Origin of the sequence: Flavobacterium sp. LS1R10, from assembly GCF_003968825.1 — a bacterium.
Taxonomy (GTDB): domain Bacteria; phylum Bacteroidota; class Bacteroidia; order Flavobacteriales; family Flavobacteriaceae; genus Flavobacterium.
Genome location: NZ_RYDH01000003.1, coordinates 173,015 through 230,685, shown reverse-complemented (window position 1 = coordinate 230,685; position 57,671 = coordinate 173,015). Strand labels below are relative to the sequence as shown.

General features: G+C 34.2%; 54 protein-coding genes, 1 pseudogene and 1 CRISPR repeat array (1 of these 56 cut by a window edge). Of the genes and pseudogenes, 38 read left to right on the top strand and 17 right to left on the bottom strand.

All coding sequences use genetic code 11. The features are described 5' to 3' along the window. Positions 1 to 21 precede the first annotated feature (21 nt). From can to EKL96_RS08160, 4 genes are all read right to left on the bottom strand, one after another. The gene (gene can, locus EKL96_RS08175; RefSeq protein WP_126460659.1) at positions 22 to 657 is read right to left on the bottom strand and encodes a carbonate dehydratase; all 636 of its coding nucleotides are present in this window, start codon (positions 655 to 657) and stop codon (positions 22 to 24) included. A gap of 90 nt (positions 658 to 747) precedes the next feature. Next, positions 748 to 2,412, bottom strand: a complete 1,665-nt coding sequence (locus EKL96_RS08170; RefSeq protein WP_126460656.1) for a SulP family inorganic anion transporter — start codon at positions 2,410 to 2,412, stop codon at positions 748 to 750. Positions 2,413 to 2,502: 90 nt separating this feature from the next. Then, positions 2,503 to 2,778: a hypothetical protein gene (locus EKL96_RS08165; RefSeq protein ID WP_231507420.1), complete on the bottom strand. Its 276-nt coding sequence runs from the start codon at positions 2,776 to 2,778 to the stop codon at positions 2,503 to 2,505. 135 nt (positions 2,779 to 2,913) lie between these two features. Next, positions 2,914 to 3,393 carry a Dps family protein gene (locus EKL96_RS08160; protein WP_126460653.1) on the bottom strand — a complete coding sequence of 160 codons (480 nt, stop codon included), beginning with the start codon at positions 3,391 to 3,393 and terminating at the stop codon, positions 2,914 to 2,916. Positions 3,394 to 3,510: 117 nt separating this feature from the next. On the opposite strand from EKL96_RS08160, the gene EKL96_RS08155 reads away from it, so the two are divergent. Then, positions 3,511 to 4,452 (top strand): LysR substrate-binding domain-containing protein, encoded by a 942-nt coding sequence (locus EKL96_RS08155; protein WP_126460650.1) that lies wholly within the window; start codon positions 3,511 to 3,513, stop codon positions 4,450 to 4,452. Between the two features lie 30 nt (positions 4,453 to 4,482). Here the strand turns inward: EKL96_RS08155 and EKL96_RS08150 are convergent, their stop codons facing one another. Both EKL96_RS08150 and mnmD read right to left on the bottom strand, forming a co-directional pair. Further along, positions 4,483 to 4,680, bottom strand: coding sequence for a hypothetical protein (locus EKL96_RS08150; protein ID WP_126455626.1), 198 nt, complete (start codon positions 4,678 to 4,680; stop codon positions 4,483 to 4,485). A gap of 165 nt (positions 4,681 to 4,845) precedes the next feature. Continuing rightward, the gene (gene mnmD, locus EKL96_RS08145) at positions 4,846 to 5,508 is read right to left on the bottom strand and encodes a tRNA (5-methylaminomethyl-2-thiouridine)(34)-methyltransferase MnmD (RefSeq protein ID WP_126460647.1); all 663 of its coding nucleotides are present in this window, start codon (positions 5,506 to 5,508) and stop codon (positions 4,846 to 4,848) included. A gap of 297 nt (positions 5,509 to 5,805) precedes the next feature. Between mnmD and EKL96_RS08140 the strand changes: the two genes are divergently transcribed. Then, positions 5,806 to 6,873 carry a branched-chain amino acid aminotransferase gene (locus tag EKL96_RS08140; RefSeq protein WP_126460644.1) on the top strand — a complete coding sequence of 356 codons (1,068 nt, stop codon included), beginning with the start codon at positions 5,806 to 5,808 and terminating at the stop codon, positions 6,871 to 6,873. Between the two features lie 97 nt (positions 6,874 to 6,970). On the opposite strand, the gene EKL96_RS08135 is transcribed toward EKL96_RS08140, so the two are convergent. Further along, positions 6,971 to 7,357: a nucleoside triphosphate pyrophosphohydrolase family protein gene (locus EKL96_RS08135; protein WP_126455620.1), complete on the bottom strand. Its 387-nt coding sequence runs from the start codon at positions 7,355 to 7,357 to the stop codon at positions 6,971 to 6,973. 83 nt (positions 7,358 to 7,440) lie between these two features. Here EKL96_RS08135 and EKL96_RS14435 point away from each other — a divergent pair, with 83 nt between their 5' ends. The 5 genes from EKL96_RS14435 to EKL96_RS08110 all read left to right on the top strand — a co-directional run bounded on the left by EKL96_RS14435 (position 7,441) and on the right by EKL96_RS08110 (position 10,579). Next, positions 7,441 to 7,629 (top strand): hypothetical protein, encoded by a 189-nt coding sequence (locus tag EKL96_RS14435; RefSeq protein ID WP_126460641.1) that lies wholly within the window; start codon positions 7,441 to 7,443, stop codon positions 7,627 to 7,629. Between the two features lie 276 nt (positions 7,630 to 7,905). Next, a complete protein-coding gene (locus tag EKL96_RS08125) occupies positions 7,906 to 9,027 on the top strand; it encodes an SRPBCC family protein (RefSeq protein ID WP_126460638.1) in 1,122 nt (373 codons plus the stop codon). 64 nt (positions 9,028 to 9,091) lie between these two features. Then, positions 9,092 to 9,634: an RNA polymerase sigma factor gene (locus tag EKL96_RS08120; protein ID WP_126460635.1), complete on the top strand. Its 543-nt coding sequence runs from the start codon at positions 9,092 to 9,094 to the stop codon at positions 9,632 to 9,634. A 33-nt stretch (positions 9,635 to 9,667) separates the two neighbouring features. Continuing rightward, entirely contained in the window at positions 9,668 to 10,084 is a 417-nt protein-coding gene (locus tag EKL96_RS08115) for a hypothetical protein (RefSeq protein ID WP_126460632.1), read from the top strand. A gap of 36 nt (positions 10,085 to 10,120) precedes the next feature. Then, positions 10,121 to 10,579 (top strand): sensor of ECF-type sigma factor, encoded by a 459-nt coding sequence (locus EKL96_RS08110; RefSeq protein WP_126460629.1) that lies wholly within the window; start codon positions 10,121 to 10,123, stop codon positions 10,577 to 10,579. Between the two features lie 68 nt (positions 10,580 to 10,647). On the opposite strand, the gene EKL96_RS08105 is transcribed toward EKL96_RS08110, so the two are convergent. Then, complete coding sequence (locus tag EKL96_RS08105) at positions 10,648 to 11,709, bottom strand: WD40/YVTN/BNR-like repeat-containing protein (RefSeq protein ID WP_126460626.1); 1,062 nt, start codon at positions 11,707 to 11,709, stop codon at positions 10,648 to 10,650. 115 nt (positions 11,710 to 11,824) lie between these two features. On the opposite strand from EKL96_RS08105, the gene EKL96_RS08100 reads away from it, so the two are divergent. The 3 genes from EKL96_RS08100 to EKL96_RS08090 all read left to right on the top strand — a co-directional run bounded on the left by EKL96_RS08100 (position 11,825) and on the right by EKL96_RS08090 (position 16,447). Next, positions 11,825 to 12,970: a hypothetical protein gene (locus tag EKL96_RS08100; protein WP_126460623.1), complete on the top strand. Its 1,146-nt coding sequence runs from the start codon at positions 11,825 to 11,827 to the stop codon at positions 12,968 to 12,970. A 117-nt stretch (positions 12,971 to 13,087) separates the two neighbouring features. Beyond that, positions 13,088 to 15,049 carry a KUP/HAK/KT family potassium transporter gene (locus tag EKL96_RS08095; RefSeq protein ID WP_126460620.1) on the top strand — a complete coding sequence of 654 codons (1,962 nt, stop codon included), beginning with the start codon at positions 13,088 to 13,090 and terminating at the stop codon, positions 15,047 to 15,049. A gap of 141 nt (positions 15,050 to 15,190) precedes the next feature. Beyond that, positions 15,191 to 16,447: an RsmB/NOP family class I SAM-dependent RNA methyltransferase gene (locus EKL96_RS08090; protein WP_126460616.1), complete on the top strand. Its 1,257-nt coding sequence runs from the start codon at positions 15,191 to 15,193 to the stop codon at positions 16,445 to 16,447. Positions 16,448 to 16,550: 103 nt separating this feature from the next. On the opposite strand, the gene rho is transcribed toward EKL96_RS08090, so the two are convergent. Then, a complete protein-coding gene (gene rho / locus EKL96_RS08085; protein WP_126460613.1) occupies positions 16,551 to 18,317 on the bottom strand; it encodes a transcription termination factor Rho in 1,767 nt (588 codons plus the stop codon). Positions 18,318 to 18,498: 181 nt separating this feature from the next. Here rho and EKL96_RS08080 point away from each other — a divergent pair, with 181 nt between their 5' ends. From EKL96_RS08080 to EKL96_RS08070, 3 genes are all read left to right on the top strand, one after another. Continuing rightward, positions 18,499 to 18,912, top strand: a complete 414-nt coding sequence (locus EKL96_RS08080; RefSeq protein ID WP_126460610.1) for a DUF4293 domain-containing protein — start codon at positions 18,499 to 18,501, stop codon at positions 18,910 to 18,912. 141 nt (positions 18,913 to 19,053) lie between these two features. After that, a complete protein-coding gene (locus EKL96_RS08075) occupies positions 19,054 to 19,716 on the top strand; it encodes a response regulator (RefSeq protein ID WP_126460607.1) in 663 nt (220 codons plus the stop codon). A 142-nt stretch (positions 19,717 to 19,858) separates the two neighbouring features. Next, positions 19,859 to 21,586, top strand: a complete 1,728-nt coding sequence (locus tag EKL96_RS08070) for a tetratricopeptide repeat-containing sensor histidine kinase (RefSeq protein ID WP_126460604.1) — start codon at positions 19,859 to 19,861, stop codon at positions 21,584 to 21,586. Here the strand turns inward: EKL96_RS08070 and EKL96_RS08065 are convergent. Continuing rightward, on the bottom strand, positions 21,561 to 22,058 hold the full coding sequence (locus tag EKL96_RS08065; RefSeq protein ID WP_126460601.1) for a metallophosphoesterase family protein: 498 nt from the start codon (positions 22,056 to 22,058) through the stop codon (positions 21,561 to 21,563). The two genes, EKL96_RS08070 and EKL96_RS08065, sit on opposite strands and share 26 nt — an antisense overlap. A gap of 321 nt (positions 22,059 to 22,379) precedes the next feature. Here EKL96_RS08065 and truA point away from each other — a divergent pair, with 321 nt between their 5' ends. The 6 genes and pseudogenes from truA to EKL96_RS14685 all read left to right on the top strand — a co-directional run. Next, positions 22,380 to 23,150, top strand: a complete 771-nt coding sequence (truA, locus tag EKL96_RS08060; protein WP_126460598.1) for a tRNA pseudouridine(38-40) synthase TruA — start codon at positions 22,380 to 22,382, stop codon at positions 23,148 to 23,150. Between the two features lie 85 nt (positions 23,151 to 23,235). After that, positions 23,236 to 24,990 (top strand): ABC transporter ATP-binding protein, encoded by a 1,755-nt coding sequence (locus EKL96_RS08055; protein WP_126455847.1) that lies wholly within the window; start codon positions 23,236 to 23,238, stop codon positions 24,988 to 24,990. A gap of 183 nt (positions 24,991 to 25,173) precedes the next feature. After that, positions 25,174 to 26,562 (top strand): dihydrolipoyl dehydrogenase, encoded by a 1,389-nt coding sequence (gene lpdA, locus EKL96_RS08050; RefSeq protein WP_126455845.1) that lies wholly within the window; start codon positions 25,174 to 25,176, stop codon positions 26,560 to 26,562. Between the two features lie 221 nt (positions 26,563 to 26,783). Then, positions 26,784 to 27,620 (top strand): serine O-acetyltransferase, encoded by an 837-nt coding sequence (locus EKL96_RS08045; protein WP_126460594.1) that lies wholly within the window; start codon positions 26,784 to 26,786, stop codon positions 27,618 to 27,620. Positions 27,621 to 27,625: 5 nt separating this feature from the next. Further along, positions 27,626 to 28,540: a cysteine synthase A gene (gene cysK, locus EKL96_RS08040; RefSeq protein WP_126460591.1), complete on the top strand. Its 915-nt coding sequence runs from the start codon at positions 27,626 to 27,628 to the stop codon at positions 28,538 to 28,540. 444 nt (positions 28,541 to 28,984) lie between these two features. Next, a pseudogene (locus tag EKL96_RS14685) lies at positions 28,985 to 29,152 on the top strand (transcriptional regulator); the annotation flags it as partial. 79 nt (positions 29,153 to 29,231) lie between these two features. On the opposite strand, the gene EKL96_RS08030 reads toward EKL96_RS14685, so the two are convergent. Together EKL96_RS08030 and EKL96_RS08025 are read right to left on the bottom strand one after the other, a co-directional pair. Continuing rightward, the gene (locus tag EKL96_RS08030; protein WP_126460588.1) at positions 29,232 to 30,272 is read right to left on the bottom strand and encodes an RluA family pseudouridine synthase; all 1,041 of its coding nucleotides are present in this window, start codon (positions 30,270 to 30,272) and stop codon (positions 29,232 to 29,234) included. Further along, complete coding sequence (locus tag EKL96_RS08025; protein ID WP_126460585.1) at positions 30,262 to 30,882, bottom strand: PASTA domain-containing protein; 621 nt, start codon at positions 30,880 to 30,882, stop codon at positions 30,262 to 30,264. Before EKL96_RS08025 ends, EKL96_RS08030 begins: the two co-directional genes overlap by 11 nt. Before the next feature lie 119 nt (positions 30,883 to 31,001). Between EKL96_RS08025 and EKL96_RS08020 the strand changes: the two genes are divergently transcribed. The 3 genes from EKL96_RS08020 (at position 31,002) to EKL96_RS08010 (ending at position 33,258) form a co-directional block, all read left to right on the top strand. Continuing rightward, a complete protein-coding gene (locus EKL96_RS08020; protein ID WP_126460583.1) occupies positions 31,002 to 31,970 on the top strand; it encodes a D-alanine--D-alanine ligase in 969 nt (322 codons plus the stop codon). A gap of 107 nt (positions 31,971 to 32,077) precedes the next feature. Next, positions 32,078 to 32,533 carry a pantetheine-phosphate adenylyltransferase gene (gene coaD / locus EKL96_RS08015; RefSeq protein WP_126460581.1) on the top strand — a complete coding sequence of 152 codons (456 nt, stop codon included), beginning with the start codon at positions 32,078 to 32,080 and terminating at the stop codon, positions 32,531 to 32,533. A 146-nt stretch (positions 32,534 to 32,679) separates the two neighbouring features. Further along, positions 32,680 to 33,258 carry a PhnA domain-containing protein gene (locus EKL96_RS08010; protein ID WP_126460579.1) on the top strand — a complete coding sequence of 193 codons (579 nt, stop codon included), beginning with the start codon at positions 32,680 to 32,682 and terminating at the stop codon, positions 33,256 to 33,258. 219 nt (positions 33,259 to 33,477) lie between these two features. Here the strand turns inward: EKL96_RS08010 and EKL96_RS08005 are convergent, their stop codons facing one another. After that, positions 33,478 to 34,824 (bottom strand): DEAD/DEAH box helicase, encoded by a 1,347-nt coding sequence (locus tag EKL96_RS08005; RefSeq protein WP_126460577.1) that lies wholly within the window; start codon positions 34,822 to 34,824, stop codon positions 33,478 to 33,480. 150 nt (positions 34,825 to 34,974) lie between these two features. Here EKL96_RS08005 and EKL96_RS08000 point away from each other — a divergent pair, with 150 nt between their 5' ends. Beyond that, complete coding sequence (locus EKL96_RS08000) at positions 34,975 to 36,705, top strand: M14 family metallopeptidase (protein WP_126460575.1); 1,731 nt, start codon at positions 34,975 to 34,977, stop codon at positions 36,703 to 36,705. 155 nt (positions 36,706 to 36,860) lie between these two features. On the opposite strand, the gene EKL96_RS07995 is transcribed toward EKL96_RS08000, so the two are convergent. Next, on the bottom strand, positions 36,861 to 37,463 hold the full coding sequence (locus tag EKL96_RS07995) for an NUDIX hydrolase (protein ID WP_126460572.1): 603 nt from the start codon (positions 37,461 to 37,463) through the stop codon (positions 36,861 to 36,863). 7 nt (positions 37,464 to 37,470) lie between these two features. On the opposite strand from EKL96_RS07995, the gene pyrE reads away from it, so the two are divergent. Both pyrE and EKL96_RS07985 read left to right on the top strand, forming a co-directional pair. Then, positions 37,471 to 38,112, top strand: coding sequence for an orotate phosphoribosyltransferase (gene pyrE / locus EKL96_RS07990; RefSeq protein WP_126460569.1), 642 nt, complete (start codon positions 37,471 to 37,473; stop codon positions 38,110 to 38,112). Between the two features lie 33 nt (positions 38,113 to 38,145). Continuing rightward, complete coding sequence (locus tag EKL96_RS07985; protein ID WP_126460566.1) at positions 38,146 to 38,538, top strand: SRPBCC family protein; 393 nt, start codon at positions 38,146 to 38,148, stop codon at positions 38,536 to 38,538. Positions 38,539 to 39,387: 849 nt separating this feature from the next. On the opposite strand, the gene EKL96_RS07980 is transcribed toward EKL96_RS07985, so the two are convergent. Further along, positions 39,388 to 40,137 (bottom strand): biotin--[acetyl-CoA-carboxylase] ligase, encoded by a 750-nt coding sequence (locus EKL96_RS07980; RefSeq protein ID WP_126460563.1) that lies wholly within the window; start codon positions 40,135 to 40,137, stop codon positions 39,388 to 39,390. Positions 40,138 to 40,212: 75 nt separating this feature from the next. Here EKL96_RS07980 and rsfS point away from each other — a divergent pair, with 75 nt between their 5' ends. The 7 genes from rsfS (at position 40,213) to EKL96_RS07945 (ending at position 45,828) form a co-directional block, all read left to right on the top strand. Next, complete coding sequence (gene rsfS / locus EKL96_RS07975) at positions 40,213 to 40,584, top strand: ribosome silencing factor (RefSeq protein ID WP_126455820.1); 372 nt, start codon at positions 40,213 to 40,215, stop codon at positions 40,582 to 40,584. A gap of 19 nt (positions 40,585 to 40,603) precedes the next feature. Then, the gene (ftsH, locus tag EKL96_RS07970; RefSeq protein ID WP_126455818.1) at positions 40,604 to 42,529 is read left to right on the top strand and encodes an ATP-dependent zinc metalloprotease FtsH; all 1,926 of its coding nucleotides are present in this window, start codon (positions 40,604 to 40,606) and stop codon (positions 42,527 to 42,529) included. A 114-nt stretch (positions 42,530 to 42,643) separates the two neighbouring features. Continuing rightward, positions 42,644 to 43,246 carry an LUD domain-containing protein gene (locus tag EKL96_RS07965; RefSeq protein WP_126460560.1) on the top strand — a complete coding sequence of 201 codons (603 nt, stop codon included), beginning with the start codon at positions 42,644 to 42,646 and terminating at the stop codon, positions 43,244 to 43,246. A 1-nt stretch (position 43,247) separates the two neighbouring features. Continuing rightward, positions 43,248 to 44,138 carry a phosphatidate cytidylyltransferase gene (locus EKL96_RS07960; protein WP_126460555.1) on the top strand — a complete coding sequence of 297 codons (891 nt, stop codon included), beginning with the start codon at positions 43,248 to 43,250 and terminating at the stop codon, positions 44,136 to 44,138. Then, positions 44,128 to 44,781 (top strand): phosphatidylserine decarboxylase family protein, encoded by a 654-nt coding sequence (locus EKL96_RS07955; RefSeq protein WP_126460552.1) that lies wholly within the window; start codon positions 44,128 to 44,130, stop codon positions 44,779 to 44,781. The genes EKL96_RS07960 and EKL96_RS07955 overlap by 11 nt, the downstream gene beginning before the upstream one ends. Beyond that, complete coding sequence (locus tag EKL96_RS07950) at positions 44,781 to 45,050, top strand: acyl-CoA-binding protein (RefSeq protein ID WP_126460549.1); 270 nt, start codon at positions 44,781 to 44,783, stop codon at positions 45,048 to 45,050. The genes EKL96_RS07955 and EKL96_RS07950 overlap by 1 nt, the downstream gene beginning before the upstream one ends. Positions 45,051 to 45,057: 7 nt before the next feature. After that, complete coding sequence (locus EKL96_RS07945) at positions 45,058 to 45,828, top strand: superoxide dismutase (protein ID WP_126460546.1); 771 nt, start codon at positions 45,058 to 45,060, stop codon at positions 45,826 to 45,828. Between the two features lie 76 nt (positions 45,829 to 45,904). On the opposite strand, the gene EKL96_RS07940 is transcribed toward EKL96_RS07945, so the two are convergent. Then, the gene (locus tag EKL96_RS07940) at positions 45,905 to 47,773 is read right to left on the bottom strand and encodes an alpha-amylase family protein (RefSeq protein WP_126460543.1); all 1,869 of its coding nucleotides are present in this window, start codon (positions 47,771 to 47,773) and stop codon (positions 45,905 to 45,907) included. Positions 47,774 to 48,049: 276 nt separating this feature from the next. Here EKL96_RS07940 and EKL96_RS07935 point away from each other — a divergent pair, with 276 nt between their 5' ends. From EKL96_RS07935 to cas2, 6 genes are all read left to right on the top strand, one after another. Further along, the gene (locus EKL96_RS07935) at positions 48,050 to 49,690 is read left to right on the top strand and encodes an OstA-like protein (RefSeq protein WP_126460540.1); all 1,641 of its coding nucleotides are present in this window, start codon (positions 48,050 to 48,052) and stop codon (positions 49,688 to 49,690) included. An 87-nt stretch (positions 49,691 to 49,777) separates the two neighbouring features. Continuing rightward, entirely contained in the window at positions 49,778 to 50,968 is a 1,191-nt protein-coding gene (locus EKL96_RS07930; RefSeq protein ID WP_126460537.1) for an aspartate aminotransferase family protein, read from the top strand. Positions 50,969 to 51,245: 277 nt separating this feature from the next. Continuing rightward, entirely contained in the window at positions 51,246 to 52,643 is a 1,398-nt protein-coding gene (locus EKL96_RS07925; RefSeq protein ID WP_126460534.1) for a tetratricopeptide repeat protein, read from the top strand. Further along, positions 52,643 to 53,392 (top strand): shikimate dehydrogenase family protein, encoded by a 750-nt coding sequence (locus tag EKL96_RS07920; RefSeq protein ID WP_126460530.1) that lies wholly within the window; start codon positions 52,643 to 52,645, stop codon positions 53,390 to 53,392. The genes EKL96_RS07925 and EKL96_RS07920 overlap by 1 nt, the downstream gene beginning before the upstream one ends. A 256-nt stretch (positions 53,393 to 53,648) precedes the next feature. Next, entirely contained in the window at positions 53,649 to 54,563 is a 915-nt protein-coding gene (gene cas1, locus EKL96_RS07915) for a type II CRISPR-associated endonuclease Cas1 (protein ID WP_126460527.1), read from the top strand. Next, positions 54,539 to 54,868, top strand: coding sequence for a CRISPR-associated endonuclease Cas2 (gene cas2, locus EKL96_RS07910; protein WP_126455227.1), 330 nt, complete (start codon positions 54,539 to 54,541; stop codon positions 54,866 to 54,868). Before cas1 ends, cas2 begins: the two co-directional genes overlap by 25 nt. Positions 54,869 to 54,877: 9 nt before the next feature. On the opposite strand, the gene EKL96_RS07905 is transcribed toward cas2, so the two are convergent. Further along, positions 54,878 to 55,399 (bottom strand): transposase, encoded by a 522-nt coding sequence (locus tag EKL96_RS07905; RefSeq protein ID WP_126460523.1) that lies wholly within the window; start codon positions 55,397 to 55,399, stop codon positions 54,878 to 54,880. A 368-nt stretch (positions 55,400 to 55,767) separates the two neighbouring features. Then, positions 55,768 to 57,671: direct repeats of the CRISPR family, unit length 36 nt; unit sequence AATATCGTGTTTTCTAATCTTTAATCAAACCACAAC; it runs 961 nt beyond the window's last position.

Below are 57,671 nucleotides of genomic sequence, written 5' to 3'. Positions count from 1 at the left end.
ATTTATTACAAATTTTGGGGATTAAAATTTCAACTGATAGACTTCATCCAAATCTTTTTCGGAACTGATATTCACCTCTAAATCCGTTACAAAACCGGAATTAAGACCATAAGCCCATCCGTGTAAGGTTAAGTCCTGACCATTTCGCCATGCTGCCTGAACAATTGAAGTTTTAGCCAAATCAAAAACTTGTTCTTTAACATTCAATTCTACAAAAGTGTTAAATCGCTCTGTTTCATCTAAAATAGAATCTAAGTAGGCACTGTGCAAACGATAGACATCTTTTATGTGACGAATCCAGTTGTCAATGATACCAATAGAATCATTACCCATAGCTGCTTTGACACCGCCGCAACCATAATGTCCGCATACCAGTACATGTTTTACTTTCAATACATTTACTGCGTAATCCAGTACACTCAACATATTCATATCTGAATGAACCACCATATTAGCAATATTTCTATGAACAAAAACTTCGCCTGGTTTAGCTCCTATAATTTCATTTGCAGGAACCCTGCTGTCAGAACAGCCTATCCATAATAAGGGTGGTGTTTGCCCTTTGGCCAGGTCTTCAAAATAATTAGGATCAGAAGCCAAAGATGTTTCTACCCATTTTTCATTATTTTCCAGTATTTTTTTATAAAAATCACTCATAATCGTTGTGTACTTATTTTGTTTATATCCTTACTTAGTGACAAATTAATGCTTTGTAAAGGACTCATTTTTAAATTTATTAGTGCGAAATTAATTTTTATTTTTAGTGAATTCTTCGTCAGGCACCTCTCGTTTAACCATTACCCTTTTTGCTGCATCATAATAATGCTCAATAGTTACATGGTTTTTGGTTTCTTGAGTATTTTCTAAATCATAGGCTTTTTTAAATCCTTTGAGTTTGACTTTTATATTATGATCTATAGCTCTTGTTGTTTTGAATTCATATATCAAATCTAAAATGTCATGCGCTATATACACGGTGTCTTTGGCATCAATTATCACTTTAGAATTTTCAGGAATCTCGTTTAAAGTATATTTGATGGCTGCTTTGTTCAAAAAAGAAACTTCTTGCGCCAAATCAATGTGGATAACATCACCATCTTCATATTCTTCTTTTCTAAAACTGTAAGCTCTTTTCAGGTTTCCTTTTAAAACAAAAATAATACTGATGACAATTCCTAATGCCACCCCTTTTAATAAATCCGTAAAAACAACTGCTAATAGAGTCGCAATAAAAGGAACAAATTGATATTTCCCTTTTTCCAAAAAATGTTTGAAAGTGGCTGGTTTAGCTAACTTGTAACCAACCAAAATTAAAATTGCGGCTAATGTAGCCAATGGAATTTTATTCAGGATAACAGGAATTACAAGTACACTCACTAATAATAGTACCCCATGAATTATAGTAGACATCTTTGATTTAGCACCTGAATTAGAATTTGCTGAGGTACGCACAATTACCGAGGTCAAGGGAAGACCTCCTAGAAGTGAGCTTATCACATTTCCAACACCTTGTGCTTTCAATTCCATATTAGTGTGCGTATAACGTCTTTGAATATCCATTCGGTCTGCTGCTTCAATACTCAATAACGTTTCTATCGAAGCGACTATTGCAATAGTAAAGGCTACTATCCAAACTTTTGGATTCGAAATCCCAGAAAAATTGGGAGTAACTATAATCGTCTTAAATTCCTCCAGACTGGTAGGAACCGGTAAAGAAACTAAATGCTCGTTAGTAATAGCCCACGGACTTCCTGTTCTGATGAAAATCTCATTCAAAACAACACCTAAAACTACAGCAACCAATGCACCAGGAACTAATTTTAAATCCTTCAAAAAAGGGACTTTATTCCAGGAAATCAATACCGTTACAGAGATTAAAGTGATAATTATAGATCCAACCTGAATATAATCAAAAATATTTAATAAGGTTGAAAATGTATTACCTCCGTCCTTTTGCATAAAAGCTAAATCGCCTTCAAAATCGCTATCGTATCCAAAGGCATGAGGCAATTGTTTTAAAATAATTATAATTCCAATACCGGCCAGCATTCCTTCGATGACATTTGTTGGAAAATAATTAGATATACTTCCTGCTTTAAGAAATCCTAGAACTAATTGTATTAGACCTGCTATAAAAACAGCCGTCAAAAAAACATCAAATGCACCTAAATCCGTTATTGCGGTAAGAACAATTGCGGTAAGACCTGCTGCAGGGCCTGAAACACTGATGTGTGATGTACTTAAATACCCAACGACAATTCCTCCAACAATTCCTGAAATAATTCCTGAAAATAATGGAGCACCCGAAGCCATTGCAATACCCAAACACAAGGGCAAAGCTACTAAAAAAACCACTAATCCTGATGCAAAATCAGATTTAAGGGTAGCAAAAAGATTAATTTTTCTTGTCATAATACCAAACTAAAGATTGAATACAAAGAGCTGTTTTCACGTTGAAAGTATGTGAAAATTGATTTAAGAAACACTAAAACCAACACTGTCTTAAACTTGGTTGGGTGGTAGTATAAATATAGAAGAGGTAATATTATCATGCTTTGATAAATTTTCAGAAAGAATAGCACTAGAAGATAATTTTGTTGCAATAATTATTTCCAAAGAAGATTCAGAACTAAATAATACTTTAATTTCTTTGTGAACGTGTTCCTCTTCAGAAAAACTATAGAAAACAGAGATATCTGAACTTTTCTCAATCACCGCAACAATAGTTGGGGTGACAAGGAAAGCTAAAAATAGAATTAAAAATATTTTAGATATCATTTTCATTGTCGCAAAAATAGAATTTAGTTTATAATAAAAGTAACAGTTTTTATTTATTTTAAAAAAAATAAAATTCAAAAAAAAACCAGATAAAAATGCATCATTTTTATCTGGTTTTTTTTTGAATTTTAAGTGTTACAAACTTTCTTCAAGCCAGGCCTGCATCATCCAGATTGTCTTTTCTTGTTCTGAAATGAAATCACTCATCATCGCATTTGTACCTTCATCATTGATTTGTGCCGATTTGTCAAGAATTACTCTTTCAATCTTTAATAAATGAGATAGTGATGTAACAATTAAATGTACTGCTTTTTCATCATTTGAAATATTTTTACCAACTACTAATTGATTGTTTTTTATATAGTCTTCAAACGTATGGAGCGGCGTTCCACCAACAGTGAGAACTCTTTCAGCAATTAAATCAATTTTTATTTGAGAATCCGTGTATAATTGCTCAAATTTTACATGCAAATCAAAAAAACGCTTTCCTCTAATATTCCAATGAATTCCTCTTAAATTTTGATAATATACTTGAAAATTAGCTAACAAAACATTTAGTTCAGTTGCTATTAATTCTGACTCTTTTACCGGTAAACCTAAAATATTTGTTTTCATTTTAATGTTGTTTTATATTTATTTCCGTTATATGACAAATTTAGTGTAAGATTAACGAAAAACACTATAATAAAAAGTTATTGTTTTATTAAATTTGTATCAGATATAATTATAACCATGACAATTACTCAATTAAAATACGTACTTGCAGTAGCTGAACACAAGAATTTCACTCTTGCTGCAGAAAAATGTTTTGTTACTCAACCTACACTGAGTATGCAAATTCAAAAAATAGAAGAAGAATTAAGTATTCAAATATTTGACCGTACCAAAAAACCAATCCAGCTCACTGATATCGGGTATAAAATTGTAAACCAGGCAAAAAATATAGTCAATGAAGCTGATAGAATACAAGATATTGTTGAACAACAAAAAGGTTTTATAGGCGGTGAATTTAGATTAGGCATCATTCCAACAATCATGCCTACTTTATTGCCAATGTTTCTAAATAATTTTATAAAAAAATATCCAAAAGTAAAACTTATTATTGAAGAGTTAAATACCGAAGAAATTATTATTAAACTCAATAATGGACACCTGGACGCTGCAATTGCCGCAACTCCTTTGATGGAAGAAAAAATTAAAGAAATAGTCTTGTATTTCGAACCTTTTGTTGCGTACATCCCTGAAAACCACCATAATTTTCAAAAAGAAGAAATAGAAGTTTCAGATTTAAACTTGGATGAAATTTTATTATTACAAGACGGACATTGTTTTAGAGAAGGAATTTTAAACTTATGCAAGAGTACTGGTAAAAATGAAATCAACCATTTTCAAATACAAAGTGGCAGTTTTGAAACCTTGATAAAACTAGCTGATGAAGGTCTGGGAACAACGCTGCTTCCTTATTTGCATACCTTAGATTTAAAAGAAAAAGACAAGCTAAAACTTCGTCATTTTAAAGAACCTAAGCCTGCAAGAGAAGTCAGTTTGATTTTTCCTAAAAGCGAATTAAAAATTCAAATAATAGATGCACTTCGAAATACCATAACAGGAGTTGTAAAAGGAGCAATTGTTTTTCAAAATGTTCAGATAATAAGTCCCATCGCAAAAAAATAAAAAAAGGAACCGTTTATGGTTCCTTTTTTACTATGAATTTACTATTAGTAAACAGTGCTTTAGTTCCGGTTTACCAATAGTGAAATTTAATAACCACTCCCGTAATTGATCCATTTCATAGGGCAATAATGTCTTAATAGCTTTTTCTAATTCTTTGCTAAAAAGCATAACATCAAAGCTTACTCTTTCTAAAACTGATTTAGTATAATCATACATGATTTTCGACATAATTAATGAAGATTTTAGGTTAGATTTTAATTGAAAGTGATGTAAAAATACATTTTTTACAACTAGAACATAGTTATTTAACGTAGTTTTTAGTTTTTTTATTTTTCGTACTACTTTTGATCAAAAATATAATATATTATTGATAATAAGCTACTTAACAAACATTTATTTTTTAGTAGCTCTGAACATTTCTCTTTTTCCTGGTGGTCCGGCTAATTTTTCAACCGTAAAACCTACTTCTAACATGCTCCTTTTTACAACTCCTCTGGCTGCATAAGTCACTAAAACTCCATTACTTTTCAGTGCTGTATGCATTCTTTTAAAAATATCCGTACTCCATAATTCAGGCTGCACTCTGTAACCAAAAGCATCAAAGTAAATCAAATCAAATGTGTTATTGTCGTCAATTACTTCAAAAAACTGCTTTCTTTTAGTCAACAAAAAATCATTACTAAGCGCTATTTTCTCTCCCCAGACACTTTGATGCATTGCTATAAAAATGTCACTTTCTTGAGCAGCATTCAACTCTGTAACATAATTCATACATAAAACTTCGTCAGGAGATATAGGATATGCCTCTACGCCAACATAATCGATAGACTGATTCATTTTTTTTGCTTCTAATAAGGTAATAAAAGCATTCAATCCGGTACCAAAACCAATTTCTAAAATAGAAACCGCTTTATTTTGAAATAAGGAAAGTCCGTTTTTAATAAAGACATGTTGCGCTTCCTGAATGGCTCCATGTTTAGAATGATAACACTCATCCCATTCCTCTATTCGTATGGTTGTGGAACCATCAAGTGTTTGTATTATTTCTCTTTTCAAAATTATTATTTGAGGTTATTTGAAGTTTTATAATTATATGAGCAGTCCAAATTTAATCAAAACTAAAATGATTGTCCTAAATAAAGTACATTTATTATGCAAATCCCATAAAATTGATGCTGATTTTTTCTGTTTTTTCAAAAATAAATAAATCGTACGTAAAGGCTATAATTAATGGTGTTTTGTCAAGTATTTTAGTGATTTTTATTTAATTTTGCAATTATTAAAGTTCTTTTTGCATAATCAAGATTTTAATACCCAATTGTAGTAACATATAAAAATAAACAATACATTATCATGAGTACAACTCAAACTAGCAAAATTGAAATAATTAAAGCACCCACTTCAAAAATAAATGAAGTTGATTTTAAAAGTTTAAGCTTTGGATCTGTTTTTTCAGATCATTTATTTGAATGTGATTTTAAAAATGGGGAATGGCAACAACCAGTCATTAAGCCTTACGCACCTTTTTTGTTAGATCCATCGTCAAGAGTTTTTCATTATGGTCAAGCTATTTTTGAAGGTATGAAAGCGTACAAAGATGAGAACAATGACGTTTGGCTTTTTAGACCCGATCAAAACTACAGCCGTTTCAACACCTCTGCTGTTAGGATGGCTATGCCGGAAGTTCCAGAAGATATATTCCTGAATGGTTTAAATCAATTGCTGCAATTAGACGAAGCATGGATAAAAAAAGGAAAAGGAAATGCCTTATATATCAGACCCTTTATGATTGCAACAGGTACCGGAGTAATTGCAAACCCATCAAATGAATATAAGTTCATGATTATTTTATCGCCTGTTTCCTCTTATTATTCAGGTGATGTAAAAGTAATAATTGCGGAGCATTACAGCAGGGCGGCTAATGGTGGAATTGGAGCTGCAAAAGCAGCCGGAAATTATGCAGCCCAATTTTATCCAACTAATTTAGCAAATAAAGAAGGCTTTCAACAAATAATCTGGACTGATGATGCCACACACACAAAATTAGAAGAAGCCGGTACGATGAATGTGTTTTTTAGAATAAATGACACATTATTAACGGCTCCTGTAAGTGAAAGAATACTTGATGGTGTTACTCGAAAAACACTGATTGATTTAGCAAAGAGTGAAGGTATAAATGTAGAAATTCGTTCAGTTTTAGTATCTGAACTTGTTGAGGCATTTAAAAACGAAACTTTAAAAGAAATTTTTGGTGCAGGAACAGCTGCTGTGGTAAGTCCCATTTCAGGATTCTCCTATCAGGATGTGTATCATGAATTACCAAAAATTGAAAACACAATGGCTTTGCAACTGAAAACTAAATTAGAAAATATCCAAAATAAATTAGATGCGGATCCTTTTGGCTGGACTGTTAAAGTATAATTCAAAGATTTAAAAAATTAAAAAAAAGCGATTTTCAGTGTGAAAATCGCTTTTTTATATCATACACATCATCAAAGAATTTCTGAAATTTCTACCTCTATTTACCAATTATTTTAGAGAAATCAGGCTTGAAATAATTTGGCCCTTTCATGACCTTACCATCTTCACGGTAAATAGGCTCCCCATCCTGACCCAACTTACTCATATTACTACGTTGAATTTCATCAAAAACGGCTTCTATTTTGTCTTGCAGCCCATGCTCAATAATCGTTCCGCATAAAATGTACATCATATCGCCTAATGCATCGGCAATTTCTATTAAATCATTATTCTGAACAGCCTCTAAATATTCTTCATTCTCTTCTTTCATCAAATTGAAACGAAGGATATGTTTGGTTTCAGCTAAGCCGGCTATTGGAGTTTCGCTATGCCCAATTTTGAAAGCGGTATGGAATTCTTTGACGGCATTAATTTGTTTTTGCATAATTTAAATTTTATTAAATGAAAATACAAATTAGCAAACTATTATTAAACAAATAGCTAAATTTGTCAAAAATAATATAAAGTATGTTTAGTCAGGGACAATTCATTTTTGCCGGCTTTTTTTTTGTTGCATTCAGTATTGCAATGATTTATGCCTACCGAAAAGATTTAGCGTTACACCGAAAATTTTATAAAGGAAATTATAAAATTTTAATTGGGTTTGGAGTTTTTATTGGCATTTTATTTTTGATAAAAGTCTTTTTCAAACGTTAGTTTTTTTTTAAATGTCTTCTGAAAAGAGGACTTTTTTTAATTTGTTCTTTTCTTATTTTAAAAACAAATCCTAATTGCTAATTAGTGCAAGGTGCCAAATAGTGCTACCTGAACATGTCCCCTATAAATTTTATTCTAGAAATCATTCTCCTAAAGTATTCCTTTCGTAAAACAACTATTCAATTAAAATATTTAAGTCGCGTTTTTTTATTTAACAGTTTTGGCGACTTGTAAATTAAATTTTTAACTTTACAAAAATTAATACAATTAGATATCATGAGGATTATAAAATATTTATTTCTTTTGTTGCTGCTTAGTTTAGTGGCTTTATCCATTTTTGTAGCTACACAAAAAGGGGAATTCACTGTACAAAGAAGTCATGTTATTAATTCTCCTAAATCTACGGTATTTAATTTTGTTAATGATTATAAAAATTGGCAGGATTTTGGCGCCTGGATCGTTGAAGATCCTGAAATTATAATCACCTATCCTAAAAACACTGTAGGAAAGGGAGCTTCCTTCACTTGGGAAGGAAAAGAAGTCAAAGGGGATATGCAAACGGTTTTTGTAAAAGAAAATGAAAGTATTTCTCAAAAAATAAATTACAACGGAGGTGATTCATCCGTTTTCTTGAGTTTAAAAGACACGGTTGGCGGAACAAAGGTCACCTGGAAAACCACCGGAAAAATGAGTTTCGTTATGAAGATCACTGCTGCTTTAAACGGCGGTATCGATACAGTTATAGGTGCCATGCAGGAAAAAAGCTTGGCTAATCTAGACAAAACACTAGTTTACGAGATAAATACCCATCAAATAAAGGTAAAAGGTGTGGTAAAAAAACTAGCAACTTTTTATTTGCACCAAACTTTTACAAGCAAAATTTCAAATATCACTAAAAATGCCCGAATCGTTTTTCCAAAAATCATTCTTTTTTGTGAACAAAACAATATAGAATTGAATGGAAAGCCTTTTATTATTTATCACACTTACGATCCAGTAAATGGATTGAGTAGATTGTCTTTTTGTATCCCTATAAAAAATCAAATTTTAACCAGTTCAGGCAGTGATATTTTATCCGGTAAACTCGAACCTTTCGAAGCCTTGAAAACAACCTTAACCGGTGATTATTCACACATAAAAAAAGCGCTAGATAAAACAACAGCGTACAGCAATGCTAACAAAATAAGTATTGACACTAAATTTTCACACCTAGAGAACTATACCATCGGCAAAGCGGAAATAAAAAATCCATCAAAGTGGATTACTGACATTTACTTTCCAATAAAACCAAAAGTAATTCCTGCTAAAGTCTTTGCTCCAGCAGCAATCAATAAACCTCCAGCGGTAAAAACACCGGAACCTGCACAAAAAAAGGAAGAAGAACAATCTGAATTTTAATATTATCTTTCCACCGAATTAAACCTTTTTGATAAAGAGTATTCTAAATTCATAAATAAAAAATTTGCAAGACGAACAGGAATATATAAATAACTTGTTGAACTCGAAAACACAAAATCAAGCGTTCCAGCAGTTGTTACAAGAGTATCAAAGACCGTTATACAATCACATTCGTAACATTGTTTTAAATCACGATGACGCAGATGATATCTTGCAAAATACTTTTATCAAAATATTTCAAAATTTAAAAAATTTTAAAGGAGACAGTAAACTCTTCTCTTGGATGTATCGTATTGCTACTAATGAAGCATTGACTTTTTTGAAACAAAAATCAAAAATCAATACGGTATCGTCTGAAATTTTACAAAGTAAAACTATTGATAATCTCGAAGCTGATGTGTTTTTTGATGGAAACGAAATTCAACTAAAATTACAAAAAGCAATTGCTTTATTACCTGAAAAACAACAGTTAGTTTTTAAAATGAAATATTTTGAAGAACTAAAATACGAGGAAATATCTCTTATTTTAGGCACCTCAGTTGGAGGATTAAAAGCTTCCTATCACCTTGCTGTAAAAAAAATAGAAGCATTTGTATCTACTAATTAAACCTTTTTGCAATACCACTGTCTAATGAATAGTATGAAAACATTTAAATTAGAAAACGAGCCCAAAATTGAGACTGGATTTAAGATCCCTGACCATTATTTTGAAAATTTTTCAGCAAAAATGATGAAGCAATTACCCATAGAGGAGCCAAAAGTAATTTCTATTTTTCAAAAAAGAAAAAACAGGATTCTAATGGTTGCAGCAATTTTAGTAATAGCCCTGATGATTCCTGTTTTAAGCCCGTCAGCAAGCAACCCTAACGAAATAGACACGCTCACTCTGGAAAATTATTTAACCTATCAATCGAGTGTAAACCCTTATGATTTAATAAGTGAATTAGAAACCGAAGATATCAATAATATTAAAGCAGATAATGAAGTTTTAGAAGATGAAGCTATAGAGGATCATTTATCCGAAAATGCTAATCTGGAGCATCTTCTTTTAGAATAAAAAACGCGTTCACCGATTACAATAAATAAAACAAAAATGAAATATAAAAAAATATTCCCAATACTGTTGCTACTTCTTTCCTTTAATTTTTATGGTCAACATGAAAACATGAAAGAGAAAAAAGAACAAATTAAAGCTTTGAAAGTAGCCTTTTTGACGACTGAGTTAAACTTGACCACTAGTGAAGCCGAAAAATTCTGGCCTATTTACAACCTGTTTGATGACAAACAATTTGAATTAAGACATCAGAAAATGAAAAGTTTCATGAGAAGAATGAATGATGGATCTTTAGATCAAATCACGGAGAAAGAAGCCAATTCATTTTTAGTTCAAATAGAAGAAACCGAAGAAGAATTGTTTTTTTTACGGAAGAAATTTGTTCAAAATTTGAGAGAAATATTTCCATCTGTAAAAATTTTAAAACTTAAAAAAGCAGAGGAAGACTTCAATAGAAAGCTGTTGCAACAATACCGCAACAAAGCGCATAAAAAATAACATCTTTTTTTATTAGTTCGATAAAACATCCTAAACACAAGTAAAAACTTGAGCTTAGGATGTTTTTGTTATTTAAAATTGATCCGAATCATTTTATTTTTCCCTGCAGCAACAGCCGTTTTTTTATCTATGAACCGGAGCGTATTAAGACTTTTATCCTTTGCTATTTGTTGCCATGATTCACCACCATCCGAGGAGTAATAAACCCCTGAAGTCCCCACAGTAACGAGTTTCTTACCATTGCTTTCAGGAATATATTGCACACAGGAAGCATACCCAAATCCTTGATTCTCAGCAATAAGCCCCCATGTTTTCCCACCATCCGCAGTACGGGCTTTATTGGAAAAATTCTGGTTTTGATCTTCATAATCCCCTCCTGCTACAAAACCGATTTTTGCATCATAAAAATCGGCAGTAAAAATTCCGGTCATTGCCTTTCCTTGTGCCATTGGAGTTTCAAAAACGGTCCAACTCTTTCCTTTATCAGGAGAATAAAAAACCCTTGCTTTTTTTCCACCAGAAACAATCCAAGTATTATTCCCTTTAATTACAATATTAGTATTGCTTGCCGCAAAAGCAGCTTCGCCTTGCATCACTTTTGGTAATTTATCGCACGGAATTTTATTCCATGATCGGCCTCCATCGCGCGTTGTAATAATATTAAGACAATCAGCGATTGGATCTCCCATAGCAATACCTTCTGTATCGTCCCAAAATTGCATACTATCATAAAAGACCTTCTCATGGCTTTCCTGATATACTATTTGTGAATCCTTTTCCTCTTTTGAAATTTGATACAACACTGCAGGATTTGCCACATTGAGAATAAAAATATGATTGGCTGTTTGAGCGATACTCCTAAAATCAAGTATCAAAGAATCCTTGGTGATTTTGTGCTCTATTTTTTGATTGGTATCTAAATTATATAACCCGTATCTACCTTTATCAGCAGCATACCAGATTTTGTTTTTATCAATTTGAATCGCTCTGATACTTATTTGATCTTGAAATAAGGCATCAATTTCAACGGACTGAAAACTAACGTTATGTAACTTTTCCGACTTATAAACACTTGTTTTACAGGATACAAATCCATTTAAAACCAACAGCATTAAAAAAATATTTTTCATTTTTGTACATTTTAAGGCTAATTTACAATTAATAATATAAATACAAATAGCACCCAAATTATATTGGCACAGTAATTGGATATTGAAAAAAAGGAAAAACTTAATCCAATTAATTATGAAAACGAAACTATTACTATTGAGTCTGTTGACCGCTGTTTTCGCAACACAAATACAGGCACAAAACAGAACATACGTAAATGCTGTGAATGCCGAAATCAGTGATAATCTTGATCTGAGAGCTGTTGCTGATATCTTTGGTGATTCTAGAGACCTGCAGGATTTTGAAAGACGCCTTAATGATCCTGAGCTGCAAATATCAAATTTAGATTTGAATAATGATAATGAAGTTGACTATTTACGGATTATTGAAACGGTAGAAAACAGAACCCATCTAATCATCGTTCAGTCAGTGATTGATGAAGATATCTATCAAGATGTTGCAACAATTGATGTTGAGAAAGACAGAAACAATAAAATTCATGTACAAATAGTTGGTAATGAATTTATGTATGGACAAAATTACATTTATGAGCCAGTTTATTACAGTACTCCAGTAATTTATGCATCCTTCTGGTCTACTAATTACCGCCCTTACTATTCCACTTGGAATTGGAATTATTATCCGTCCTATTATTATGCTTGGAATCCATTTCCCGTTTTTAGATACATAAATAACATAAACATTAATTTGAATATCAACAACAATTATAACTATGTCAATAACCGTAGAAGTAATCGTGCAGTAGTTTTACACAATTCAAGACGTTCAAACGGATATGAAAGACAACATCCAAATGCGTCTTTTTCCAGAAGAAATAGTACTGTAAATAACCGCCATGAATTAGATCAAAGAAGAGTATCCAGAAATGAAACCGGTTATTCTAATAGAAGAGCAATAGTGCAAAGAGAATATTCTCAAAACAGAACAAGTCCTTCAAGACAAGCAGCACCGCAAAGAGCTGAATCTTCCAGAGAATATTCTCAAAACAGAACAAGTCCTTCAAGACAACCAGCACCGCAAAGAGCTGAATCATCCAGAGAATATTCTCAAAACAGAACAAGTCCTTCAAGACAACCAGCACCGCAAAGAGCTCAATCGTCCAGAGAATATTCTCAAAACAGAACAAGTCCTTCCAGGCAAGCAGCACCGCAAAGAGCGGAATCTCAAAACAGAGGCAACACATCAAGAGCATCAGGTCCTCAGAGAACGGAATCTCAAAGAGGCAATTCTTCTTCAAAAAATGAAAATAGAAGCTCCTAAAAATCTTAAATACAAAAAAAGAAACACGGCTCCCTAAACCGTGTTTCTTTTTTATCGGATAAAAAGCGCTAATTTATTTTAAAAGTGTAAATTTGAAAAGTTTTTTAAAAATTACACATGAGCGTATCGCACAAAGACCTGCACAGTAAATGGACATTAGGAGGTTTATTAATTTCATTAGGAATAATTTACGGTGACATAGGAACTTCACCATTGTATGTAATGAAAGCCATACTTGGCACCCACATTATTAATTCGGATATTGTCTTAGGTGGAATATCGTGTGTTTTTTGGACCCTTACACTGCAAACCACAATCAAATACGTACTAATCACGTTAAGCGCTGATAATCATGGCGAAGGCGGAATTTTTGCTTTATATGCTTTGGTCAAAAAAACAAAAATTCAGTGGTTGATTGTCCCGGCTATAATCGGAGGAAGTGCTTTATTAGCTGACGGAATCATAACGCCACCCATCTCCGTATCTTCAGCAGTTGAAGGAATAAGAACGTACTATCCAGAAATCAATACCATTCCAATTGTAATAAGTATTCTTTTTGTACTTTTTTCTATCCAGCAATTCGGCACCAAGTTAGTCGGTAAATTTTTTGCTCCAATGATGCTTATTTGGTTTGGGATGCTAGCGATACTTGGAATCGCACAAATTTCACAACACACCGAAGTTTTAAAAGCAATCAATCCTTACTACGCCTATCATTTATTGACCATCCATCCAGAAGGTTTTTTTGTTTTAGGTTTTGTATTTCTGTGTACAACAGGAGCTGAAGCATTATACTCAGACATGGGACATTGCGGACGAAAAAACATCCGAATTAGCTGGATTTTCGTAAAAACTGCATTAGTGTTGAATTATTTTGGACAAGCCGCCTATTTAATTCGCCACGAAGGAGAGACATTACAAACTTTAGGAGGAAAAAATGGAAACCCATTCTATCTCATCATGCCGGACTGGTTTCAGCCTATAGGAATTATAATTGCTACTCTAGCAGCTGTTATTGCCTCACAAGCCTTAATCAGCGGGTCATTTACATTGATAAATGAAGCAATGCGATTGAATTTTTGGCCAAAAGTAAAAATAAAATATCCTACAGAATTAAAAGGACAATTATACATTCCGTCTACAAACTGGTTATTATTTATTGGTTGCGTTGGAATTGTACTGCACTTTGAAGAATCCAGTAATATGGAGCATGCTTATGGACTGGCGATCATTTTGTGTATGATAATGACCACTATTTTACTGAATTTTTACCTGATAATGAAAAGAGTGAAATTATATTTTATAGTTCCATTGATTACTATTTATCTAATAATCGAATTTAGTTTCCTCGCAGCTAATGTTACGAAGTTTGCTGAAGGTGGCTATGTAACGCTTTTTATAGCAATCACTTTAATAGGTATAATGACTATTTGGTACCTGGCCAAAAAAATTAACAAAAGTTACACCAAAATTGTTAAAATTGAGGACTACAAAAAAGTACTAGTGGAGTTAAGTGCTGATTTATCCATTCCTAAATACGCAACACATTTAGTATATATGACTAATGCCGGTAGAATTGACGAGATCGAAGAAAAAGTAATGTATTCCATCTTACAAAAAAGACCCAAAAGAGCTGATATTTATTGGTTTGTTCACGTGAATATATTGACTGAACCTTATAAAACCGAATATAAAGTAACTGAAATTGTCAAAGATGATTTGTATCGTGTAGACTTTAATCTTGGTTTTAGAGAACCCACAAAAATAAATCTGATGTTTAGAGAGGTAATCCGGGATATGGTGCAAAAAGGAGAAGTAGATATAACCAGCCGCTACGAATCTTTGAATAAAAATAATATCATAGGTGATTTCAAATTTGTATTATCCGAAAAATTCCTTTCCAATGACAGTGATTTACGTTGGCACGAAAAAATAATTATGAACTCCTATTTCTTCATTAAAAAATTAAGTTTATCTGAAGAAAGAGCCTTTGGTTTGGATAGCAGTTCCGTAAAAGTGGAACAATTTCCAATGGTGCTCCATGCTCCTGAGAACATTGGATTGACAAGAGTAAAATAATTCTTTCTGTTTTTTTAATCCTCCAAGAAACACTGTAATAATACAGTGTTTTTTTATGTCGAAAAATTTAAAAACAACATTCATTATTTAAAATATAACATTCAATCAATTAATAGTACCTTTGCACCTCAATTATTTAAAATGAGATTACACAGAAATTTAGTTTACACAACAATAGACGCTTTGAACGCCATTTTTAACGAAGGAGAATATGCGGATAAAGTAGTTGCCCGATCTTTAAAAAAAGACAAACGTTGGGGAAGTTCTGATAGAAAGTTTGTTGCCGAAACCATCTACGAAATTGTGCGTTGGAAAAGATTATACGCAGAAATAGCCGAAGTAAAAGAGCCCTTTGACAGAGATAATCTTTGGAGAATGTTTTCTGTTTGGGCCGTATTAAGAGGCTATCCTATTCCGGATTGGCGACAGCTGGAAGGCACTCCAGAACGAAAAATAAAAGGACGTTTTGACGAACTTTCAAAAGTGAGAGCTTTAAAAGAATCTATTCCGGACTGGATGGACGAATTAGGAGTTAAGGAACTAGGCGAAAAAGTTTGGGCAACTGAAATTACAGCTCAAAACCAGCCTGCTAAAGTAATCTTAAGGGTAAATACGCTAAAGACAACCAAAGAAGCGCTGCGTGCTATTTTGATGGATTTAAACATTGAAACAGAAACGTTAAAAAATCAACCAGATGCTTTGGTTTTAAAAGAAAGAGCCAATGTTTTCTTGACTGATGCTTTCAAACAAGGTTTCTTTGAAGTTCAGGATGCCAACTCCCAATTAGTGGCTGCTTTTCTTGATGTAAAACCAGGAATGCGTATTGTGGATACCTGCGCAGGTGCTGGTGGAAAAACGTTGCACATTGCTTCTTTGATGGAAAATAAAGGACAATTAATTGCTATGGATTTGTATGAAAGCAAATTAAAGCAATTAAAAATCAGAGCCAAAAGAGACGGCGCTTTCAATATTGAATACCGAATTATTGACTCTACAAAAATCATCAAAAAATTACACGAAAAAGCAGACCGTGTTTTGATTGACGCACCCTGTAGTGGTTTAGGCGTTCTGAAAAGAAATCCGGACGCTAAATGGAAATTGAAACCGGAATTCATCGACAACATCCGTAAGGTACAATCGGAAGTTTTAGAAAGCTATTCTAAAATTGTAAAACCCGGCGGAAAATTAGTGTATGCTACTTGTTCTATACTACCCTCCGAAAATCAAGATCAAATTGCTCGTTTCCTGACAACTGACATTGGAAAACAATTCAATTTTATTAAAGACCAAAAAATATTGGCTTCAGAGTCAGGTTTTGATGGATTTTATATGGCTTTATTAGAACGTAAAGAAAGCTCAGAACAGAAAGAAAAAAGAGTACAAAAAGAAATAATATAGTATCTAGATTTAAGATTCTAGAATTCAAAAAAAAATCCTCGAATAAATCGAGGATTTTTTTATGTGTTATCTGTTTTGTTTATTCTATTCTCTTTTAATATCCCTAATCATTCATTGAGATTAAAAACTCTTCATTATTCTTGGTTTTCTTGAAACGATCATTGATGAAATCCATCGCCTCTACTGGGTTCATATCCGAAAGGTATTTTCTCATGATCCACATTCTTTGCAATGTTTTTTGATCTAATAACATATCGTCACGTCTGGTACTAGAAGAAGTCAAATCGATAGCTGGGAAAATACGTTTATTAGCAATTTTTCTATCTAATTGCAATTCCATATTACCAGTACCTTTAAATTCTTCAAAAATAACTTCGTCCATTTTCGAGCCGGTTTCAGTCAATGCAGTAGCAATGATACTCAACGAACCCCCATTTTCTACATTACGGGCAGCTCCAAAGAAACGTTTTGGTTTTTGCAATGCATTTGCATCCACACCACCACTTAACACCTTACCTGAAGCAGGCTGAACCGTATTATACGCTCTGGCCAAACGTGTAATGGAATCCAATAGAATCACTACATCGTGACCACATTCAACCAATCTTTTTGCTTTCTCAAGAACGATATTCGCAATTTTAACATGCTCTTGTGGTTCTCTGTCAAAAGTAGAAGCAATTACTTCACCACGCACACTACGTTGCATATCCGTAACCTCTTCCGGGCGTTCATCGATCAATAAAACAATCAAATATACTTCAGGATGATTGGCCGCAATAGCATTGGCAATTTCCTTCAACAACATGGTTTTACCTGTTTTTGGCTGCGCCACAATCATTCCGCGTTGTCCTTTTCCTATTGGTGAAAACAAATCGATAATTCGTGTTGAAATCGTACTTTGTTTTTCTGCCAATTTGAATTTTTCTGATGGAAAAACAGGCGTTAAATGTTCGAATGAAACTCTGTCGCGAACCACTTGAGGATCGTGTCCATTTATTTTTAAAACCCGAACTAATGGAAAAAATTTCTCTCCTTCTTTTGGTGGGCGAACTACACCTTTTACAGTATCTCCGGTTTTAAGACCGAACAATCTGATTTGAGAAGTCGACAAATAAATATCATCCGGCGACGCTAAATAGTTGTAATCCGAAGAACGCAAGAAACCATAGCCGTCCGGCATCATTTCCAGCACACCTTCGCTTTCTATAATTCCATCAAATTCAAAATCAGAAGCAGCAAAATTATTTTTTTTGTTTTTGAAGTTTGGATTTTGATTCCCATTTCCATTTTGACTTGGATTAGGATTTTGTTTGTGTAATTGGTTTGGATTTATTTTTTTAACCGGAGCTGAAACTTCTTCTTTCTCCTGTGTAGTTATATCTACAACTGTATCAGTCTCTTTTGCTGTTTCTTTTCCTTCTTCCTTATCCTTTTTTAAAGCAATTTTTTTCTCGTACGCTGACTTATTAAACTTAATCACCTTTCCTATTTTTTTAGCTCCGGATTCAAGTTCCTGAACAGAAGAGGAATCGTCGTCTTTGTCAACTGGCAATATTTCAACAGAATGGTCTTCAACGGAAACAGAAGATGCTGTCAAATTTTCTTCGGTTTCAAAAAATGAATTTTTCATCGTTTTTTGAATAGCAACTTTTTTTACAGGCAGTATTCTGGTTCTTTTTGGTTTATCCTCTTCCAGATTACTATTGGTTTTTGTCTCTAATGTTAAATCAACGTTAGCCTCTTGATGCGCTAAAATCTGACTGATTAAAGTCTCTTTTTTTACACCGTTAAATTTTATGGTTTTAGCTGATTTAGCTATTTCTTGAAGCTCAGAAAGCTTCATTTCTTTTAATGCAGAAATATTAAACATGAATGTTCTAGGAGTTTAATTAATTTTGAAAATAATGTAAAAGATAGGTAGTAAACATTAAAATGAATCAACCGCAGTATGAAGTGCTTACGGTATTATGATGCAATATTACGAATAAAATTTAATGATACAATAGTATTTATAAAAAAGAAAATATATTTTTGTGGTAGATATTTAACAAATGATACAAAGAATTCAAACCATTTATTTACTACTCGTATTTGTAGTAACAGGTATTTTACTGTTTTTTATTCCATTATGGACAATGGATACCGGTAAGGCATTTTATTTTATGCAAAGTCAAGTGTATACTATACTATTGGGATTGAGTACTACGTTGACTTTATTTAGTATTGTTTCCTATAAAAAAAGACAAAATCAGTTTGTTATTGGCAGATTGAATATCATATTAAATTTGATTTTATTAGGATTGTTTGTATATCGTTCACTAAATCTATCTGGAGAAACACCTGCTGTTTCGGAGAAAGGTATTGGGATGTTTCTTCCTGTAGCTGCTATCGTATTATTGGTTTTGGCCAATAAAGCAATCAAAAAGGATGAGGATCTTGTAAAATCTGTGGACAGATTGAGGTAAACCTATAAATTTTAGTTTATTAGTGCGAAGGAAACCCGAATGTAACAATTCGGGTTTTTTTATATCTGCAATGCAATAAAAACCTTATAATTTAAAATTTAGCTGAATATTTTTTATAAATTTGGATCTGATAATTACAACATGGCAGAAAAAATACGGATTCATCTTGCTGATGACCATCAAATTCTTATTGATGGAATTAGAACTTTATTACACACAATCCCTACATTTGAAGTAGTGGGATATTCCTTAAACGGCACTAATATTTATGAGGAAGTCACTAATAATAAAGCGGACATTCTTATTTTAGACATTAACATGCCGGAAAAAGACGGCATTGAGGTCCTCAAAGAATTTGCTAAAAAAGGATTTCCATGTAAGATTATCATTTTGTCCAGTTATGATGACTTACGAATAATAAAAGAGGTCATGAAGTTAGGCTGCAGCAGTTACTTAACTAAGAAATGTGCCGGAGAAAATATAGTTGAAGCCATTCTAGCGGTTACTAATGGTGAAGAATATTTTAGTAAATCTGTTAGAGAAAAAATATTCAGTACCGTAACTAAAGACAATCCAAAACTAAACAAACAAGTCCCAAGTCCAAATTCACTTTTAACCGAAAGAGAACTGGAAATCATAATCCTGATTTCATTAGAATATAGCGGCAAAGAAATCAGTGATCAATTATTTATTAGTGTTAATACCGTAGAGACCCATCGCAAAAACATAATGAAAAAACTCAGCGCAAAAAACTCTATAAGCCTAGTGAAATATGCCCTTAAAAATAAATTAATCAAATCCTGAATGAATTTAGATGAAACTTAAATGCTGTTTTTTTAATTAAAAAAAAGAAAACCAACCAATTTAATCCTGATTTAAAGTCAGTTTATTTTGAAAAATAAGGCGGATTTAAAAAACCAGAAATAACCAATCTATTCAATTATTTATGCCTCAGAAACAAATTGCTATAGTCTTAGTTTTACTATTGAACCTCACTGGTAGTTTTGTTTGTGCTCAAAAGAAAGAAACTCCAAAAAAGGAAGCTCTAACATTAGCAAAAGAAGCTAATCAGCATATGAAAGCTGGTAATTACGAGAAGTCCTTAATACAATCGAGACTTGCTTTGAGCCAAGCAATCAAAATCAAGGACAACAACCTGATAGCAAGAGCTTATAATACCATTGCTGCTAATTTTGATCAATTATCGGAATCTGACAAAGCTTTTTTCTACTACAACAAAGGACTGGAATACGCTAATAAAACTAATAATGATGTTTTAAAAAATTGGTTAAACAATAATTTAGGAAATATCTATTGCTTTGATAAAAAACAATATGAAAAAGGAATTTATTATTATAAAAAATCACTGCATTACAGCACTAAAACAAAAGATTCAGCACAAATTATATTTACAAAACTCAATTTGACGTGGGCCTATTTCGACAATGATCGCTATCAAGAAGGGCTTCCCTATTTAAACTACATCAACAAACACCACAAAAAACATGGAGACGAGTCTACAATTGTAGCTTTAAATATGCTCAACGGCATGTATCATAGCCATACAAACAACACTAAAAAAGCCCATTATTTTTTCCAAAAAGCAATTGAAAAAGGAATTAAAGGAACTGAAAAATCTGATTTATCATATTCCCACCTAGAGTTTTCTAAATTTTTATTGAAAAACAATGATTATAAAAATGCCTATAAAAATTTAATCCGATATAATACAATTACTGGGGAACTAAACGACCAAGAAAAACACAATAAAGCGAATGTTGCTGGCATAAACCTTGAAATTGATGAGTACAAAAGAGAAATCGACAAGATCGAAACAGAATATAAAACAAAACAACTTTTTTTACTGCAAGAACAATCCAGAAATAAAAAAATTGTGATTGTACTAATTGCTGTTCTACTGCTATTTTTCATCCTTTTTTACTTCTATTCTCAAAACACACAACTAAAACAAAAAAACAAACTAAAGGACTTACAAAGCAAAGTTCAGGAAAACATGATCAACGCATCCATTAACGGACAAGAATTAGAACGAAAAAAAATTGCGGCATTTTTGCATGATAACATTAGTGCTTTACTTTCATCAGCAGGACTACATCTTCATGCGTATACCTCTAAAAATCAATATTCAGCACAAGAAATCATAAAAACTAAGGCTATTCTTGAAGAGGCACACGATCAAGTACGGGATTTATCCCACGAACTGATGCCTTCGCTTTTAGCCCGTTTTGGATTATTTGATGCATTAGACGATTTGTGTGAAAAAAACTCCAATTCCATTCTGTACTTTGAATACGCAAGTTCCGTAGATCGAAAAACCCGTTATGATGAAGATTTCGAAATTAAAATTTATTTCATAATTATGGAACTCCTCAACAATACCATAAAACATAGTCAGGCAACACGTTCAGAATTAAGCATTCACGAAGATAATGATTTTCTGAATGTCAATGTTATGGATAATGGCCAAGGTTTTGATTCTAGTAAATTTCATATCCTTGAAGGTTTTGGCATCAACCAAATCAAAGCCCGAATCAATAATCTGAAAGGAACTATTGTCATAAACTCCAAAATAGGTTTCGGTACAACCATAAAAATAATAGTACCCATCACCTATCAAAAAAAAATAATCAGACCCGTTTTTCAATCTCAATAATTTCCAAATCTTTGATTTTGTCTCCTTCAATCACAAAACGCAACATCGTTCGCACCTGATGAAAACCACTTTTTCCTGCCGCACCAGGATTCATGTGTAATAAATTATGTTTTTTATCGAATATGACTTTTAGAATGTGAGAATGTCCACAAATAAATAATTTTGGCGGATTGGCTTCCAACTCAGCTTTAATATTGGGATTGTATTTCCTCGGATAACCACCAATATGCGTAATCCAAACATCAACGCCTTCACACATAAAACGGTTGTGTAAGGGAAATTCCAGTCGCGCCGTTGCATCATCAATATTTCCATACACGCAGCGCAACGGTTTCAGCTTTTGTATCGCATCAGTCACGGCCAAATCGCCTATATCACCCGCATGCCAAACTTCGTCAGCCAATGCAACATATTTCAAAATGGTATCATCAATATGACTGTGCGTGTCAGAAAGCAAAAGTATTTTTTTCATATTTATAGTGTCATTAAGAGGTACGAAGTAATCTGAAGCAATTTGCTTCGCCAGTTCGCTTCGCTCGTGTCCAGCTATCCGTTTCAATCTTTATTGTTTTTAAAGAAAAAACAATAAAGGATTTCCACTACAAATATTTACATTCACTGAACTCCTATGAAAATAAAAGTTTAGTGAAGTAATCTGGGCTACGATTTTGTGGTAAAAATAAACATTCGAATTCCAAATAAAAAATCAAATCGAAACTTAACAAACTTTGCACCTTGGCAACTTCGTGGCAAAAAAATTAATAAGTATCTTTGTGGCTTCAAAAAAATTCACTTGAGATATTTTATCAAATTAGCATACAGCGGAACCCATTATCACGGCTGGCAATACCAACCCAATGCTGCCTCTGTTCAGGAAACGATGAACAAAGCGTTTTCGGTGCTATTGAACACAACCATCAATCTTATGGGCGCCGGTAGAACGGATTCCGGGGTTCACGCCAAAGAAATGTATGCCCATTTTGATTTTGAAACACCAATTGATATTCCAAGTTTACTGCACAAACTCAACTCCTACTTACCCAAAGACATTGTTATTTATGACATTATACCGGTTCACGATGAAGCGCACACTCGTTTTGATGCCACTAAAAGAACCTATGAATATCACATCAATACATTCAAAGATGTTTTTTTGCAAGAACAAAGTTGGTATTTCCATCAAAAATTAGATATTGATTTGATGAATGAAGCGGCGCAACTATTATTCAATCACACTGATTTTCAATGTTTTTCAAAAGTCAACACAGATGTAAATACCTTTGACTGCACTATTTTTGAAGCATATTGGACTCGAGGCACAGCTGAACAGGGCGCAGACAAACAAGAAAACGGCAATTTGATTTTTACCATTTCTGCCAACCGTTTTTTACGCAATATGGTTCGTTCCATTGTGGGAACATTAGTAAATATAGGATTACACAAGAGTACACTGGCTGATTTTACTGCCATCATAGAAAGTAAAAACCGAGATAAAGCTGGTTTTTCGGTTCCGGCACATGGTTTGTATTTAACCAAAATAGATTACGATTACATTACGCAATAGCCCTGATAGTAGTGAAAATCCTTTTATGTTTTTCTTTAAAAACATAAAAGATTGCAACGAATAGCAGGAAACAGCTCCAAAAAACATGAAAGCAAAAGCATTTGATACTAGATTATTCAAACGAATATTAAAATTTACTAAACCCTATCAATGGCGTTTTAACGGAGTGATTATTTTTGCCGTTTCGCTATCAGTATTTGCGGCATTGCGCCCGTATTTATTGAAACAAACTGTAGATGGTTACATTTCGACCCAAGACCAACAGGGATTATTATTGTATGTGATCCTGATGGGAATTGTACTATTGCTGGAGGTATTCTCGCAGTTTTACTTTGTGTATTGGGCAAACTGGCTCGGTCAAGATATTGTAAAAGACATTCGGACAAAACTGTTTCAACACATTTTGAGTTTCCGAATGAAATATTTTGATCACGTTCCCGTAGGACAGCTCGTGACACGCTCGGTTTCGGATATAGAATCCATTGCTCGTATTTTCAGTCAGGGTTTGTTTATGATTATCAGTGACTTGATGAAAATGTTCGTAGTACTGATTTTCATGTTTTACATGAACTGGAAACTGACTTGGATCGTAATTATTGCAATGCCCATTTTGGTTTATTTTACCCGAATTTTTCAGCGTAAAATGCAAGTCGCTTTTGAAGAAGTACGAAATCAAATCGCTAACATGAACTCATTTGTTCAGGAACGTGTGACAGGAATGAAGATTGTACAACTCTTTAATCGTGAAAAAATTGAATACAACAAATTCAAAAATATCAATGACAAGCACAAAAAAGCGTGGATAAAAACCATTCTGTATAACTCCATATTTTTTCCTATTGCAGATATCATTTCGTCCTTAACCCTTGGTTTTATTGTACTATATGGCGGCATCAAGATCTTGAACGGAGATAATTTTACCACTTTTGGGGATTTATTTTCCTATACAATGTTCATTGGAATGTTGTTTAACCCGTTGCGCCAAATTGCTGATAAGTTCAACGAGATGCAACTGGGAATGATTGCGGCAAACCGTGTTTTTGACATTTTAGACACCGAAGATCAAATTCAGGATACCGGAATTATAGAAGCTCCAATTTTTAAAGGAGATATCGAATTCAAGAATGTCCGTTTTGGATATATTGCGGATGAAGAAGTAATAAAAGGAATCGATCTGGAGGTAAGTGCCGGTCAAACGATTGCCATCGTAGGGTCTACAGGTGCCGGAAAATCTACGATCATTAACTTACTGAATCGTTTTTACGAAATCAACAGTGGCTCTATTTACATCGATAATCACAATATTGAGAATTACACTTTAGGTTCCTTACGTAAACAAATTGCCGTAGTATTGCAGGATGTTTTCCTTTTTGCCGATACTATTTTCAACAACATCACCTTGAATAATCTTGAAATTAATCGGGAACAGGTTTTGGCTGCAGCCAAAAATATTGGCGTCCATGAATTCATCATGAGCTTACCGGATAATTATGATTTTGACGTGAAGGAACGCGGCGTTATGCTTTCTTCCGGTCAGCGTCAATTAATTGCTTTCTTGAGAGCGTATGTGAGTAATCCAAGTATTTTGATTCTGGATGAAGCTACTTCATCGATTGACACCTACTCTGAAGAATTGATTCAGCGTGCTACAGAAACCATTACTAAAGGCAGAACTTCGATTGTGATTGCGCACCGTTTGGCCACGATTGTCAATGCTGATAAAATTGTGGTAATGGACAAAGGACTGATTGTAGAACAAGGAACGCATCAGGAATTAATCAACCGCGAAAGTGGGTATTACAAGAATTTGTATGATTCTCAGTTTTCGGTAGCAAATTAGTTTTTGCTGCAAAGGAATAGCAGTTACAAAAACAAAGATCGATTTACACTTCTGCAATTTGTTCAAAACAAAGATGTTTTCTTGAAAATTAGTTAGTTTGCTACTTTATTAGTTTGAAACTTTCTCAAAACAGAATAAATCCTTAAATTCGCCCAATCAATTAAATAAGAAAAACACATAAAAATGAAATACGATATTATAGTTTTAGGAAGTGGTCCAGGTGGTTATGTTACAGCTATTAGAGCATCACAATTAGGCTTTAAAGTAGCCGTAATCGAAAAAGAAAATTTAGGTGGTGTGTGCTTGAATTGGGGCTGTATCCCGACGAAAGCGTTGCTGAAATCAGCTCAGGTTTTTGATTATCTAAAACACGCTTCTGATTACGGATTGACTATTTCATCATTTGATAAAGACTTCCCTGCTGTTGTACAACGCAGTCGCAGCGTAGCTGACGGAATGAGCAAAGGGGTTCAATTCTTGATGAAAAAAAATAAAATCGATGTGATTGATGGCTTTGGAAAACTAAAACCAGGAAAAAAAATTGATGTTACGGACAAAGACAATAAAATTACTGAATACAGTGCAGATCATATCATTATCGCTACTGGAGCACGTTCTCGTGAATTGCCAAACTTGCCTCAAGATGGTATAAAAGTAATAGGATATCGTCAAGCAATGACATTACCAACACAACCAAAATCAATGATTATCGTTGGTTCTGGAGCGATTGGAGTAGAGTTTGCACATTTCTACAACTCTATGGGAACCGAGGTAACTATTGTAGAATTTATGCCTAATGTAGTTCCTGTTGAAGACGAAGACATTTCGAAACAAATGGAGCGTTCTATGAAAAAAGCAGGTGTCAAAATTATGACTAGCTCCTCTGTTGAGAAAATTGATACCACTGGAGCAGGTGTTAAAGCGTATGTAAAAACAGCAAAAGGAGAAGAAGTGTTAGAAGCTGAGATTTTACTTTCGGCTGTTGGAATCAAAACAAACATTGAAAACATAGGATTAGAAGAAGTAGGAATCGCTACTGACAAAGATAAAATTTTGGTAAATGCTTACAACCAAACTAACATTCCGGGTTATTACGCTATTGGTGATGTTACGTCAGGACAAGCACTAGCACACGTAGCTTCTGCCGAAGGAATCAATTGTGTGGAGAAAATTGCAGGATTACACGTGGAACCTATCGATTACGGAAACGTACCGGGCTGTACCTATGCCACTCCTGAAATTGCTTCTGTAGGTTTGACTGAAAAACAAGCTAAAGAAAAAGGATACGAATTAAAAATTGGTAAATTCCCATTTTCAGCTTCCGGAAAAGCAAAAGCTTCCGGTACACCAGATGGTTTTGTAAAAGTAATTTTTGATGCTAAATACGGAGAATGGTTAGGATGTCACATGATTGGAGCCGGAGTTACCGATATGATTGCTGAGGCAGTTGTAGCGCGTAAACTGGAAACTACAGGACACGAAATTTTAAAATCAATTCACCCACACCCAACCATGAGTGAAGCGGTTATGGAAGCGGTTGCTGATGCGTATGGTGAGGTAATACATTTGTAGATTGTAAATTAACAATTTTTGATTTCAGATTTATTAATCCGATTTGTTCATACAAATCGGATTTTTTTATGAAATCATTTCCAACACCAAACGCTTATTTTGTGGGAATTTAACATATTAACATTTATTTACAAAGCAGGGTTATGAATCTATTCAATTCTGCTTTATATTTGTATTTCGAGGATTTTTACTCGTTTAATTCTGATTTTATTCCATTATAAATGAATACTGAAACCAACCGTTTTTCGAATACTCTGCATGAAAACCAAAATAAAAATTGGGTAAGAGCCATAGATTCCTCTAAAATCATCAATTGGATTGATGATTTGTTCAAAATATTATTTCCGGAGAAAGCTTTAGAAACGATCCAAATTGAATTGCTTTTGGACCAAAACAAAGCCTGTTTTATTGCTATCCTATCGAAAATTGTAAAAGACAAAACGTCCAATGAAATTCTAGATGATGCCGAATCTTTTTATCGCGCGCTTCCAAAACTTTATGATTCGATGCAAAAAGATGCACAAGCTATTCTGGATACGGATCCCGCTGCTGATTGCATTCAGGAAATTATCAATTCCTATCCCGGTTTTTTTGCTATAGAAGTTTACCGTATTGCTAACGCTATTGCTTCTCGTACCTCGTGTCTGCTGCCGCGAATTCTAACCGAATATGCTCATAGCAAAACCGGAATCGACATTCACCCCAGTGCCACAATTGATGTTCCATTCATGATTGATCACGGTACCGGAATTGTCATTGGCGAGACTACAATCATAGGGAAACACGTAAGCATTTATCAAGGAGTCACTTTGGGAGCATTGCAAGTAGAGAAAAATATGCAGGAAAAAAAACGCCATCCTACCGTAGAAGATCATGTAATTATTTATGCAAATGCCACTATTTTGGGCGGTAGCACCATCATAGGAAACCACAGTATTGTAGGCGGAAACACGTTTATCACCAAGAGTATGAATCCGTATTCCTTTGTTATGCAATCCAATAAAAATACGGTTCTGAATCAGCAGGAAATAAAAGATATTAATTTTTTCTCTATATAAATATTATGAAATACAATAACATACTCGAAACAATAGGCAACACCCCACATGTAAGAATCAATCGTTTATATGGTGCCAATCACAATGTATGGATCAAATTAGAACGTGCCAATCCCGGTGCCAGTATCAAGGACAGGATCGCTCTTGCCATGATTGAAGATGCCGAAACCAAAGGATTATTAAAAGCCGGAGGTACTATCATTGAAGCCACTTCCGGAAATACAGGAATTGGACTCGCGATGGTTGCGGCCGTAAAAGGCTATAAATTAATACTGGTAATGCCTGAATCAATGTCCATAGAAAGACGCCGACTCATGAGCCTTTATGGTGCCGAATTTGTCTTGACGCCCCGTGAAAAAGGGATGAAAGGCGCGCTGGAAAAAGCACAGGAATTAGTTACCGAAATACCTAATGCCTGGTCACCACTTCAGTTTGAAAATCCCGCCAACATCGAAATTCATAAAACAGCCACGGCACAGGAAATTATAAAAGCATTCCCTGACGGTCTGGATTATTTGATCACCGGCGTAGGAACCGGAGGGCACATCACGGGTTGTGCCGAAATATTGAAAAAACATTTCCCAAACCTGAAAGTATATGCAGTTGAACCTGAAGCTTCTCCCGTTATCAGCGGTGGCGCACCGGCTCCCCACCCTATTCAGGGAATTGGAGCAGGATTCATACCTACCAACTTGCGTACTGATTTACTGGACGGAACCATCCAAGTAAGCAAAGACGATGCATTTGCCTATACCCAAAGAGCCGCAAAAGAAGAAGGCATGTTCATAGGAATATCCTCTGGAGCATCTCTGGCAGCGGTAGCAAAAAAACTACCAGAAATCCCAGAAAATGCTAAAATATTAACCTTTTGTTACGACACTGGCGAACATTATTTAAGCATCGAAGGCTTATTTGTATAAACAAAAATCTTCATTAAAATACAAACCGATTTGTGAAAACAAGTCGATTTTTTTTAGGCTTTTCATTTTTATGGGCGTGTCTTTGTTGCAAAACTATTGTCCAAACAGATTGATCTTAAAATAATGTTTAGCATAATGCTCCTTTTGACTTTATGCCGTTTAAACTTCCGACTTACTTAGTTGGCTTTTGGGATAAAGCAGACAATAAAAATACGTAAGTTTTTGCAACCTACGAATTTGTAAAAAACAGAAAAAGTTCCCAGAAACGAAATAGCAAGAGCCAGCAAAATATTTTGAAGATAGACCAAAAAAGGTAATGCCCTGACAACCAAAAAATAAAAGATAAATATATCAGAAAACATTAAACGGAAGAAAGAGAAAAACATAAATATCAACTTCGTACGGATATTTAGGACGGATGATTAAAATACCAGACAAAAACAAAACTTAATTCAAGAAGAATTGGGGAAACTTACTAGTGTCTCAAAAGCAAAGATTTCTATACTTGAAAGCAATACCAATAGCCAAACGATTGAAACAATATTTAAAGTGTTTAGCGCCTTAAAAGCAAATATCAATTTTAATATGACAATTAAAAAAAAGAATTTGTAATTAACTTATACAATTACTCTAAGTCCAGACTTTCAGACTAGAAACAAAAAAAGCCCCAATCTCTGGGGCTTTTCCTGTTTTATTCCTCTTCCTCCGTACTATGTGACTTTGAATAGCCTCTCCATTTCTCGATGCAGTCCTGCAAATCCTGCGGAAGTTCCGTATCAAAACGCAGCATCTCACCGGTTGTAGGATGAACAAAACCCAATGTTTTAGCATGCAAAGCCTGTCTTGGCAATGCTTTGAAACAGTTGTCAATAAACTGTTTGTATTTTGTAAACGTAGTACCTTTTAAAATCAAATGACCGCCATACCGCTCATCATTAAATAAAGGATGTCCTATGTGCTTCAAGTGTGCCCGAATTTGGTGCGTTCTCCCGGTTTCCAGTTGGCATGAAATTAAAGTAACATAACCAAAACGCTCCAACACTTTGTAATGCGTCACGGCTGGCTTCCCTATTTCCGGATCAGCAAAAACCGCCATCTGCATGCGGTCTTTAAGGTGACGTGCCAAGTTTCCTTCAATCGTTCCTTGTTCTTCGACTACATTTCCCCAAACCAAAGCCACATACTCTCTTTCGGAAGTTTTAGCTTCAAATTGCTTGGCAAGATGTGTCATAGCCGCTTCGGTTTTAGCAATCACTAATAAACCAGAAGTGTCTTTGTCAATTCGATGCACTAATCCGGGACGTTCGCTGCTGTTCATTGGCAAATTATCAAAATGATACGCCAAAGCATGTACTAAAGTTCCGGTGTAATTCCCATGACCGGGATGCACTACCATTCCTGGCAATTTGTTGATCAATAACAAAGTATCGTCTTCATACACAATATCAAGCGGAATATTCTCCGGAATAATATGGTTTTCATAAGGAGGATGCGTAAGCATCACCCGAACTACATCATGGGCTTTTACCTTGTAATTCGACTTTACGGTGGCATCGTTTACAAAAATATTGCCATCGGTCGCCGCAATTTGTATTTTATTGCGAGTTGCATTTTGAATCAAACTCATCAAATATTTATCAATCCGCAAAGACGTTTGTCCTTTAGGAACTTCAAATCTAAAATGTTCAAATAACTCGTCTTCTAAATCTATTGTATCACTATTATTGTTCATCAACTGGTATTTCTTCTATTGGTGTTGCCAGTGTATCTGCAGCACTGGTCTCTTCATAACTCATTTTTCCGTCTCCTAAAACCAAGTCGATTTTGGAGGATTTTAAGACTCTGTCCCCTGCTTTCAGGTTTCTGCCTTTGAAACGCATTTCCAGCACCATGTCTTTTCCAAGATTGGGAACGTAGGTAATTTCTCCTTCTTCAAGTCCTAAAGCTTTCAATGTAGGTACTGCTTCGCGATACGTTTTATTGACTAAATCCGGAATACGAACCGATGAAAATCCCGAAGTATTTATTTTAATATATATTTTTCGTCCTACTTTTACTTTCGTACCGGGCGTTGGATCTTGCTTAACTACACTAAATTGCGGAAAATCACTTCTATAATCTACGCTGTCTAAAAGTACATAATCTAAATCCAGCTCATTCAGTTTTTCCTCGACTTGTTCTTCTGTCAACTTACGCAAATCCGGCACGGTAATTTCATGTCCATGATCTGTTGTAAAAGTCAACCAATGCATAAATAAATAGCCCAAAGCGACAATAATGGCAAGTGCAATTAGTATTTGAACAAAGAAAACACGGCTGGTAAGATACTTACGTAAACTCATAAATTTATTTTTATATCTGGCAAAGATAAAGCTATTTCGTTTCAAAAAAAATGATAATTTTGTTTAGAATTCGTTTAGTCGGTCAATCGATTAAACGTTTAACCGATTAAACGTATATAATGAAAAACATTGCCATCATCATGGGCGGATATTCCAGCGAGTATAAAATCTCTCTTATCAGCGGAAACGTCGTATATCAATTTCTGGACAAAACAAAATACAACGGATTCCGAATCCATATTTTCAAAGAAAAATGGGTTTATGTTGATGCTGATGATGCCGAATTCACTATCGATAAAAATGATTTTTCAGTAACTGTTGATGGTAAAAAAATCACTTTTGACTGTGTGTTCAACGCCATCCATGGAACACCAGGCGAAGACGGATTAATGCAGGCCTATTTTGAATTATTGCATATTCCGCAAACTTCCTGCGATTATTACCAAGCAGCATTAACGTTCAACAAACGCGATTTATTATCAGTTTTAAAACCATACGGCATAAAAACAGCCACTTCCTATTACTTAAACAAAGGTGACCGTATCAATACGGACGAAATTGTAGCTAAAGTAGGTTTGCCCTGTTTTGTAAAACCCAACAAAGCCGGTTCTAGTTTTGGCATTTCCAAAGTAAAAACTGCTGCCGAATTGCCCATTGCAATAGAAGTTGCTTACAAAGAAGACAACGAAATTATCATAGAAAGCTTCTTGGATGGCACCGAAGTTTCTGTAGGAGTAATCAATTATAAAGGAAAAGTAACCGTATTACCAATAACTGAAATTGTTTCAGACAATGATTTCTTCGATTATGAAGCCAAATATTTGGGTAAATCACAGGAAATCACTCCAGCGAGAATCTCGGATGAAATGACTCAAAAAGTGAGTGAAATTGCTAAACGTGCATATGAAGTCCTGAAAATGAAAGGTTTTTCCCGAAGCGAATTTATATTGGTAAACGGAGAGCCACACATGTTGGAAATGAACACCATTCCGGGATTAACAACGGAAAGTTTGATTCCGCAACAAGCCAAAGCCGCCGGAATTTCATTGGAAGATTTGTTTACAAATGCGATAGAACTGGCTTTGTAATAAATCACTTAATTCTTAAATACTAAACAAACGTGTCATTTAAACAAAGGAATACATTCAAATAATGTCATTCCTCCGCTGTCAGAATGACAAAACAGAAAAAATAAATGAGAAAAGCAATATTTCCAGGTTCATTTGACCCCATCACTTTAGGACATGAAGACATCATCAAAAGAAGCATTTCCTTATTTGATGAAATCGTTATTGCCATTGGTATCAATGCCGAAAAAAAATATATGTTTTCCCTCAAAGAAAGAAAACAATTCATTGAGGAAACCTTCAAAAACGAACCAAAAGTTTCCGTGATTACCTATGAAGGTTTGACGATTGATCTGTGCCACAAAATAAACGCTAATTTTATCCTTCGCGGTTTGCGCAATCCTGCTGATTTCGAATTTGAAAAAGCAATTGCGCACACGAATCGTCGGTTATCAAAAATTGAAACTGTGTTTTTATTGACCGCTGCAAAAACGTCGTACATCAGCTCCAGTATTGTACGAGATGTAATTCGCAACAACGGGCAATATGAAATGCTTGTTCCCGATGCAGTCCGAGTAAAATAATTTTAAAGCGATTTTGTCAAGTCGAGCGCAGTCGATACTAATGGATAGGTCTCGACTGCGCTCGACTTGACAAATAAACAGTCCCAATATAACTTGTAAAACGAGGCAATAATCCGTAATTTTGCCAAAAATAAAAGCCGTTAAACATGAGTATAGAAAGAGAATTAAGCAAACGCAGCGGGTCAAAATGTGAACTTTGTGGCGCAACTGAGAACCTGAAAGTGTACCAGGTATTGCCTACCAAAAAAGGAGGGATTGAGGAAAACATCATGGCTTGTAGCACCTGTATTGACCAAATTGAAAATCCGGATACCGTAGATTTAAATCATTGGAGATGTCTAAATGATAGCATGTGGAGTGAACATACTGCCGTACAAGTTGTCGCGTGGAGAATGTTAAGCCGTTTGCGTGGTTCTGGATGGCCTCAAGAATTATTAGACCAAATGTATTTAGACGAAGATACTTTGGCTTGGGCACAAGCAACAGGTGAAGGCGAAGAAGAGGAGAACAAAGTCATTCACCGTGACAGCAACGGCGTGATTCTTGAAATTGGAGATTCAGTAGTTTTAATCAAAGATTTGAAAGTAAAAGGTTCAAGCATGGTAGCTAAACAAGGAACTGCAGTGCGTAACATCAGACTGGATCATGAAAATGCCGAATATATTGAGGGTAAAGTAGACGGCCAGACTATTGTCATTATTACACAATACGTTAAGAAAATATAATGGTCAGTTGACAGTTTTTAATGATCAGTACCTGAGTTGATAAAAAAATTCAGTGGTCAGAAATAAGTGTAATCAGATACTTCATTAAAGCAAAAAATCGTTAACAGTAAATTTAATTTACCTTTAACGATTTTTTTATTGTCAATTATTTTACGGATAACTAACCCAGAAGCTTCAGGACTGAACACTGAACACTTTTCAAAACTGAACACTAAAAAACTACTCCTCTTCTTTCTTAATCACTTTTCGAGCGACTTCGATTTTGAATTTCTTGCCTTTCATTTTTTCGTCTTTGATGGCGTGAAGTAAATCTTTCACTTTATTGAATTTCACCGCTGCAAATGAGATAAAATCTTTCACTTCAATTAATCCTAAATCGTCTTTTTCTAATTTCCCTTTTTGGGAAAAGAAACCTACGATATCAATTTTATTCAATTTATTTTTCTTTCCACCACTGATGTAAATCGTTTGAAATTCAGGTGGTTTTGGCAATGAAGTGGAATTCTCCACTTTCAAAGCTTCCATTCCGTAATCGATGTAATCCATTTTTTTCTCACTTTCATGAGCAATAATATACGCCGTACCAGAAGCTAGCATACGTGCTGTACGCCCGTTTCTATGGGTAAATTCGTCTTCTTTAGATGGCAAATGATAATGAATAACATGATTCATTTCAGGGATATCGAGTCCACGAGCAGCCAAGTCAGTTGTGATTAGATAACTTACACTTCCGTTTCTAAACTGGATTAAGGCGCGTTCTCTTTCGTCCTGATCCATTCCGCCATGATAATACGTGGCATAAATTCCTTTTTCGTTCAACGTATCGCTGATGCGCTCTGCAGCATCACGATGATTACAAAAAACAATTGCCGATTGTGATTTCAACGAACAAATCAAGTTGAATAAACTTCCTATTTTATCTTTTTCTTTCGAAACGACCATTTTCATCGAAAGATTCGTTTCGGCCACGTTTTCTGGAATAAAGTCCAAAATAGTCGGGTTTACGACTCTTGTATATCGTGGAATTTCAATATCGGAAGTGGCCGAAACCAAAACGCGTTTATTGAGTTTCGTTAATTTTCCAATTATAAAAGACATTTGTTCATGGAAACCCAATTGCAACGATTTATCAAACTCATCCAAAATCAAGGTTTGAATTTTATCCACACGGAAAGTGCCTCTGTCGATATGATCCGCGATTCTTCCCGGAGTTCCTATTAAAACTGCTGGAGGATTACTTAAGTTTTTAATTTCGGTATCGATGGAGTGTCCGCCATAGCACACATTTACTTTATAATCGGTTCCCATTTTTTTCCAAACCTGCTCAATCTGCAATCCTAATTCGCGTGAAGGAACCAAAATTAAACATTGAACCGATTGAATTTCGGGTTGTAACATTTCTAAAATCGGCAACAAAAAAGCCAAAGTTTTTCCGGAACCTGTTGGCGAAAGTAATAAAATATTATTATCATTCAAGATTGCATCTTGTGCTACTTCCTGCATTTTGTTCAGGCTTTCGATGCCTAAATTCGAAAGTATATTATTGGAATGGTGTTTCTTATTCATTTTTTTTATTTGGACAAAGGTAATTTTTAATTCTCAGTTATGAATTTTGTATTTTCATTCTTTTTCAATCGGGTATTTCCTTTTCTTACATTCATATCTACAGCTGTCTAAAAAAAGCTACATTTGATATTCCATTTAAAAAACCGAAAAATGAGACTTTTCACATTCCTTTTTTTACTATTCTCCATCAGTGCTTTTGCACAAAAAAACAATAAATACGATACTTTTTTCGAAAAAGGTAATGGAAATCAATCGGCATCTTACCAAGAAACAATTGCGTACTTCAAACTTCTGGCGGATGATTTCCCTACTATCGAAATTCAAAAAATGGGTTTAACGGATAGTGGTGAGCCTTTGCACATGGTTATTTTTAATCCGGAACAGCAATTTGACTTTGGAACCATCCAAAAAAACAAAGCGGTAATTCTGCTTAATAACGGAATTCACGCGGGGGAACCGGACGGAATTGACGCTTCCATGCAACTGTTTAGAGATTTAGCGTTAGGCAAAATAAAAGTGCCAAAAAACACCATTATCGTTTGTATTCCGGTGTACAATATTGGCGGCGCTTTAAACAGAAACTCCACTTCAAGAGCCAATCAGGACGGACCTGAAATCTATGGTTTTCGTGGCAATGCCAGAAACTACGATTTGAATCGAGATTTTATCAAATCAGACACCCGTAACACGAAAAGCTTTGTAGAAATATTCCATAAAGTAAATGCAGATGTTTTTATTGACAATCACGTCAGCAATGGCGCGGATTACCAATACAAACTGACGTATATTATGACCCAACATAATAAACTAGGAACTATTTTAGGGAATTTTTTAAATACTGAAATGATGCCTGCTTTGGTCGAAGATTTACAAAAAAAGAATATCGAAACTACGCCTTATGTCAATGCTTTTCAGGACACACCAGACAAAGGTTTTGGTCAGTTTTTTGAGAGTCCACGATTTGCAACCGGTTATACTTCATTGTTCAACACCATTGGGTTTGTGGTAGAAACGCACATGCTAAAAAATTATGTGGATCGGGTGAAAGTAACTTACGAATACATGCGTTCCGCAATTGATTTTACAGATGCTAATTACAAAAAAATCAAACAACTGCGATTAAAAAATGAAGAGCAGTATAAACCACAACAATCGTACACGATAAAATGGGAAATTGACAGTACAAAAACGATTCCTTTTTCGTTTTTAGGCTATGAAGCCAGTTACAAAAAAAGCGACGTCACCTCCGGAAACCGTTTGTTTTATGACCAAACAAAACCGTACAAAAAAGATATTCCGTACAATAAGGAATTTAAATCGGTAAAAGAGATAATAATACCAGAAGCGTATATAATTCCGAGAGGATTTTGGCCTGTAATTGAATTATTAAAGAGCAATACGATCTCCTATCGCCAATTAAAAAAGGACACAATAATTGAAGTTGAAAGCTACAGGATTGCGGATTTCAAAACGGCAAGTTCCGCATACGAAGGTCATTATTTACACCGAAACACTTCGGTAACCGCTAAAATGGAGAAAGTGGCTTTCGCCAAAGGGGATTACGTTATTCCTACACAACAAAAGGGAATCAAATACCTATTGGAAACATTGGAACCAGAGGCCGTCGATTCTTTTTTCAATTGGAATTTTTTCGACACGCTGCTACAACAAAAAGAAGGGTATTCCGATTATGTTTTTGAAGATTCTGCAACACAAATTTTGAAAGATAATCCAAAATTAAAAGCCGAATTTGATTTAAAAAAACAAAGTGACGTTACCTTTATCAATAATCCGGAAGCGCAACTGGACTGGATCTACAAACATTCCGTTTATTATGAAAAGGCACATTTACGCTATCCTGTGTATCGTGTTTTAAAATAAAAAAACGCTCGTTAAAATGTTTATTACACACAAATTTCACGAATTCCCACAGATTAATTCGTGGAAATTAGTGAAATTAGTGTTTAACTTACTATGCCAATTTAAAAATCAGTTCAAAACTGTTCAATCAGCTTATCTTTTGACAAAATGAAGTACTATCTCAAGTGCTTTTCTTCTTCAAATAATAATTTTATATTTTCATAGGAATTTTTCAAAGCTTCCTTAATTTGCTCCGGATTCATCCAGGCTACTTTATCAATTCCTTCTTCTAATTGTCCATGAGGTGTTCCTTCAAAATCAGATTGCATTTCGAACCAATGTGTAATTTTTAGTTTGTACTTGCCGTTACGTCTAAAAACATGATACGTTTTTTGAAGTTTATGGGAAATTGTCAAGCCATTTACTCCGGTTTCCTCCTCTACTTCTCGCATAGCAGTATCCCCAATTTCCTCTCCTTTTTCGATTCCTCCTTTGGGTAAATCCCATTTTCCGTTTCTAAAAATGAATAAGACTTCTCCTTTTTTATTGTACACCAAGCCACCTCCTGCTTTAGTAACCGGGATTTTTGCTTTCAAAGTCTTCATAATCAAGCTTTCATCCGGATGGTATAAATAGGCTTTATTAATTTTATTTTGAAAGATTTTTACTATAAGTTGCTCTATATCAATGCTTTCTAGCAAAAATAATTGAAAATCGGTCTCCTTGGAGATATGATTTGTTAAAAAAAGTGGTTTGTCGTTAACAAAAACTTTATACATTTGTACTATGATTTTTAATAAAGATACAGCCGAAAAAACAGCCGAATTTCTTTTGCAAATAAATGCAATTAAATTGAATCCAAGAAATCCTTTTACATGGGCTTCTGGATGGAAATCGCCTATTTATTGTGACAACCGATTAATCCTCTCATTTCCAGCGGTACGAAATTATGTCCGGGATGAATTTTCTAAGAATATTCAGAAACAATTTGGTAAACCAGATGTTATTGCTGGTGTAGCCACTGGAGCAATAGGAATTGGTATGCTGGTTGCTGAAAGTTTAGGAGTCCCGTTTGTATATGTGCGTCCGGAACCTAAAAAACACGGGAGACTAAATCAAGTCGAAGGTTTTTTACAAAAAGGGCAAAATGTAATAGTGGTGGAAGATTTGATCAGTACCGGAAACAGTAGTTTACTTGCTGTGGAAGCGTTGCGCGAAGCAGGAGCCAATGTCAAGGGCATGGCCGCGATATTTACGTATGGTTTTGATGTAGCTGAAACTAATTTCAAGAGCGCACATGTGGATTTATACACTTTAAGCAATTATCAAAATTTATTGAATTTGGCTGTAGCCAAAAGATACATTACTGAAGAAGAAGAACAAACTTTAAGAGAATGGAATGTAAATCCGTCTACCTGGAACATTTAAGTTTAAAAAAATAAAAACAAAATCCTACAAAACATGAACTTAGAAAGTCCAAAAGTTACTGTACCCAAATCCGCTCAAGAATTATTTGGTTTATTAAGCGATGTAAAAAATTTTGAAAAACTAATGCCTGAAAACATTGCTAAATTTGAGGTTATTGGTGATGATGCATTTATTTTTGGATTAAAAGGCATGCCCGAAATCAAACTTAAAATGAAAGAAAAAGTAGCGCCTGTAAAAATTGTTTTGGGAGCTGCAAGTGACAAACTTCCATTTACTCTTATAGCAAATATTGAGGCTATAACAGAGCAATCCAGTGCTGTAAAACTTGATTTTGAAGGAGAATTTAACCCTATGATGGCCATGATGATAAAAGGACCAATTGGAAAATTTATAGAAACTTTAGCAGCCAATATGAATAAATTGTAAAAACTGTTTAAGTAGTAACAATATAATAATATTTTAAAAGTCTTTCAGTATACACTAAGAGACTTTTTTTTTAATAAGAAATTGTCATTTTATCAAGTTTTTTTAGTTTGTTATGGGCGGAAAATATTAATATTAACATATATAAACTACTGATTATCATAACGTTATTTGTATGTTTTAAATTCATATTATCGTTAACCAAAGACAAAAACCAACTGCCATGCCAATTACTGACCCCAATTAAAGAGTAACGATTGAGTCATTAGCGCAATTAAAACCATTTAAAATATTTACCGGAAAATATTTCTTGAAAATATATCGAGCAGTATATTTCATTAGAAGAAAAAGGATTACAATTTTCAGATCTTAGAATTTGAAAAAGGAAAAAAACAATTACCTTTTGATTCTCGTTGTAGAAGAGGAGGAAAAAAAGAATAAATCTAATAAGGTTATCTACAAAAGGAAACCAGCAGTTTGTATTGTCCATTATTCTATCAATTGGAGAGTATAAAAAACCTATGGTACATTTATATTTTTGCAGTTTCACTTTGCAGCAACCGCACAAATTGCCGTTTTTACAAATCAGATTATGATTGATAACGTGTTATCCTCCTATAATTTGAACATGCTTGTTCTGTTTGCAATTGGACTGAGAATTTATAAAGTTTTTGACATTTTTACCACGGTTCATAAAAATTTTGTCGGTATTCATGTCGGCAATGCCCTGGAGAAATATTTTTTATTTTCTTTCGATAAAAAAAGTAACTCATCTCTTTCCTACATTCATTCCTATAAAAAAGGAAATCTAAAGGAACGCTTCAGTAATTAATTGAAACTAAAATTACCCATTTAATACAACATTTGAATTTCTTTGATGTCAAATTCAACGACACGATCATCTTCCAGAAGAACCAGAAGTTTCCCAGATACCGAAACGCCCTGAATAATTCCCATAAAGTTACCGTTATTATGAGCTGAAAAGGCCATGGGAATACCTTTTTTGTATAATGTGTTTGTGTATTTGTTCCAAGAAGTACTGGATTGCTGATTCCATAATGCTCTATTTTTTTCTAAGGATGTAACAATAGAAGAAAGAAGTGCTTCTTTATCAAATTTAGTTGCACAAATCACGGCCAAAGAAGAAGCTTTTGCTAAATTTTCGAAATTAGTTTGATTTACATTGAGTCCCAAACCTACAATAGAAACAATTGTTCCGTCGCTTTTGATGCTATTCTCTATCAAAATGCCACCTATTTTTTTATTGTATGACATAATGTCGTTAGGCCATTTGATACTAAGATCAGGAATCCTAAGCGATTCTAAAACCTCAATTACAGCAAGTGAAACCAAAATATTTAAGTTGAAAATCTGACAAATATCTGCTAAAAAATCCTTGACCAAAATACTCATTATTAAGTTTTTACTTGGTTCAGAAACCCAAACAGCTCCCATTTGTCCTTTTCCTTTTGTTTGACTCTCAGCGGTAACAACAGTAAAGTTTTCGAGCTCTTGTTTGTTCGATAACCCTTTAAGGAATTCGTTTGTAGAATCTATGGCATCGAGTTTGATTACCTTACTATACGTTTTTTTGTGAAACATAATTTAATATTGTGTTAAGGTTCAAAAATAATCACAAAAAATGGTAACTTTACAAACTTATATTAAAAATAATTCATGGCGAAAAAGACTATAAATAATGACGTTCTATTAGCGAACATCATTAAAGGGATAGAAGAAGTAAAAGGGAATGATATCACTATCCTTGATTTAAGAGAAATAGACACTGCAGTTTGCGACTATTTTGTAATCTGTAATGGAAATTCAAACACGCAGGTAAATGCAATAGTCAACTCTATCCAAAAAACAGTTTCAAAAGAATTAAAAGACAAGCCTTGGCATGTTGAGGGAACTGATAATGCAGAATGGGTATTAATGGATTATGTGAATATAGTGGTTCATGTATTTCAAAAACATATTAGAGAGTACTACAACATCGAAAGTTTATGGGGCGATGCTAAAATAACAACTATAGAAAACAAATACTAAAGACACATAATCCGTAGTAATGGCTAAAGAAAATAATCCAAATCCGAATAAGTTTAAAGTAAGCCCTTGGCTAATTTACGCTGCAATATTATTAATTTTCTTATTTATAAGTTTTATAACTAATGGCTCCAGTCTTAATGAACCCGGACAATTAACCTCGTCTAAGTTTAACGACTACTTAGAGAAAGGTCAGATCGATAAAGTTGTTGTAAACAACAAAACCGAAGCTGAAGTTTTTCTGAATGCGGCAGCAATGAAAGATGCAGCACACAAAAAAGTTTCGAAAGATGTTTTTGACAGACCTAATAAAGGACCACATTACGTTTTTAACATTGGTAATGATCAAATATTTCAAAAAAAGCTGGAAGAAGCAGTTGCCAAAGGTAAATTAAACGATTTTAATTTCTTGGCAAAAAGTAATTGGTCAGATATCCTAATCAGTTTATTGCCAATTATAATTATTATAGCCGTTTGGATCTTTATCATGAGAAAAATGTCTGGTGGAGCCGGTGGTGGTGGTGGCCAAATTTTTAATATTGGAAAATCCAAAGCAAAACTATTTGACGAAAAAACAGATATTAAAACTACTTTCAAAGATGTTGCTGGTTTAGAAGGAGCGAAAGAAGAGATTCAAGAAATTGTTGAATTTTTGAAAAATCCTGAAAAATACACCAACCTGGGAGGGAAAATACCAAAAGGAGCTTTACTCGTAGGACCTCCAGGCACCGGTAAAACATTATTGGCTAAAGCCGTAGCTGGTGAAGCTCAAGTACCGTTCTTCTCTTTATCCGGTTCTGATTTTGTAGAAATGTTTGTAGGTGTGGGCGCATCACGTGTGCGTGATTTGTTCAAACAAGCCAAAGAAAAATCTCCTGCAATCATTTTCATTGATGAAATTGATGCCGTAGGTAGAGCCAGAGGAAAAAGCAACATGTCCGGAGGAAATGACGAACGTGAAAATACATTAAACCAATTACTGACAGAGATGGATGGTTTTGGAACAAATTCAAATGTAATAGTTCTAGCCGCTACAAACAGAGCAGATGTACTGGATAAAGCTTTAATGCGTGCCGGACGTTTTGATAGACAAATTTTTGTTGACTTACCCGATATTCGCGAACGTGCAGAAATATTCAAAGTACACCTACAGCCATTGAAAAAAGTGGAAGGACTAGACACTGACTTCTTAGCCAAACAAACTCCAGGATTTTCAGGCGCAGACATTGCTAATGTGTGCAATGAAGCCGCTTTGATTGCAGCGAGACATAACAAAACAGCAGTTGACAAACAAGATTTCCTTGATGCAGTTGATCGAATTGTAGGAGGTCTGGAAAAGAAAAATAAAATTGTAACACCTGATGAAAAAAGAGCAATCGCTATTCATGAAGCAGGTCACGCTACAGTTAGTTGGATGCTTGAGCATGCAGCACCACTAATAAAAGTAACAATTGTTCCTAGAGGACAAAGCTTAGGTGCCGCTTGGTATTTGCCGGAAGAACGCTTAATTGTACGTCCTGACCAAATGCTTGACGAAATGTGCGCTACTATGGGTGGAAGAGCAGCTGAAAAAGTAACTTTCAATAGAATTTCGACAGGAGCGCTAAGTGATTTAGAAAAAGTAACCAAACAAGCTCGTGCCATGGTAACGGTTTATGGTTTGAATGAAAAAATAGGAAATGTTACCTATTATGATTCAACTGGACAAAGCGAATATAATTTATCTAAACCGTATTCTGAAGAAACGGCTAAAGTTATTGATGAAGAAATATCATTACTAATTGAAGGCCAATACCAAAGAGCCATTCAGATTTTAGAGGATAACAAAGACAAACTGAATCAGCTCGCAAATATTTTGATCGAAAAAGAAGTTATTTTTAAAGATGATTTAGAAGCTATATTCGGAAAAAGAACATTTGATAAAAATCTTGAAGAAGTAGTGTCTTAGAAACATCTAAATATTTAATTATTTTTAAAATCTTAATTCAAAAACTACTTTTGAATTAAGATTTTTTTATCTTTGAACGTTTTCAAGTAATAAATTAAAGCAGTTGACAGCGATATGAGTCTTTTTAGAAAAATTTTTGGTTCAATTAATCCGGCTTCTGAGGAAGATAAAGAAAGTGAATTTAGTAAAACCAATGCTGATAGCACGATCTCTATAGATGAAAAATTTATCAGTAATTTTAAAAAAAATGGAGGTAAGTTTTTATACTGTGAAAATCCAGAGGAAGTAAAAGAACACTTTGAAAATATTCTTGAAGAGAATGACTGGTTCGAAAGTGAAGTTTTATGCTATGAACCAGAACTTTTCAGTATGCTTGAGGATAATAAATTAAGTTTCTCTAAACCAAAAAATCCTTCATTTTTACTGGCCAGTTGTGAAAATTTAATTTCTGAAGAAGGATCTATATTGTTTTCTTCAAAACAAATTAAGCAAGACAAACCAAACGAATTACCCACAAACATTATAATTTTAGCAAATACAAGTCAAATTCTTGAAGCCAAAAGCGATGGACTTAGCGCTATAAAAAAGAAATATGAAAGGGACTATCCTACTAATATTACTACTATAAAATATTTCGAAAAAGCCAAAGAAGAAGACTTCACGCAATACGGAAGTTCTGCAAAAAATCTTTATTTATTGCTTTTAGAAGATCTGTAAGATGAATGAAACTCTAAAACGAGGTATATCGGGAGCTGTTTATATCCTATTATTACTTGCTTCTATTTTATACTCTACTGAAAGCTTTTTTATTCTTTTTGGTATTTTTCTACTTATTGCCATTTATGAATTTTGTAATTTAATTCAAATACATAAAATTTTACCGGTTCTTTTTGGTGCAACCTTGTATACAGCTGTTACTTTAGTAAGCCATTATAATAAAATCACTACGGATACCCTCAATCAGCTATTTAATTCTAATTTAGAAATTTCAATAAACATACAGCAACTAGATGTTGTTTTATTGGTTATAGCGTTAGTTGTATCTATAAAATGTATCCTTTTCTTATTTTATGATAACATTCAAAAAATAAGCACTTCATCAAAATACTTGTATTTACTAGGTTACATCATATTGCCTTTTGTATTTATTACTAAAATTTCATTTGGAATAAATGACTATAATCCCAAAATTATAATTGGATTATTCATCTTAATATGGACTAATGATACCTTTGCTTATATTGTTGGGAAATCAATAGGCCGAACCAAATTATTTGAAAAAATATCGCCCAAAAAAACAATTGAAGGGTTCTTAGGCGGAATCATTTTTGCTATTTTAGCCGGTTATTTGATCTCAAAGTACTACATAAAAGCCAACCCTGAATTTAGTGAACGATCCATACTAATCTGGACTTCAATAGCTGTTATTGTTGGAATTGCAGGTACTATAGGAGACTTAATTGAATCTAAATTCAAACGAATTGCCGGTGTCAAAGACAGCGGAAAAATAATGCCTGGTCACGGAGGCATCCTAGATCGACTAGATAGTGTTATATTTGTAGCACCAATTATATTTTTATTTTATCAAATTTTAAACTATGTTTCATAAAGAAGGAACCCAATCTATTTTATTAGGCACTATTTTTACTGCCGTTGTGCTCTTATTGTCTGATAATTTCATAGACACCATCTGGCTCAAAATGGCCATACAAATAGCAGCGCTGTTGCTTTTGATCATCATACTGCAATTTTTCAGAAATCCAAAAAGAACCGTAATCATCACTGAAAACCAAATTCTTGCGCCAGTAGACGGTAAAGTTGTGGTTATTGAAGAAGTGTATGAAAGCGAATATTTTAAAGACAAACGTTTACAAATATCCATCTTCATGTCGCCCATTAATGTGCATGTCACCCGTTATGGATTGAGCGGAATTGTAAAATTCAGCAAATACCATCCTGGGAAATTTTTAGTAGCATGGCACCCAAAAGCAAGCGAGGAAAACGAAAGAACTACAATTGTCATCGAAAATAAAACCTTTGGTGAAGTACTATACCGTCAAATTGCCGGAGCCTTAGCCCGAAGAATCGTAAATTACGCTGAAGAAGGAATGCAGGTTATTCAGGGAACTGATGCCGGTTTTATCAAATTTGGCTCACGAGTAGATCTCTTTTTACCATTAGGAACAGAAGTTAATGTTGAATTGAATCAAAAGGCAATTGGAGGTAAAACTATTATTGCTACCAAAAGATAATGAATGAAAAAGAATTAGAGCTACAATTTCTGGAAGCTGTAAAAATAGCTTCATCGATGACACAGGCATCTTTACCGCAAGATGTTCAATTGCGACTTTATGCCTTTTACAAACAAGCTACTTTTGGAACTTTAGATCTAAAACAAACTTCTACTTACCATTTGAGAGATGCTTTTAAAACCAATGCATGGATGCAAATCAGCCACCTTACCTCAGATGAGGCCAAAAAACAATACATAGAAACTATTTATTCTTTGTTAAAAAAATAGTATTATTATGAAAAAATTATATTTTTTAATTCCAGTTATACTGCTACTGATTGGCATAATTTCTTGTAATAAAAAAAAATTTACCGAAGTCGTTGAAGTTCCCTTACCTACGACCGAAGAGAAAGTATTAACCGGAATTCCGGAGGACGTAAAGGCTAATGAAGGTTCTTTTCAACTGGAAAAACTTCCTTACGGGTACAATGCATTAGCCCCAAACATATCAGCTACTACTTTAGAAATCCATTATTCCAAACATTATTTGACTTACACTAACAATTTGAACAAGGCTATTTTAGGAACTCCACTTGAAAATCTGACAATTGAGGAAGTATTAAGTAAATTAGATCCAAATGACCCCACACTTCGCAACAATGCAGGAGGTTTTTACAATCATTCTTTGTATTGGAAATGCATGACGCCAAAAGGAGGAGGTCAACCATCAAATGCATTGGCTGAAGCAATTACCAGAGATTTTGGTTCATTTGAAAACTTTACCACAGCGTTCAAAGTTGAAGCGACAAAACAATTTGGCTCCGGTTGGGCATGGTTGATTCTAGATAAATCCGGAAAATTACAAGTAACCAGCACACCTAATCAGGATAATCCCTTGATGCGTAATGCAGTTGTTCCCGGAACTCCAATATTAGCTTTAGATGTATGGGAACACGCTTATTATTTAGACTACCAATACCGAAGAAAAAATTATATTGATGCTTTTTTTAATGTAATTAATTGGAAAAAAATAGAAGAAAATTATGATGCTGTAACAAAAAAATAGTATTCGTTTGAGCTAAAAAAAAGCTGATATAAATTTATATCAGCTTTTTTTTATCCTTTTGCTAACTAAAAATCCTTTACAATTGATAAATAAACGATTCTGAAGGTGCTATTGTAATTTTCGCGTTTCCTTCACCATTGAATACTTTCAGCTCAACATAACTTTTATGGTATAATTGATCCGTAAGTGTATAATTTCCGTCTTTCAAATTCCATTTTTGGATTACATCTGAAGGGATTTTTAACTCAAAATTGCTAGTAGTAAGCCAGGAAAAATTAGTGATAACGATTAATTTTTGCGTATCAGACCAGCGTGTGAATGCATAAATTCCAGAATCGTATCCTTGAGTCATATGGCGATTCACCGTTTGTATTTCTTGGTATTTCCCCATTAAAGCAGTACTATTCAAAGAGAAATTCAATAATTTTTTATAAAAATCTCGCAAGTCCTTTTCATCCTGCGTTAACTGACCACCATCAAATTTTCCTCCGTTCATCCAGCGTTGGTGATTAGGAACACCTATATAATCAAAGATTGACGTTCTGGAATGGGTACCAAATCCAGCATTTTCATTTCCAGCCTCTCCTACTTCCTGTCCAAAATAAACCATCGTAGGCGACGTACTTATGGTTGTAGAAACCACCATCAAAGGCTTCCCTTTTTGTGGCGTTCCCGCAAATTCCGGACTTGCTAAACGTTGTTCATCATGATTGTCCAGAAAATGCAACAGGTGATGCTCAATATCTGAAATTCCGTTTTGGATGTCAGATAATCCATCAGGCAATGCTTTTCCTTGAATGATATCTTTCAATTTATCATACGTTTCTACTTTATCATACAAATAATCCATTTTACCTAGATGAATATAATTTCTATATTCTTTAGGATTGTAGACTTCGGCTAATAAAAAAGCATTCGGATTATTTACTTTAATGGCTGAATTCATATAACTCCAAAATTCATACGGCACCATTTCGGCCATGTCAAATCGAAAACCATCGACTCCTTTTGCCGTCCAATACAAGGCAATGTCTTTGAATTTATCCCAAGAGTTTGGAACATCTTTTCCTTTCCAAAAATCGAAATGTTCCTGATAGGATTTGGAATCAAAACCAGCAGGAAGTTCCGGAAAATCTTTGGAACCATCCGGACGAATACCGTAATTTACTTTGATGGTTTCATACCAGTCATTTCGATCTGGTTTTGCCATACGAGAACCATTCCCAGTCCATTTTGCTGGACTTTCTACAAATTTTCCATCAATTAACAGATTCTTTTCTCCATTTAATGGCTTGTCTGTGTCAGGGATTTCAAAGTGTGTATTTGGAATATAATAAAAATTATTGTCTCTTTTGTATTCAACGGTCGTGTCATCATCTGCACCAAAATCTTTGACACCAACCGGATTACTTTTTCCTTCATACTTTCGCGCAATGTGATTGGGAACAATATCGATAATCACCTTTAATCCAGCTTGGTGAGTTCGCGCAACTAAAGCTTCAAATTCCTGCAAACGATTTTCAGGATTTACAGCCAAATCTGGATTCACATTGTAGTAATCTTTTACGGCATAAGGAGAACCGGCTCGTCCTTTGACCACTTCCGGATCATCATTAGATATTCCAATAGCGGAATAATCCCTAATCACAGCATGATGCGGAACTCCAGTGTACCAAATATAAGTAACTCCCAAATCCTTTATTTCCTTTAAGGCCGTATTTGTAAAATCGTTGAACTTTCCTACTCCATTTTCTTCAATGGTGCCCCAAGGCTTGTTGTTCGTATTTTTATTCCCAAATAATCGGGTAAAAACCTGATACACCACTTCTTTTTTATGGGAAACTGACTCCTTTTGTTCCGTATTCATTTTTAACTCTTTCGTTTTACAGGCTGTCGCCAAAAGCACTACGCTTATACCGGCAACAATAGTTGTTTTTTTCATCATATAAAATTATTTATGCTGATTTTAATTCTTTTGATACTAAAATGAATATCAATTTTTAAATTTAATATTTTTTAAATATAAAGAACTCTATATTGTTTGAAATTATATAATCATCTCTCCATTAGAACAAACTACAACGAAGGAGTTGCCGCATTTGTTGATAACTTTAAAAAGGAAAAGTCATCGTTTATCATGCACTTTTGACTAATTATAAATAAATCCTAATATGGATTAGGATTGTATCCTTTTTCATAAATTTGACAAAAATTAAATCCATTGAAAAAATCGTTGTTTTTCCTTCATTACTGTTTCATACTGTTCACTGCTAATTTAGTTTTGGCGCAAGCCTCAAAAAAAATTATTGTAGAAAACTCAGATTTTGCCGATGTAAATCAGGTAGAAATACCGGATGCATTATTGCTGATTGGGAACGTACGTGTCAATCATGATGGAGTGATAATGACTTGTAATAAAGCGTATTATTTTCAAAAAGAAAACTACATCAAGGCTTTTGGCAATGTTCAAATGGTGCAAGGTGACACTTTATTCCTAAACAGTAAATATGCGGAATACAATGGAAATGTAAAAAAAGCCTATGCTTCCGGAGATGCCGTAATGAGTTCCCCTGATGCGACTTTGGTAACAGAGATTATTAATTTTGACCGAAACACTCAAGAAGTATTTTACGATACGCCAGGAACAATTACCAATAAAGACAATACGCTAAAAAGCAATTCAGGAAGATATTATGTGAAACAAAAGAAATTCCAATTCCTTACAGCTGTTACTATTACTAATCCAACCTATGTAATTAAATCAAATCACTTGGATTATTTCAGTAATTCCGGGCATTCGTATCTTTTTGGACCATCCACAATTACCAGTAAAGCCAATTATATATACACCGAAAAAGGATTTTATGATACCAAAAAAAATCTGGCTCATTTCCTGAATAAATCGTACATCAAATACGATGATCGGGTGATTAAAGGCGACAGTTTGTACTATGATCGAAACCGGGAATTTGCATCGGCAACGCGAAACGTAAAAATAACGGATTCCATCAATCGCGGAATTATAAAAGGGCATTATGCTGAAGTGTATAAAAAACTGGATTCTATGTACGTAACCAAAAGAGCTGTTGCCGTGAATTTTGTCGAAAATGACTCGGTTTACATCCATGGAAAAAAATTAATGGTTACTGGAAAAGAAGGAAACCGAATTATCAGAGCGTTTAACAATGTCCGGTTTTTCAAAACTGATATGAGCGGAAAATGTGATTCGATTCATTCAAGTTCTAAAACAGCGTTGACCAAAATGATTGGAAATCCAATACTTTGGAACGCAGAAAACCAAATCACAGGAGATGTCATGCATCTCATAGGAGACAACAATACCCAAAAACTAGATTCGCTCAAAGTACTCAATAACACGTTTATAGTCTCCAAAGACACGATAGGAACTGGATATAATCAAGTCAAGGGTCAAAATCTCTATGGGAAATTTAAAGACGGAAAACTCCATGATGTTGATATTATAAAGAATGCCGAAGTCATTTATTACATGCGCAACGAAGCTCAGGAACTCATTGGTATCAATAAGAATGTAAGCAGCAAAATCAATCTTATTTTAGAAGAAAATGCGATAGAAACTATCACGTTTTTCCAGCAAGTGGATGGCGATATTTATCCAGAGAAAGAGTTGCCAGAAAATGCCCGTATCCTAAGAGGACTGCTTTGGCGAGGAGAGGAACGAATAAAATCCAAGGACGATATTTTTCCTGCCGAAGAAAATGAAGACAACGATAAAATAGATAAAGCAACTAAAGCGGCAGAGGCCAAAGAGGATATTCCTATGAAAATCCGAAAAGAAACCCTGAATTACGATAAGAAGAAGAAGAAGAAGAAGAAGAAGTAAGTCAGCAGTGAGCAGTCCCGACACTTCGGGAGTAGTATTCAATCACCGTTCTGTCAATTTAACAAATAAAAGATTAAACAAATAACCGTGAATCCAGATTTCTTAAAATACCAAGCGCAAACCTCACCATATCCATTGGGCATGGAAGTCTCACATGCTATAGGTTCTTATATTTACGATACGAACGCTAAGAAATACTTGGATTTTGTGGCGGGAGTTTCCGCTTGCACATTGGGACACCAACATCCTAGAGTCAATCAAGCCATAAAGGATCAGTTAGACAAATATTCTCATGTTATGGTCTATGGCGAATATTCACAAAGTCCGGCGGTTCAGTATTGCAAATTGTTAGCCTCGCTCCTGCCCGCACCTTTAGATAAAACTTATTTGGTCAATTCAGGAACCGAAGCCATTGAAGGTGCTTTAAAACTAGCTAGAAGAACTACCGGAAGAAGCCAATTGATTTCGTGTCATAACGCATACCATGGCAATACAATGGGTGCTATGAGCGTCATGGGATTTGAAGAACGCAAACAAATTTTTCGTCCATTGATACCTGATGTTGATTTTATTACCTTCAACAACGAAGCCGATTTACAAAAAATAACCACTAAAACGGCTGGAATTATTCTGGAAACCATTCAAGGTGGTGCCGGATTTATTCAGCCAAACGATGATTATCTCAAAAAAGTACGCGAGCGTTGCACAGAAGTGGGCGCAATGATGATTCTCGATGAAATCCAACCAGGCTTTGGGAGAACCGGAAAACTCTTTGGATTCCAAAATTATGATGTTGTTCCTGATATCGTAGTTATGGGAAAAGGAATGGGAGGTGGCATGCCTGTAGGTGCTTTTACGGCTTCATCAGCAATGATGGATTTGTTGAGCGATAATCCAAAACTGGGTCATATCACGACTTTTGGAGGCCACCCTGTCATTGCGTCAGCCTGCTTGGCTACTTTGCAGGAAATTACCGAGACCAATCTCATGGATGAGGCGATGGAGAAAGAAAAGCTATTCAGATCACTTTTGGTACATCCTTTGATACAGGATATAAGAGGAAAAGGATTGATGCTGGCTGCAATGACCCAAAGTGCCGATATAACAAACGAAGTGATTCTTAAATGTCAAGACAAAGGACTCATTTTATTCTGGTTATTATTTGAAGATTGCGCCATAAGAATTACGCCACCGCTTACCATTTCTGAACAAGAGATACGAGAAGGTTGCAGCATCATATTAGAAGTAATGGATGGAATAATGATTGAAGAAAAATGATTAACGATTTTTGATAGCAGAAGTTGTACTATTGGATACATATTGAAATACCTATTCAAAACAATTAAAAAAATTGGGAGCTATTCCTGCTATCCGTTTTAATCTTTTACTTTTTGTCAGCAAAAAGCAAAAGGATTTCCACTCTTATCAGGGCTAGGGCATACGTTTAAACTACCCCTTTTTTTGTTAATTAAATTGTTCACAACAATTCCAACTTTCCCTCGCAGTACACGCACGATTCCCTAAATTTATTTAGGCCAAATTAAAAACACACAGTATGCAATTAAGCAACGAAGAAGAAGACTATAACTTATCATTGTCTAAATTTGAGTCCATGTTGAAAACCAACAAAGTACTCTTTTTTGACTCCGAAGAATTTGAAGAAATTATTCTTCATTACCTCGATATGGGTAAGGCCGCTTTAGCAAAAAAAGCACTCAAACTGGCATTAGAACAGCACCCAAAATCTACCGGACTAAAATTAGTTCAGGTGGAAATGCTAGTTTATGACGATAAACTCGAACTAGCCGAAAAGCTATTGAACGAGTTGTATGCCATTGAACCAACCAATGAAGAAATTTACATTCAAAAAGCCAATATCTGCTCCAAAAGAGACCAACACGAAAAGGCGGTTGAATTATTACAAACCGCGTTAAAATACACAGATGATTATGCTGATGTCTATAATTTAATAGGCATGGAATATCTTTTTATGGACAATCTTGAACTGGCAAAAGAAAGCTTCATCAAGTGTTTAGAAGAAGATCTGGAAGACCAATCCGCTTTGTATAACGTAGTGTATTGTTTTGAATTTTTAGATCAAAACCAAGAAGCGATTACTTATTTAAATAAATACATTGACAAAAATCCATACAGCGAAATTGCCTGGCACCAACTGGGCCGTTTGCATTATGGTGTAAAAGAATATGAAAATGCGATTCGTGCCTTTGATTACGCTACTTTAATTGATGATGAATTCCTTGGTGCTTTCATGGAAAAAGCAAAAGCTTTTGAACGATTAAAAAAATACGAGAAAGCCATAGAAAGTTATAGCAGAACCATTGAATTAGATGATGCAACTTCGTATGCGTTACTTCGAATGGGAAAATGTTATGAAAGATTAGGGAACAAAGCTTTAGCCTTAAAATATTTCAATCAAACAGTGCATGAAGATCCACTCTTAGATAAAGGTTGGATTGCCATCACGGATTTTTATGTACGTCAAAAAAATTACCAAAAAGCATTATTTTATGTCAATAAAGCATTAGCGATTGACAACCAAAATCGCTTGTATTGGAAACGCTTTGCGACTATCAATAAGCAAATGAACTTCTTTGAAGAAGCTGAATTTGGATACAGGAAAGCAGTTGAATTTGGCGATACTGAACTTGACACCTGGTTATTCTGGGTGGATATTCTACAATTTTTAGGAGAATTCGAAAGTGCCATTCAAACCTTATTACAAGCTTCAGAATATTTTCCGGAAGAAAATGAAGTTGAATACCGCTTAGCAGGATTGTATTTTATGCTAACAGATAATACAAAAGCAAAATTCCATTTAAGCAATGCCTTACGATTAAATTTTGATAATTACATCCTTTTAGAAGATTTATTTCCAGTAGTTTGGGCCAAAAAAATGGTGCAAAACTACATTGCAAAACATAAAAAAAAATAATGACAGAAACAGTTAGAAAACGTTTTGGGTTACTGGGTCGCAATATTAGTTATTCTTTTTCTAAAGGATATTTTACCGATAAATTTAACAATGAAAATTTTACTGGTTGCACCTATGAAAATTTTGATATTCCAGAAATAACAGCACTTCCAGAGATACTAAAAAACACTTTAAATTTAAAAGGGTTAAGTATAACTATTCCATACAAGGAGACCGTCATTCCGTTTCTGGATAAATTATCTAAAAAAGCGGAATTAATTGGCGCTGTAAATACCATCAAAATTACCAAAAAAGGAACGTTGAAAGGGTATAATACCGATTATTATGGTTTCAAAAAATCATTAGAACCCCTGTTGCAACCGCACCACAAAAAAGCCTTGATTTTAGGCACAGGAGGAGCTTCTAAAGGAGTCGCTTTTGCTTTGGATGAACTGGACATTCCTTATACTTTTGTGTCGAGAGAAGCTAAAGAAAATGCGATTGAGTATAACCGAATCAACGCAACAACATTCGACAATTACCAAATCATCATCAACTCGACTCCAGTAGGAACAAGTCCAAATGTGGATGCGTTTCCATTGATCCCGTATGAGTTTTTCACAGGAAAGCACATTGCATTTGACTTGATTTACAATCCTGCAGAAACACAATTCCTAAAAAAAGCCAAACAGCAAGGAGCACAAATCAAAAATGGTTTGGATATGCTTATTTTTCAAGCAGAGAAAGCGTGGAAGATTTGGAATAAATAACTAAGAAGTTTATTTCTTGTCAAATCGAGCGTAATCAAGATTATTGTTTTAACTCTCGCTTAAACTAAATAATTAGTATTAAAATTTCTTTAGGTCGTCTCGTTTTAAAACAGCATCAAACTGTTTTAAAACGAGACGCTTTTTTTATATCAGCAATTTAAAAGGCAGATTGAGGTTTCCCGTAAAATAACTGATTATTAAATATGTTAATTTGATTGATAATCAAATATTTGCAATTAATTTAACGGCTTAAATTATGATCAAAAGAACAATTCTTATCGAAAATAAATCCTCAATCACGACAAAAAACCAACAGCTAATACTAAAATCAGAAATAAGAGAAAGTACCATTCCAATAGAAGACATTGGTTTTCTGGTACTCGATCATGCTGAAATTTATCTGAGTATTCCTGCTATGAACTTAATTGTAGAAAATAATACTGCTATTATTATTTGTGGTAGCAACCACTTACCCAATGGAATGTTACTCAACCTCAACAGCCATCACATTCAGCAGGAAATATTCAAAAATCAAATCGAAGCTTCAATTCCTCTGAAAAAACAACTATGGCAACAAACTATTATTGAAAAAATTAAAAATCAAGGGGAATTGTTAGCAAAAATAACTGAAAATAAAAATACGTTTGAGTTTCTGGCTAGCAAAGTATTAAGCGGTGACACCACAAATATGGAAGGCGTTGCTGCACAACAATATTGGAAAAATTTTCCGTTACCTAATCATGAAAAAAATGGCATAAAAAGAGAACGTTATGGTGATTATCCCAACAATTTTTTAAACTACGGGTATGCTATTTTAAGAGCCGCTACAGCTAGAGCACTTTCCGGAAGCGGATTATTGAATACACTTGGTATTCATCATAAAAGTAAATACAATGCTTTTGCACTTGCTGATGATATTATGGAACCTTTTCGTCCCATTGTTGACGAAAAAGTTTTTGATATTATGAACCGGTATCAAGAACAAGAACTAAACACCGCAATAAAAGCGGAACTATTACAAATGCTGACACAAACTGTTTATTTCAAAGAAGAAAAAAGCCCTTTAATGGTAGGATTGCAAAAAACGGCTAGTTCGCTCCAGCACTGTTTTACAGGTCACCGAAAAAAAATTAAATATCCTAAATTATGGAACTTAACGGATACCGAATAATGTGGCTGTTCGTGTTTTTCGATTTGCCTACAGAAACTAAAAAAGACAAAAGGAATGCCTCTCAGTTTCGAGGAAATCTCTTAAAAGATGGCTTTAGCATGATGCAATTTTCAGTTTATATTAGGCATTGTGCGAGTGGAGAAAGTGCTGATGTTCATGAAAAACGCATTAACCGACTCGTTCCTTCGTTAGGAAAAGTTAGTGTTTTACGTATTACCGACAAACAATTTGGAATGATTATCAACTATTTAGGAAAAGCCAAACAGGAAAATAGTAATGCCCCAACACAGTTGGAATTGTTTTAAACAATAATTTTATTTTTCAAAAAGCGCATCTGTATTCCACCTCTCAGGATTTGTTTCGATATAATTATAAATTCTTTCATAAGACCCATCGTTTCTAATTATATGATCATGAAAAGAACGCTGCCAGGCAAAATCAGACAAACCGGCTAAATGAATTTGTTTTGATGAGGTCGTTTTATAAGCACCAATTAGTTCCGATACTGATTTTATTTTTATTTCACAATCAGAAATCAAATTACTATCAATTTCCAAAATTGCGTGGACATGATTCGGCATTACTATAAAAGAATGTAAAATAACATACGCATACTGATTATCCAACCAATTCCATTGTTTTTGTGCAATAGAACCATATTCATTCCATTCCATATACGGATTCATTGGCTCGTGTACGGACAGGTCGCGACCTGTTCCTGCCGTATTAACATTCCCAAAACAACATTTTCTATCTTGCACACAAATCGTAACGAAATATAAATTATTTTGCGAATAATCATATCCCAGCATTCTATTTCGCTTTCTATTTTTCATTATTTTTTCTTTTTCATAATTAGTGTACGGACAGGTCGCGACCTGTCCCTGCCCTATTCACATTCCCAAAACAACATTTTCTATCTTGCACACAAATCGTAACGAAATATAAATTATTTTGCGGATAATCCCCAATACCTATTGCATTTGGATAACGTACGGACAGGTCGCGACCTGTCCCTGCAGATTGCACTAAAAATTAATCATTGAATCTTGCCTCTTACTATGATTCTACTACCATTTATCGAATTTTTATTGATAGAAATAAAAAAATGCCTCAATATTGGGATATCAATCCAAAAAAGAGGCATTTTTTTATACGACATTCACCCATATTCCTTTGATAATTAGAAGGTAACAAGCCAACTAATATCGTGTTTTCTAATCTTTAATCAAACCACAACCGTATATAGAAAGAACTGAGATTTTAAAAAAATATCGTGTTTTCTAATCTTTAATCAAACCACAACGACGGAATGAGGTGTTTAGCGTTTGTAAAAAATATCGTGTTTTCTAATCTTTAATCAAACCACAACCTTTTGATCTCGCTTCTTTGATTACTCTTTAATATCGTGTTTTCTAATCTTTAATCAAACCACAACCCGTAAACTATGAGGTTGTATATTTTAGGGAATATCGTGTTTTCTAATCTTTAATCAAACCACAACGCTTGATGCCTTCTTCTGATATTCCTGTAGAATATCGTGTTTTCTAATCTTTAATCAAACCACAACCTTGAAGTCGGTGGCATTCCAACGGGAATAATATCGTGTTTTCTAATCTTTAATCAAACCACAACATAGGCAATTGAATAGCGCTTGAACTACTGAATATCGTGTTTTCTAATCTTTAATCAAACCACAACCTACTTTTGCACCGTGTGTTATTGCACGAAAATATCGTGTTTTCTAATCTTTAATCAAACCACAACTAAAAAGCGACGTGAATCCCGCTTTGTTTCAATATCGTGTTTTCTAATCTTTAATCAAACCACAACTGGAATTATTGGCATGTGTTTCTTCTCTCTAATATCGTGTTTTCTAATCTTTAATCAAACCACAACCTACTAATCGTTTTCAATATGATTATACTAATATCGTGTTTTCTAATCTTTAATCAAACCACAACGACAACAATTCATTTATACACTCCTGATGTAATATCGTGTTTTCTAATCTTTAATCAAACCACAACTATTGATAATAAAGTTAATTCATCTGCTAAATATCGTGTTTTCTAATCTTTAATCAAACCACAACAGGCGGGCGCAAATATTGCCTCTAGTAAATAATATCGTGTTTTCTAATCTTTAATCAAACCACAACCGCTAGCCTCAAACTCAATAGGCGTTAGTGAATATCGTGTTTTCTAATCTTTAATCAAACCACAACAATACCGCATTAATTATACAAGCTGTTAGAATATCGTGTTTTCTAATCTTTAATCAAACCACAACCCATCTGGACTCCCCATGAATAGTATCTGCAATATCGTGTTTTCTAATCTTTAATCAAACCACAACCAATGCAGGAATTATTAGAGATATTAGAAGAATATCGTGTTTTCTAATCTTTAATCAAACCACAACTACTATCAGCATTACAATCATTCAGATATTAATATCGTGTTTTCTAATCTTTAATCAAACCACAACTTTATTATATTTGTCAAACCCGTAAGAGAAATATCGTGTTTTCTAATCTTTAATCAAACCACAACCAAACGGAGCGAATATAATTAAAAAGCAAAAATATCGTGTTTTCTAATCTTTAATCAAACCACAACTATTGCCTAATGATAGAAAAACATCCCTTAAATATCGTGTTTTCTAATCTTTAATCAAACCACAACCCCGTGCGGTCTCTCTCCACATTGATATTAATATCGTGTTTTCTAATCTTTAATCAAACCACAACCAGTATACAATGTTATAGCTGTGCCAATGGAATATCGTGTTTTCTAATCTTTAATCAAACCACAACTTAAAGTGGACGGTAAAGAGTATAGCAACGAATATCGTGTTTTCTAATCTTTAATCAAACCACAACTTCTGCTCAATCTGCTAATATGTGGATTAGAATATCGTGTTTTCTAATCTTTAATCAAACCACAACTGCTGTGCACTTTCGGCTATGGCATTGAAAAATATCGTGTTTTCTAATCTTTAATCAAACCACAACTATGTTGTTTCAACTCCAGATATTCAATTCAATATCGTGTTTTCTAATCTTTAATCAAACCACAACCCCTTGTTTAATCCTAATTTTACAGG

Bases quoted from the DNA above. Each gene is read 5' to 3' on its own strand.
- can (WP_126460659.1), bottom strand. From the start codon at position 657: ATGAGTGATTTTTATAAAAAAATACTGGAAAATAATGAAAAATGGGTA.
- EKL96_RS08170 (WP_126460656.1), bottom strand. From the start codon at position 2,412: ATGACAAGAAAAATTAATCTTTTTGCTACCCTTAAATCTGATTTTGCA.
- EKL96_RS08165 (WP_231507420.1), bottom strand. From the start codon at position 2,778: ATGATATCTAAAATATTTTTAATTCTATTTTTAGCTTTCCTTGTCACC.
- EKL96_RS08160 (WP_126460653.1), bottom strand. From the start codon at position 3,393: ATGAAAACAAATATTTTAGGTTTACCGGTAAAAGAGTCAGAATTAATA.
- EKL96_RS08155 (WP_126460650.1), top strand. From the start codon at position 3,511: ATGACAATTACTCAATTAAAATACGTACTTGCAGTAGCTGAACACAAG.
- EKL96_RS08150 (WP_126455626.1), bottom strand. From the start codon at position 4,680: ATGTCGAAAATCATGTATGATTATACTAAATCAGTTTTAGAAAGAGTA.
- EKL96_RS08140 (WP_126460644.1), top strand. From the start codon at position 5,806: ATGAGTACAACTCAAACTAGCAAAATTGAAATAATTAAAGCACCCACT.
- EKL96_RS08135 (WP_126455620.1), bottom strand. From the start codon at position 7,357: ATGCAAAAACAAATTAATGCCGTCAAAGAATTCCATACCGCTTTCAAA.
- EKL96_RS14435 (WP_126460641.1), top strand. From the start codon at position 7,441: ATGTTTAGTCAGGGACAATTCATTTTTGCCGGCTTTTTTTTTGTTGCA.
- EKL96_RS08125 (WP_126460638.1), top strand. From the start codon at position 7,906: ATGAGGATTATAAAATATTTATTTCTTTTGTTGCTGCTTAGTTTAGTG.
- EKL96_RS08115 (WP_126460632.1), top strand. From the start codon at position 9,668: ATGAAAACATTTAAATTAGAAAACGAGCCCAAAATTGAGACTGGATTT.
- EKL96_RS08110 (WP_126460629.1), top strand. From the start codon at position 10,121: ATGAAATATAAAAAAATATTCCCAATACTGTTGCTACTTCTTTCCTTT.
- EKL96_RS08105 (WP_126460626.1), bottom strand. From the start codon at position 11,709: ATGAAAAATATTTTTTTAATGCTGTTGGTTTTAAATGGATTTGTATCC.
- EKL96_RS08100 (WP_126460623.1), top strand. From the start codon at position 11,825: ATGAAAACGAAACTATTACTATTGAGTCTGTTGACCGCTGTTTTCGCA.
- EKL96_RS08095 (WP_126460620.1), top strand. From the start codon at position 13,088: ATGAGCGTATCGCACAAAGACCTGCACAGTAAATGGACATTAGGAGGT.
- EKL96_RS08090 (WP_126460616.1), top strand. From the start codon at position 15,191: ATGAGATTACACAGAAATTTAGTTTACACAACAATAGACGCTTTGAAC.
- rho (WP_126460613.1), bottom strand. From the start codon at position 18,317: ATGTTTAATATTTCTGCATTAAAAGAAATGAAGCTTTCTGAGCTTCAA.
- EKL96_RS08080 (WP_126460610.1), top strand. From the start codon at position 18,499: ATGATACAAAGAATTCAAACCATTTATTTACTACTCGTATTTGTAGTA.
- EKL96_RS08075 (WP_126460607.1), top strand. From the start codon at position 19,054: ATGGCAGAAAAAATACGGATTCATCTTGCTGATGACCATCAAATTCTT.
- EKL96_RS08070 (WP_126460604.1), top strand. From the start codon at position 19,859: ATGCCTCAGAAACAAATTGCTATAGTCTTAGTTTTACTATTGAACCTC.
- EKL96_RS08065 (WP_126460601.1), bottom strand. From the start codon at position 22,058: ATGAAAAAAATACTTTTGCTTTCTGACACGCACAGTCATATTGATGAT.
- EKL96_RS08055 (WP_126455847.1), top strand. From the start codon at position 23,236: ATGAAAGCAAAAGCATTTGATACTAGATTATTCAAACGAATATTAAAA.
- lpdA (WP_126455845.1), top strand. From the start codon at position 25,174: ATGAAATACGATATTATAGTTTTAGGAAGTGGTCCAGGTGGTTATGTT.
- EKL96_RS08045 (WP_126460594.1), top strand. From the start codon at position 26,784: ATGAATACTGAAACCAACCGTTTTTCGAATACTCTGCATGAAAACCAA.
- cysK (WP_126460591.1), top strand. From the start codon at position 27,626: ATGAAATACAATAACATACTCGAAACAATAGGCAACACCCCACATGTA.
- EKL96_RS08030 (WP_126460588.1), bottom strand. From the start codon at position 30,272: ATGAACAATAATAGTGATACAATAGATTTAGAAGACGAGTTATTTGAA.
- EKL96_RS08025 (WP_126460585.1), bottom strand. From the start codon at position 30,882: ATGAGTTTACGTAAGTATCTTACCAGCCGTGTTTTCTTTGTTCAAATA.
- EKL96_RS08020 (WP_126460583.1), top strand. From the start codon at position 31,002: ATGAAAAACATTGCCATCATCATGGGCGGATATTCCAGCGAGTATAAA.
- coaD (WP_126460581.1), top strand. From the start codon at position 32,078: ATGAGAAAAGCAATATTTCCAGGTTCATTTGACCCCATCACTTTAGGA.
- EKL96_RS08010 (WP_126460579.1), top strand. From the start codon at position 32,680: ATGAGTATAGAAAGAGAATTAAGCAAACGCAGCGGGTCAAAATGTGAA.
- EKL96_RS08005 (WP_126460577.1), bottom strand. From the start codon at position 34,824: ATGAATAAGAAACACCATTCCAATAATATACTTTCGAATTTAGGCATC.
- EKL96_RS08000 (WP_126460575.1), top strand. From the start codon at position 34,975: ATGAGACTTTTCACATTCCTTTTTTTACTATTCTCCATCAGTGCTTTT.
- EKL96_RS07995 (WP_126460572.1), bottom strand. From the start codon at position 37,463: ATGTATAAAGTTTTTGTTAACGACAAACCACTTTTTTTAACAAATCAT.
- pyrE (WP_126460569.1), top strand. From the start codon at position 37,471: ATGATTTTTAATAAAGATACAGCCGAAAAAACAGCCGAATTTCTTTTG.
- EKL96_RS07985 (WP_126460566.1), top strand. From the start codon at position 38,146: ATGAACTTAGAAAGTCCAAAAGTTACTGTACCCAAATCCGCTCAAGAA.
- EKL96_RS07980 (WP_126460563.1), bottom strand. From the start codon at position 40,137: ATGTTTCACAAAAAAACGTATAGTAAGGTAATCAAACTCGATGCCATA.
- rsfS (WP_126455820.1), top strand. From the start codon at position 40,213: ATGGCGAAAAAGACTATAAATAATGACGTTCTATTAGCGAACATCATT.
- ftsH (WP_126455818.1), top strand. From the start codon at position 40,604: ATGGCTAAAGAAAATAATCCAAATCCGAATAAGTTTAAAGTAAGCCCT.
- EKL96_RS07965 (WP_126460560.1), top strand. From the start codon at position 42,644: ATGAGTCTTTTTAGAAAAATTTTTGGTTCAATTAATCCGGCTTCTGAG.
- EKL96_RS07960 (WP_126460555.1), top strand. From the start codon at position 43,248: ATGAATGAAACTCTAAAACGAGGTATATCGGGAGCTGTTTATATCCTA.
- EKL96_RS07955 (WP_126460552.1), top strand. From the start codon at position 44,128: ATGTTTCATAAAGAAGGAACCCAATCTATTTTATTAGGCACTATTTTT.
- EKL96_RS07950 (WP_126460549.1), top strand. From the start codon at position 44,781: ATGAATGAAAAAGAATTAGAGCTACAATTTCTGGAAGCTGTAAAAATA.
- EKL96_RS07945 (WP_126460546.1), top strand. From the start codon at position 45,058: ATGAAAAAATTATATTTTTTAATTCCAGTTATACTGCTACTGATTGGC.
- EKL96_RS07940 (WP_126460543.1), bottom strand. From the start codon at position 47,773: ATGATGAAAAAAACAACTATTGTTGCCGGTATAAGCGTAGTGCTTTTG.
- EKL96_RS07925 (WP_126460534.1), top strand. From the start codon at position 51,246: ATGCAATTAAGCAACGAAGAAGAAGACTATAACTTATCATTGTCTAAA.
- EKL96_RS07920 (WP_126460530.1), top strand. From the start codon at position 52,643: ATGACAGAAACAGTTAGAAAACGTTTTGGGTTACTGGGTCGCAATATT.
- cas1 (WP_126460527.1), top strand. From the start codon at position 53,649: ATGATCAAAAGAACAATTCTTATCGAAAATAAATCCTCAATCACGACA.
- cas2 (WP_126455227.1), top strand. From the start codon at position 54,539: ATGGAACTTAACGGATACCGAATAATGTGGCTGTTCGTGTTTTTCGAT.
- EKL96_RS07905 (WP_126460523.1), bottom strand. From the start codon at position 55,399: ATGAAAAATAGAAAGCGAAATAGAATGCTGGGATATGATTATTCGCAA.